The organism is Pseudomonas sp. TAA207 (assembly GCF_001529285.1).
Lineage (GTDB): Bacteria > Pseudomonadota > Gammaproteobacteria > Pseudomonadales > Pseudomonadaceae > Aquipseudomonas > Aquipseudomonas weihenstephanensis.
In genome coordinates this window covers 57,672-115,342 of record NZ_LLWJ01000068.1, presented here as the reverse complement: position 1 = coordinate 115,342, position 57,671 = coordinate 57,672, and the positions used below count along the sequence as shown (strand labels likewise).

At 55.1% G+C, this 57,671-nt stretch carries 42 protein-coding genes and 1 pseudogene (2 of these 43 cut by a window edge); 34 read left to right on the top strand and 9 right to left on the bottom strand.

All coding sequences use genetic code 11. The annotated features are described in order from the left end of the window. Both serS and cysG read left to right on the top strand, forming a co-directional pair. On the top strand, nt 1–1,082 hold the 3' portion of the coding sequence (serS, locus tag AP059_RS15010) for a serine--tRNA ligase (protein ID WP_059764171.1). 199 nt of this gene lie to the left of the window's left edge; 1,082 of the gene's 1,281 nt are visible here — the last part of the coding sequence; the start codon falls outside the window, past its left edge; it ends in the stop codon at nt 1,080–1,082. After that, nucleotides 1,083–2,477, top strand: a complete 1,395-nt coding sequence (gene cysG, locus AP059_RS15005; RefSeq protein WP_059764169.1) for a siroheme synthase CysG — start codon at nt 1,083–1,085, stop codon at nt 2,475–2,477. A 95-nt stretch (nt 2,478–2,572) separates the two neighbouring features. On the opposite strand, the gene AP059_RS15000 is transcribed toward cysG, so the two are convergent. From AP059_RS15000 to AP059_RS14990, 3 genes are all read right to left on the bottom strand, one after another. Further along, the gene (locus AP059_RS15000; protein ID WP_059764167.1) at nt 2,573–3,760 is read right to left on the bottom strand and encodes an osmoprotectant NAGGN system M42 family peptidase; all 1,188 of its coding nucleotides are present in this window, start codon (nt 3,758–3,760) and stop codon (nt 2,573–2,575) included. Between the two features lie 75 nt (nt 3,761–3,835). Further along, nucleotides 3,836–5,581 (bottom strand): N-acetylglutaminylglutamine synthetase, encoded by a 1,746-nt coding sequence (ngg, locus tag AP059_RS14995; protein ID WP_059764165.1) that lies wholly within the window; start codon nt 5,579–5,581, stop codon nt 3,836–3,838. A 3-nt stretch (nt 5,582–5,584) separates the two neighbouring features. Next, nucleotides 5,585–7,357 carry an N-acetylglutaminylglutamine amidotransferase gene (locus tag AP059_RS14990; RefSeq protein ID WP_059764163.1) on the bottom strand — a complete coding sequence of 591 codons (1,773 nt, stop codon included), beginning with the start codon at nt 7,355–7,357 and terminating at the stop codon, nt 5,585–5,587. A 278-nt stretch (nt 7,358–7,635) separates the two neighbouring features. On the opposite strand from AP059_RS14990, the gene AP059_RS14985 reads away from it, so the two are divergent. Further along, a complete protein-coding gene (locus AP059_RS14985) occupies nt 7,636–12,459 on the top strand; it encodes an NEL-type E3 ubiquitin ligase domain-containing protein (protein ID WP_059764161.1) in 4,824 nt (1,607 codons plus the stop codon). On the opposite strand, the gene mnmC is transcribed toward AP059_RS14985, so the two are convergent. Then, nucleotides 12,446–14,422, bottom strand: a complete 1,977-nt coding sequence (gene mnmC, locus AP059_RS14980) for a bifunctional tRNA (5-methylaminomethyl-2-thiouridine)(34)-methyltransferase MnmD/FAD-dependent 5-carboxymethylaminomethyl-2-thiouridine(34) oxidoreductase MnmC (RefSeq protein WP_059764159.1) — start codon at nt 14,420–14,422, stop codon at nt 12,446–12,448. The two genes, AP059_RS14985 and mnmC, sit on opposite strands and share 14 nt — an antisense overlap. Before the next feature lie 139 nt (nt 14,423–14,561). Between mnmC and pap the strand changes: the two genes are divergently transcribed. Further along, the gene (gene pap / locus AP059_RS14975) at nt 14,562–16,076 is read left to right on the top strand and encodes a polyphosphate:AMP phosphotransferase (protein WP_059764157.1); all 1,515 of its coding nucleotides are present in this window, start codon (nt 14,562–14,564) and stop codon (nt 16,074–16,076) included. Between the two features lie 816 nt (nt 16,077–16,892). Here pap and AP059_RS14970 read toward each other — a convergent pair. Then, entirely contained in the window at nt 16,893–18,284 is a 1,392-nt protein-coding gene (locus AP059_RS14970; protein ID WP_059764155.1) for a class II fumarate hydratase, read from the bottom strand. Between the two features lie 194 nt (nt 18,285–18,478). Between AP059_RS14970 and AP059_RS14965 the strand changes: the two genes are divergently transcribed. From AP059_RS14965 to AP059_RS14935, 7 genes are all read left to right on the top strand, one after another. Then, complete coding sequence (locus AP059_RS14965) at nt 18,479–18,994, top strand: DUF2059 domain-containing protein (RefSeq protein ID WP_048365573.1); 516 nt, start codon at nt 18,479–18,481, stop codon at nt 18,992–18,994. Between the two features lie 11 nt (nt 18,995–19,005). Next, complete coding sequence (locus tag AP059_RS14960; protein WP_059764153.1) at nt 19,006–19,311, top strand: BolA family protein; 306 nt, start codon at nt 19,006–19,008, stop codon at nt 19,309–19,311. A gap of 103 nt (nt 19,312–19,414) precedes the next feature. Next, nucleotides 19,415–20,353: an oxygen-dependent tRNA uridine(34) hydroxylase TrhO gene (trhO, locus tag AP059_RS14955; protein WP_059764151.1), complete on the top strand. Its 939-nt coding sequence runs from the start codon at nt 19,415–19,417 to the stop codon at nt 20,351–20,353. A gap of 3 nt (nt 20,354–20,356) precedes the next feature. Then, nucleotides 20,357–20,992, top strand: coding sequence for a DsbA family protein (locus tag AP059_RS14950; protein ID WP_059764149.1), 636 nt, complete (start codon nt 20,357–20,359; stop codon nt 20,990–20,992). A 37-nt stretch (nt 20,993–21,029) separates the two neighbouring features. Continuing rightward, complete coding sequence (locus AP059_RS14945) at nt 21,030–22,811, top strand: ABC transporter ATP-binding protein (protein ID WP_165599944.1); 1,782 nt, start codon at nt 21,030–21,032, stop codon at nt 22,809–22,811. A gap of 203 nt (nt 22,812–23,014) precedes the next feature. Then, on the top strand, nt 23,015–25,471 hold the full coding sequence (locus AP059_RS14940) for an EAL domain-containing protein (protein WP_059764147.1): 2,457 nt from the start codon (nt 23,015–23,017) through the stop codon (nt 25,469–25,471). A 45-nt stretch (nt 25,472–25,516) separates the two neighbouring features. Then, nucleotides 25,517–26,305: a TenA family transcriptional regulator gene (locus AP059_RS14935; RefSeq protein ID WP_059764145.1), complete on the top strand. Its 789-nt coding sequence runs from the start codon at nt 25,517–25,519 to the stop codon at nt 26,303–26,305. Nucleotides 26,306–26,373: 68 nt separating this feature from the next. On the opposite strand, the gene AP059_RS14930 is transcribed toward AP059_RS14935, so the two are convergent. The 4 genes from AP059_RS14930 to AP059_RS14915 form a co-directional block, all read right to left on the bottom strand. Beyond that, nucleotides 26,374–27,114 carry a YciK family oxidoreductase gene (locus AP059_RS14930; RefSeq protein WP_059764144.1) on the bottom strand — a complete coding sequence of 247 codons (741 nt, stop codon included), beginning with the start codon at nt 27,112–27,114 and terminating at the stop codon, nt 26,374–26,376. Nucleotides 27,115–27,159: 45 nt separating this feature from the next. Beyond that, entirely contained in the window at nt 27,160–27,831 is a 672-nt protein-coding gene (gene mupP / locus AP059_RS14925) for an N-acetylmuramic acid 6-phosphate phosphatase MupP (protein WP_059764142.1), read from the bottom strand. 3 nt (nt 27,832–27,834) lie between these two features. Beyond that, the gene (gene ubiG, locus AP059_RS14920) at nt 27,835–28,533 is read right to left on the bottom strand and encodes a bifunctional 2-polyprenyl-6-hydroxyphenol methylase/3-demethylubiquinol 3-O-methyltransferase UbiG (RefSeq protein ID WP_048365581.1); all 699 of its coding nucleotides are present in this window, start codon (nt 28,531–28,533) and stop codon (nt 27,835–27,837) included. A gap of 61 nt (nt 28,534–28,594) precedes the next feature. Then, complete coding sequence (locus tag AP059_RS14915; RefSeq protein ID WP_059764140.1) at nt 28,595–29,926, bottom strand: TRZ/ATZ family hydrolase; 1,332 nt, start codon at nt 29,924–29,926, stop codon at nt 28,595–28,597. Nucleotides 29,927–30,032: 106 nt separating this feature from the next. Here AP059_RS14915 and mtnA point away from each other — a divergent pair, with 106 nt between their 5' ends. From mtnA to AP059_RS14805, 23 genes and pseudogenes are all read left to right on the top strand, one after another. Beyond that, a complete protein-coding gene (gene mtnA / locus AP059_RS14910) occupies nt 30,033–31,109 on the top strand; it encodes an S-methyl-5-thioribose-1-phosphate isomerase (RefSeq protein ID WP_059764138.1) in 1,077 nt (358 codons plus the stop codon). 273 nt (nt 31,110–31,382) lie between these two features. Continuing rightward, entirely contained in the window at nt 31,383–34,049 is a 2,667-nt protein-coding gene (gyrA, locus tag AP059_RS14905) for a DNA gyrase subunit A (RefSeq protein WP_059764135.1), read from the top strand. 186 nt (nt 34,050–34,235) lie between these two features. Next, complete coding sequence (serC, locus tag AP059_RS14900; protein ID WP_059764358.1) at nt 34,236–35,321, top strand: 3-phosphoserine/phosphohydroxythreonine transaminase; 1,086 nt, start codon at nt 34,236–34,238, stop codon at nt 35,319–35,321. Then, a complete protein-coding gene (gene pheA / locus AP059_RS14895) occupies nt 35,321–36,415 on the top strand; it encodes a prephenate dehydratase (protein WP_048365585.1) in 1,095 nt (364 codons plus the stop codon). The genes serC and pheA overlap by 1 nt, the downstream gene beginning before the upstream one ends. Before the next feature lie 11 nt (nt 36,416–36,426). Then, a complete protein-coding gene (gene hisC / locus AP059_RS14890; RefSeq protein WP_059764133.1) occupies nt 36,427–37,539 on the top strand; it encodes a histidinol-phosphate transaminase in 1,113 nt (370 codons plus the stop codon). Between the two features lie 4 nt (nt 37,540–37,543). Further along, on the top strand, nt 37,544–39,775 hold the full coding sequence (locus tag AP059_RS14885; protein WP_059764356.1) for a bifunctional prephenate dehydrogenase/3-phosphoshikimate 1-carboxyvinyltransferase: 2,232 nt from the start codon (nt 37,544–37,546) through the stop codon (nt 39,773–39,775). Beyond that, a complete protein-coding gene (gene cmk / locus AP059_RS14880) occupies nt 39,775–40,467 on the top strand; it encodes a (d)CMP kinase (RefSeq protein ID WP_059764131.1) in 693 nt (230 codons plus the stop codon). Before AP059_RS14885 ends, cmk begins: the two co-directional genes overlap by 1 nt. Before the next feature lie 123 nt (nt 40,468–40,590). Then, nucleotides 40,591–42,285, top strand: coding sequence for a 30S ribosomal protein S1 (gene rpsA / locus AP059_RS14875; RefSeq protein WP_059764129.1), 1,695 nt, complete (start codon nt 40,591–40,593; stop codon nt 42,283–42,285). Between the two features lie 398 nt (nt 42,286–42,683). Beyond that, complete coding sequence (gene ihfB, locus AP059_RS14870; protein WP_048365589.1) at nt 42,684–42,980, top strand: integration host factor subunit beta; 297 nt, start codon at nt 42,684–42,686, stop codon at nt 42,978–42,980. 24 nt (nt 42,981–43,004) lie between these two features. After that, a complete protein-coding gene (locus tag AP059_RS14865; RefSeq protein WP_059764127.1) occupies nt 43,005–43,253 on the top strand; it encodes a lipopolysaccharide assembly protein LapA domain-containing protein in 249 nt (82 codons plus the stop codon). Nucleotides 43,254–43,562: 309 nt separating this feature from the next. Beyond that, complete coding sequence (locus AP059_RS14860) at nt 43,563–44,924, top strand: Wzz/FepE/Etk N-terminal domain-containing protein (RefSeq protein ID WP_120752340.1); 1,362 nt, start codon at nt 43,563–43,565, stop codon at nt 44,922–44,924. 79 nt (nt 44,925–45,003) lie between these two features. Further along, nucleotides 45,004–46,461 (top strand): MBL fold metallo-hydrolase RNA specificity domain-containing protein, encoded by a 1,458-nt coding sequence (locus tag AP059_RS14855; RefSeq protein ID WP_059764123.1) that lies wholly within the window; start codon nt 45,004–45,006, stop codon nt 46,459–46,461. Nucleotides 46,462–46,570: 109 nt separating this feature from the next. Next, a complete protein-coding gene (rfaH, locus tag AP059_RS14850) occupies nt 46,571–47,098 on the top strand; it encodes a transcription/translation regulatory transformer protein RfaH (RefSeq protein ID WP_177332396.1) in 528 nt (175 codons plus the stop codon). 165 nt (nt 47,099–47,263) lie between these two features. Further along, nucleotides 47,264–48,154: a glucose-1-phosphate thymidylyltransferase RfbA gene (gene rfbA, locus AP059_RS14845; protein WP_059764122.1), complete on the top strand. Its 891-nt coding sequence runs from the start codon at nt 47,264–47,266 to the stop codon at nt 48,152–48,154. Then, nucleotides 48,154–48,708, top strand: a pseudogene (rfbC, locus tag AP059_RS22790) (dTDP-4-dehydrorhamnose 3,5-epimerase); the annotation flags it as partial. The gene rfbA and the pseudogene rfbC, both read left to right, overlap by 1 nt. Nucleotides 48,709–48,717: 9 nt before the next feature. Then, a complete protein-coding gene (locus tag AP059_RS22785) occupies nt 48,718–49,134 on the top strand; it encodes a sugar 3,4-ketoisomerase (protein ID WP_256209906.1) in 417 nt (138 codons plus the stop codon). Continuing rightward, nucleotides 49,124–50,776, top strand: a complete 1,653-nt coding sequence (locus AP059_RS14835; RefSeq protein ID WP_082706816.1) for a bifunctional GNAT family N-acetyltransferase/PLP-dependent aspartate aminotransferase family protein — start codon at nt 49,124–49,126, stop codon at nt 50,774–50,776. Before AP059_RS22785 ends, AP059_RS14835 begins: the two co-directional genes overlap by 11 nt. Before the next feature lie 4 nt (nt 50,777–50,780). After that, nucleotides 50,781–52,055, top strand: a complete 1,275-nt coding sequence (locus tag AP059_RS14830) for an O-antigen translocase (protein WP_059764118.1) — start codon at nt 50,781–50,783, stop codon at nt 52,053–52,055. After that, nucleotides 52,049–52,972 (top strand): glycosyltransferase family 2 protein, encoded by a 924-nt coding sequence (locus tag AP059_RS14825; RefSeq protein ID WP_059764116.1) that lies wholly within the window; start codon nt 52,049–52,051, stop codon nt 52,970–52,972. The genes AP059_RS14830 and AP059_RS14825 overlap by 7 nt, the downstream gene beginning before the upstream one ends. Beyond that, entirely contained in the window at nt 52,969–54,309 is a 1,341-nt protein-coding gene (locus AP059_RS14820; RefSeq protein WP_059764114.1) for a hypothetical protein, read from the top strand. The genes AP059_RS14825 and AP059_RS14820 overlap by 4 nt, the downstream gene beginning before the upstream one ends. Beyond that, nucleotides 54,306–55,208 carry a glycosyltransferase family 2 protein gene (locus AP059_RS14815; protein ID WP_059764112.1) on the top strand — a complete coding sequence of 301 codons (903 nt, stop codon included), beginning with the start codon at nt 54,306–54,308 and terminating at the stop codon, nt 55,206–55,208. Before AP059_RS14820 ends, AP059_RS14815 begins: the two co-directional genes overlap by 4 nt. 130 nt (nt 55,209–55,338) lie before the next feature. Then, nucleotides 55,339–57,273 (top strand): asparagine synthase (glutamine-hydrolyzing), encoded by a 1,935-nt coding sequence (asnB, locus tag AP059_RS14810; RefSeq protein ID WP_082706815.1) that lies wholly within the window; start codon nt 55,339–55,341, stop codon nt 57,271–57,273. A gap of 52 nt (nt 57,274–57,325) precedes the next feature. Then, a protein-coding gene (locus tag AP059_RS14805) for a glycosyltransferase (protein WP_059764108.1) crosses the window boundary here: on the top strand, nt 57,326–57,671 show its beginning. It continues 461 nt past the right edge of the window; 346 of the gene's 807 nt are visible here — the first part of the coding sequence; it begins with the start codon at nt 57,326–57,328; the stop codon falls past the right edge of the window.

Here is a 57,671-nt window from a genome sequence, read left to right as displayed (position 1 = left end):
ACATCGCGCCATTGATGGCCAGTGTTGAAAATATGGGCACTGAGCTGAACAACGGGAAAGTTGCTCTGGACGTGATCCAGACCGAACTGGACTCGATCCTGTTGAGCCTGCCGAACCTGCCGGACGCCTCGGTACCGGTCGGCGCCGACGAAGACGGTAACGTCGAGATCCGTCGTTGGGGCACGCCCAAAACGTTTGATTTCGAGATCAAGGACCACGTTGCGCTCGGTGAGCAATACGGCTGGCTGGATTTCGAAACCGCCGCCAAATTGTCCGGTGCCCGCTTTGCCTTGCTGCGCGGCCCGATTGCCCGTATGCATCGTGCGTTGGCGCAATTCATGATCAACCTGCATACCGGCGAACACGGCTACGAAGAGGCTTACACGCCTTATCTGGTTCAGGCGCCTGCGCTGCAAGGCACTGGCCAGCTGCCCAAGTTCGAAGAAGAACTGTTCAAAATCAGCCGCGAAGGCGAAGCGGACTTCTACCTGATCCCTACAGCTGAAGTCACGCTGACCAACATCGTCGCCGGCGAAATCGTCGAGCACAAAGCGTTGCCGATCAAATTTGTCGCGCACACGCCGTGCTTTCGCAGTGAAGCGGGCGCGTCGGGTCGTGACACGCGCGGCATGATTCGCCAGCACCAGTTCGACAAGGTTGAAATGGTCCAGATCGTTGAGCCATCGACCTCGATGGACGCACTGGAAGGCCTGGTGGCTAACGCCGAGAAAGTGTTGCAATTGCTTGAGCTGCCGTACCGCACGCTGGCGCTGTGCACCGGCGACATGGGTTTCAGTGCTATCAAGACCTATGACCTGGAAGTGTGGATTCCGAGCCAGGACAAGTACCGCGAAATTTCGTCGTGCTCCAACTGCGGTGATTTCCAGGCGCGGCGCATGCAAGCACGCTTCCGCAACCCGGAAACCGGCAAGCCGGAGCTGGTGCATACGCTTAACGGTTCGGGGCTGGCAGTAGGGCGTACGTTGGTCGCTGTGCTGGAAAACTACCAGCAGGCAGACGGTTCGATCCGTGTACCGGACGTGCTCAAGCCTTACATGGGCGGCATTGAGGTCATCGGCTAAATGGAGTTTCTGCCGCTGTTTCATAACCTGCGTGGCAGCCGTGTACTGGTGGTCGGCGGCGGGGAAATTGCCTTGCGCAAATCCCGCCTGCTGGCGGATGCCGGTGCGGTGTTGCGGGTAGTTGCACCCGCCATTGAGCCGCAGTTGTGTGAGTTGATTAGCAGCAGCGGTGGTGAGCGTGTTTTGCGCGGCTATGTGGAGGCCGACCTGCAAGGGTGTGTGCTGATCATTGCTGCCACGGACGACGAGCCACTGAATGCGCAAGTCTCCGCCGATGCCCATCGGCGCTGCGTGCCGGTCAATGTGGTGGATGCACCGGCCTTGTGCAGCGTGATCTTCCCGGCCATCGTCGACCGTTCACCGCTGGTGATTGCGGTCTCCAGTGGCGGCGATGCACCCGTGCTGGCGAGGTTGATTCGGGCCAAGCTCGAAACCTGGATCCCTTCGACCTACGGTCAGTTGGCGGGCCTTGCGGCGCGCTTTCGAGCTCAGGTCAAAGGCCTGTTTCCAGATGTGCAACAGCGCCGTGCATTTTGGGAAGACGTGTTTCAAGGCCCGATTGCCGACCGCCAGCTGGCGGGTCAGGGCGCCGAAGCAGAGCGCCTGTTGCTGGCCAAGATCAACGGTGAAGCGAGCAAGGCCACCGGCGAGGTCTATCTCGTGGGCGCCGGGCCGGGTGATCCGGATCTGTTGACCTTTCGTGCCTTGCGTTTAATGCAGCAAGCGGATGTGGTGCTGTACGACCGCTTGGTAGCGCCCGCGATTCTGGAACTGTGCCGACGTGATGCTGAACGCATTTATGTGGGCAAGCGTCGTGCCGATCATGCCGTTCCGCAAGACCAGATCAACCAGCAATTGGTTGATTTGGCCAAGCAAGGCAAGCGGGTAGTGCGGCTCAAAGGCGGCGACCCGTTTATTTTTGGTCGCGGCGGTGAAGAAATCGAAGAGCTGGCGGCGCATGGGATTCCCTTCCAGGTTGTGCCAGGCATCACGGCGGCCAGTGGTTGTGCGGCGTATGCAGGCATTCCCTTGACCCACCGTGATTACGCGCAATCCGTGCGTTTTGTCACCGGTCACTTGAAAGACGGCACCAGCAATCTGCCGTGGAGCGACTTGGTTGCTCCAGCGCAAACGCTGGTGTTCTACATGGGGCTGGTGGGTTTGCCGATCATCTGTGAACAGCTGATCCAGCACGGTCGTTCTGCTGATACGCCAGCGGCGTTGATTCAACAGGGCACGACCTCGAACCAGCGAGTGTTCACAGGCACGCTGGGCAACCTTGCGACCCTGGTGGCAGAGCACGAGGTGCATGCCCCGACACTGGTGATCGTAGGCGAAGTGGTCCTGCTGCGTGAGAAGCTCGCGTGGTTTGAAGGCGCCCAAGCACAGGTTTAAACCTGCCCTATAGGTGCTGGCGCCGACTGCGATCTTTTGATCTTGTCACTTCAAAAGACCGCAGCCTGCGCCACCTGCTCCGCGGGCGCGGGGTTTCAGTCGCGGTTATCGCCCACCAAACTGTCCACTGACGGCACGCGTGTGTCGCTCTCCATTTGCGTGTCGTGCTCAAGCTGGTGACTGAACCGGTCCAGCGAACCCTGCGCGGGCTGTGCATCACTGGCAAACACGGGCGGACTCATCATGTACGCCCCGAGCAAACGGCTCAGTGCTGCCAGGCTGTCGATGTGCGTACGTTCATAGCCGTGGGTCGCGTCGCAGCCAAACGCCAACAAGGCGCAACGAATGTCATGCCCTGCGGTGACCGCCGAGTGTGCATCGCTGAAGTAATAACGAAACATGTCCCGTCGCACGGGGAGTTCGTGTTCGGCCCCCAAGCGCAACAAATGCCGCGACAAGTGGTAGTCGTACGGCCCGCCCGAATCTTGCATTGCCACACTGACGGCGTGTTCGCTGGAATGCTGGCCCGGTGCGACCGGCGCAATATCAATCCCGACAAACTCACTCACATCCCACGGCAATGCCGCTGCGGCGCCGCTGCCGGTTTCTTCGGTAATGGTAAACAGCGGGTGACAGTCGATTTGTGGCTGCTCGCCACTTTCCACAATCGCTTTCAATGCCGCCAACAACGCGGCAACACCGGCTTTGTCGTCCAGGTGGCGGGCGCTGATATGCCCGCTCTCGGTAAATTCGGGCAGTGGATCGAAGGCGACAAAATCCCCCACGTTGATCCCCAACGAATCGCAGTCTGCACGGGTTGCGCAGTAGGCATCCAGACGCAGCTCGATGTGATCCCAACTGATCGGCAGCTCATCCACTCCGGTATTAAACGCATGCCCCGAAGCCATCAACGGCAAGACGCTGCCGCGAATCACGCCATTATCGGTAAACAAACTGACGCGGCTGCCCTCTGCAAAACGGCTGGACCAGCAGCCCACCGGCGCCAACACCAGGCGCCCGTTGTCCTTGATCGCCCGCACGCTGGCGCCGATGGTGTCCAAATGCGCTGAAACCGCGCGGTCCGGGCTGCTTTGTTGGCCTTTAAGGGTTGCACGCAACGTGCCTCGGCGCGTCAGTTCGAAAGGGATGCCCAGTTCTTCAAGACGTTCTGCCACATAGCGCACGATGGTGTCAGTGAAGCCGGTGGGACTGGGAATGGCGAGCATTTCCAGCAAGACCCGTTGCAGGTAATCGAGATCGGGTTGCGGCAGGTGGCGATTCATAAAAACTCCTGAGGCGAGGCCCGTCGCGAAAGGTGCCCACGCGACGTGCCTTGGGATGACGTTCAGCGAGCGCGCTTAAGGCGCTGGCTGACTGTGGGGAAAGAGCAAGTCGATGAAGCGCTCAGCGGTGGGTTGCGGTTCGTGGTTAGCCAGACCGGCCCGCTCGTTGGCTTCGATAAACACATACTCGGGTTGATCGGCAGCGGGCACCATCAGGTCCAGGCCGACCACTGGAATATCCAGCGCCCTGGCGGCGCGGATGGCCGCGTCGGCCAACACCGGGTGCAACACATCGGTTACATCCTCCAGGCAGCCGCCCGTGTGCAGGTTGGCGGTTCGGCGCACGGCCAATGTGTGCCCCGCAGGCAGAATACTTGCGTACTCATACCCGGCGGCTTGTACGGTGCGCAGGGTTTCGGTGTCCATCGGGATGCGGCTTTCGCCATCGGTGGCGGCTTGACGTCGACGGCTTTGTGCTTCGATCAGTTGGTGGACGCTGTGATGGCCATCGCCCACCACGTGTGCAGGACGGCGGATGGCGGCGGCGACCACTTCAAAGCCGATCACGACAATGCGCAGGTCGTGGCCCTGATGAAAACTTTCGAGCAAGACCCGGCTGTCAAACGCCCGCGCAGCCTCAATGGCTTGTTGCACTTGATTTAGGGTGCTCAGGTCCACAGCCACACCGTCGCCCTGTTCACCATCCAGTGGCTTGACCACGATGCGCCCGTGTTGCTCCAAAAAGGCCAGGTTGTCATCCGCATTACCCGCCAATTGTTGGGCGGGCAGGTTCAGGCCCGCTTGGCTCAGCACCTTGTGCGTCAGGCTTTTGTCTTGGCACAAACTCATGCTGATGGCGCTGGTCAAGTCGCACAGTGACTCGCGACAGCGAATGCGCCGCCCGCCGTGAGAGAGGGTGAACAGTCCGGCGCTGGCGTCATCGATGTGCACGTCGATACCGCGCTTGTAGGCTTCTTCGACGAGGATGCGCGCATACGGGTTCAGTCCGACTTCAGGACCCGGCCCAAGAAACAGCGGCTGGTTAATGCCGTTTTTACGCTTGATGGCAAAGGTCGACAGCGTGCGAAAACCCAGCTTGTGATACAGGCTCTTCGCCTGCTGGTTGTCGTGCAGCACTGACAAGTCGAGGTAGCTCAGGCCTCGGCTCATGAAGTGTTCGACTAAATGGCGCACCAGCACTTCACCCACGCCTGGGCGTGTGCAATGCGGGTCTACCGCCAGGCACCATAAGCTGCTGCCGTTTTCCGGGTCATGAAAGGCGGTGTGGTGATTGAGGCCCATCACGCTGCCAATCACCGCGCCGCTGTCTTCATCTTCGGCGATCCAGTACACAGGCCCGCCTTGATGCCGCGATGTGAGCAAAGTCGGGTCAACAGGCAGCATGTTACGTGCGGTGTACAGCGTATTGATGGCAACCCAGTCGGCTTCGTTTTGCGCACGGCGAATGCGAAAACCGCGAAATACTCGTGTGGCGGGGCGGTAATCGGTAAACCACAAGCGCAGGGTGTCGGAGGGGTCGAGAAACAATTGCTGTGGTGCCTGGGCCAGTACCTGCTGCGGCGCGGCCACGTACAACGCGATGTCACGCTCGCCGGTGTGCTCATTGAGCAGTTCATTGGCCAGAGTGGCCGCATCGGGAAAGGTGTGCCCGATCAGCAAGCGCCCCCAGCCACAATGAATGGCCACAGGTTGAGCATCCAGCGGGCTGCCATCTTCGGCCAGGCGCGCTTGCAAGCGTTCATAAGAGGGGGCTTGACCGCGTATCAAGCGTTGGCTATAGACCGTGGCGAGAGGTTTCATCGCTCAGATTCCTTGTTCGCTTAACCACAGATTCAGCGCCGCCAATTGCCACAGTTTTGAACCATTGAGGGGCGTCAGTTGGCTGTGCGGATTGGTCAGCAGGCGATCGAGCATGGCCGGTTGGAACAAACCCCGCTCCTGGCTCGGATCGAGCAACAGCTCGCGGACCCAGTTGAGCGTGTCCCCTTGCAAATGCTTGAGACCCGGCACCGGGAAGTATCCCTTCTTGCGGTCAATCACCTCGCTGGGGATTACCAGGCGCGCGGCTTCCTTGAGCACTTGCTTGCCGCCGTCGGGCAGCTTGAAGCGCGCCGGAATACGCGCCGACAGCTCGGCCAGGCGATAGTCCAAAAACGGCGTGCGTGCTTCCAGGCCCCACGCCATCGTCATGTTGTCGACACGTTTGACCGGGTCATCCACCAGCATCACGGTGCTGTCCAGACGCAGTGCTTTATCCACCCCGGCGTCCGCCCCCGGCTGTGCGAAATGTTCACGCACAAAGTCGCCAGCGGCATCGTTGGCGGTCAGCCACTGTGGCTGCACGGTGGCTTTGTAGTCGTCGAAGCTGCGATCAAAAAATGCCTCGCGATAAGCGCTATAGGGATCGCTGGCGCCATCCACCTGGGGGTACCAGTGATAACCGGCAAACAGTTCATCCGCGCCCTGGCCGCTTTGTACGACTTTGCAATGCTTGGCCACCTCACGCGAGAGCAAGTAAAAGGCAATGCAGTCATGGCTGACCATCGGTTCGCTCATGGCGCGGAAGGCCGCGGGCAGTTGCTCAATGATCTCGTGCTCGCCAATGCGCAGTTGGTGATGACGGGTGCCGTAATGCTTGGCAATCAAATCCGAGTACTGGAATTCGTCGCCGCGCTCGCCGCCTGCGTCTTCAAAACCGATAGAAAAAGTCGACAGATCCTGTACGCCCACTTCGCGCAACAGACCCACCAACAAGCTGGAGTCGACCCCGCCCGAGAGCAACACGCCCACATCCACCGCGGCGCGCTGGCGGATGGCAACCGCCTCGCGGGTGCTGTCCAGTACCCGGTCGCGCCAGTCTTCAAGGGTCAGGTTTGCTTCGTCGGCATGTGGGCCATAAGGCAGTGTCCACCAGGTCTTCTGTTCGGTATGGCCGTCGGCGTCGACACGCAACCAGGTGGCGGGTGGCAGCTTTTCGATACCGGCGATCAGCGTGCGCGGGGCAGGCACTACGGCATGAAAGTTCAAGTAATGGTTCAGTGCAACCGGATCGAGCATGGGGCTGATATCGCCCCCCTTGAGCAATGCCGGCAGCGTGGAAGCAAAGCGCATGCGCTGGCCGGTTCGCGACAGGTAGAGCGGCTTGACCCCTAAGCGGTCGCGGGCAATGAACAGGCGTTGGGTATCACGCTCCCAAATGGCAAAGGCAAACATGCCATTGAGTTTGGGTAATAACGCTTCGCCCCAGGCGTGATAACCCTTGAGCAGCACCTCGGTGTCGCCGTCGGAATAAAAGGCATAGCCGAGGTTTTCGAGTTCTGCGCGCAGTTCAGGAAAGTTATAGATTGCGCCATTGAATGCCAGGGACAACCCCAGTTGGTTGTCGACCATCGGCTGCGCCGAGCCGTCCGACAAATCCATGATTTTCAGACGGCGATGCCCCAAGGCAATCGGCCCCTGACTGTGAAAACCCCAGGCATCAGGCCCGCGGGGTGCCAGGTGGTGGGTAATGCGTTCGATGGCTGCCAGGTCGGCAGGTTGGTGATCAAAACGTATCTCGCCAGCTAATCCACACATACTGCTTGAACCCTTTTGAAGCCGGGCCTGTTGCGTTATGGCCCTGTTTTTGGATCGGATAAAAAGCTCTGACCTGTCTTCCGATCCCTTCGGCGCTAACACATCGTCAGAGTGCGCCGCCGTAAGTCGTCTGTTTTTTACGAGTCCCTGGTTTGCGTGAACGTTCAAAAAAATTCGCAGGCGGTCACTTGAGTCAGCTCATAACTATGTACGGCATCTTCCCCGCACGGCGCAGGTAGCGTGATGACCTGTTTGCTCTGACTTGAAGAAGATCGCTTATGACTCGCTCACTCAAAAAATTGCCACTAGACGCCCGAGAAGCCACTTTCAGTGACCTTGAATCCTTGGAAATGGTGCAAAGTCACCTGCCCAAGTGGCTGGTGGACGCCGATCCCGGGGTTCTCACGGCCTTGAATGAATCGATGGCGCAAAGCCGTTCCTACCATGGCTTGATCGGCAAAAAATTCGGCGAATTGCAGAGTGTCGAGGTGTATTGCGGGGCATTGCTGGCGGCTGAAGCGTGGCGTGAATTCGGGCCTTTGCTGGATGTTCACCGCGACTATCTGGCAGTTGTCCATGTCCACCTGATTGCGGACGACACGCTCGCTTTTTCGTTGCGGCATTACACGGTGCGCGATGAGCCAAAAACGTTGTTGTGGGCCGCACTGCAAAATTTTTCTGAGGCTGAAGCACTGCCGGGTGGCTTCAATCCGCAAAGTCATATTCGTCACGGCGGGCATGAAGAGCAGGTCAGTGCGGTCAAACCCCAGCAGTTTGCCGCCCTGTGCCGCAGGCTGGACCTGGGGCAAAAATATCAGACCTATCTTCAGCAGTTTTTGGGGGTTGCTGCTTCAGGCACTCTCCAACCCAGCGCCGCGCAGCAAACGACGCTCACTCACCTGCAACGGCTCAAGGCCTATGACATGCAGGTTGATGCGCATATTGGACTGCTTAAAAAAAATATAGGACCCACCGCTTATCAGGCCGTGTTGGCCGAGTTGCCGGGCGCTACAGGGACAGCATCCGTGACAACCGGGATGCTGGATGGAAAGCCTGTCCTGCTCAGCTCAATGTCCATTCTGGATACCGTGATTGACGGGGTAGTGTTGTTCACTTGCGACACGCCGCTGCTGCATCCCGATAACCGGCTGATTGTCTATATCCCGAACGATCCGGTGGCGCCGTTTTTTGAGTTCAGTTCATTAGAGGCGTTTACCAATACCTTAAGGGTGCGACTTCAAGACCCGGCATATGCCCATTTCTTTTCGCGTTTCGTCAGCCTGAGCGCGCGTGCTGATTTCATGCAAAAAGTGCATGAAAAACGCGACCATCTAAGCCTCACGACAGCTCCCCTCAACATGAGGGCGGCGCACTACTTGTGCCAGGTGCAGCTTAAAAACATGTTTGCCGATGCACTGATGCTGGCAGTGCCGACGGGCGTGCTGGACGAGCAGGCGCGCGAGGCGCGTTGGCAGTTCTACAAAAATGCGGGCTTGTTGTTGGTCAATGTGGCCGCCCTGTTTGTACCCGTGTTGGGCGACCTGATGTTGGCCGTGGCGATAGGCGACATGCTCAAGGAGGTTTATGAAGGCGTTGAGGACTGGTCTCAGGGCGATGTCGATCACGCCCGCGAACACTTGCTCAATGTTGCCAAGGAAGTCGCAATCGATGCTGGCATCGTAGGCGGGGCCACCGTGCTCAAGAGTGTTGCCAGTCGCTTGAGTGCTGCGACCAAGGCGCACTTCGAAGGCTTGCAGCCCATCAGGCGCGATGATGGAACGGTCCGCCTTTGGGACACAAACATGGAGCACTACGTGAATGAGCAGGCAGCTTTGCACCATCACAAGGCTGACGGGCAAGGCTTTTTCCGGGTCGCGGGCAAGCAACATGTTGGTGTGGATGGCAAGCACTACCCGGTTGAATTTGATGATGCCCTTGGGCAGTGGCGCATCACCCATGGCCGCAGGCCTGAAGCTTTCAAACCTGCATTGCTGCATAACGGCGAGGGCGCCTGGCAGCATGCCCATGAGCAACCGTTAGATTGGCAAGGCAGTGAGGTTTTAGTCGGCCGGTTGAGCGATGCAAGGGCCAGCCTGGATGAGCGCGCGCTGGAGCACATCAGGCTGTTGACCCATACCCCCGAAGACGTTATGCGCCGTGTGCACCTTGATAATCTTGCCGTACCCCCGTTATTGGCGGTGACCCTTAAACGCTTTGAGATCGACCGTCGCCTCGATGCGTTTATCGAACAGATGAACACGGATGACTTTAATGCTCATCGCTGGGCCGATTGGCAATTGCGCCAGTTGCCTCATATGCCCGGGTGGCCTTCAGGCAGGGGCCTGACGGTGGTTGATGGGACAGGCAAGCGCCTTGCGCAATATGGCAATGCGCAGTGGGCAACGACGGCGCATATCAACCTGACGGACACGCTCCTGGAGCAAGGGAAATTGTTGGATGCTGTGCTGGCTGCGTTGTCGAGTGCTGAGGGCAAGGCACTGTTAAGTCGTGGTTTGAGTGAGGATCTGAAGCCCGGCCAAGCGTTGGCTCAATCCTTGGGCAATTTTGTCAGGGACAACCGACAAGCGGTGTTTGACCGCTTGTATGCCTTATTCAACGTGTCGTCTGCACCCGAGGCATACGTCATAGAAGTCTTTTTTCCAGGGCTGCCACGTCCTGTGGCCCAGGCGTTGTATGAATCGGCCAGCGTCGATCAAAGAGCCGTATTGCGTACCTCTAAAGTCCCGCTTCCTTTGGCTGAGGCCGCGCGCGTGTATCTGCGCGAGGCCAGGTTGAATCGAGCTATTGAGGGGTTTTATTTGCGGGGCAGTCGCAACACGGACACTGAAAAGTTGGCGCTGCAATTACTGACACATTCCCCCCACTGGCCTATAGGTATGGTGTTGGAGGTCCGGGAGGGGAGTTTGCAGGGGCCTGTGATTCGTCGAATCGGCAGTTCTCAGGCCATAACATCGCGTGTTCTGGTTAAAACAGGCCAAAGCTATCAACGCTATAAGTCGCGTGGATCTGTTCAGGTGCTTGAGCCAGGTACATCAGCGTCCTTGACCGAGGCTGTCGTTCAATCATTGACGGCGCTTGAGCGTGAGGCCATGGGGCTTGGTCTTTCAACACAGCCTGCCCATATCAATGAGGCGCTGGCGGCCCGTGCGGCTCAAAACCGTGATGAAGTTGCCCGCGTGTTAGGCATGCAGCCGGTTAAACCCGGCTTTAAACCGCCTACGATCATGACGGATGGCCAGATTGGTTATCCTTTGTGCGGTCTTGATGCAGGCATCCAGTCCAGAGCCATGCAGCTTCGAGTGCGTAACTTGTTTCCTGAATTCAACCAGGAGCAGGTGCAGCATTATCTGGAAAGTCTGGAGGAGGCCGGCGTAAACCCGTTGAATTTTTTGCGCGAACGCAAGCGGATCAGGACGGCGTTACGCGAATGCTTGCAGATCTGGATCGATGCACCATTGACGGATGTACCGGTTGCTGCGTCCAACATTGACTACTCGGAAAACAGGTACCAAGCCGCAGGGTTGATTGAACGAATATGGCGCCACGATCCACAGCACTTTGGCTTGGCCGGCATTGCCGATGGTCAAAAGTTGAGCCTGGACGGCCTGCGTCTGTTGAGTTTTCCGGCATTGCCCGTCATGGCTGATTTCAGCCATGTTCGCGAACTTAACCTGAGCAACATGAATTGCAAGGACACAGCTGCGAGTTTCCTGGAGCACTTCAAGGGGGTGGAGTCTCTTGAAATGGACAACAACGAAATGAGCCACCTGCCTTCTCAATTGGAAAGAATGCCCAACCTGCGGCGCTTATCGGCGGCTCGAAACAATTTGTTTTTAAACGCCGGAAATCAGTCCACCCTTAATGCCTTGGGCAAGCTGGAAATCCTCAATCTTAACGACAACTTTCTGGGGGCCGAACTGGACCTCAGCCAATTGAGACTCCTGCGCCGGGTGTATCTGCGCCGTACGTGGATTGATCAATGGCCAGAGGGCCTGATTACCCGGCCACTGCTGGAGGCGGCTGATTTACGAGAAAACCGCATCGCAGAGATTCCGGAAACGATTTATCTAGCTTCGCCCAAGCTCACACGCAACATCACACTGTCAAATAACCCGTTATCAAATGTCAGCAAGTTACGTTTGGCCCGCTTTGTCATGCAGGGTGGAAGCTCGATGGGGATCAACAGTGATGAACTGCTCAGTGAAGCCGCTGCGTTTGAGTTCTGGACCACCGGTATTACCAGTCTTGAGCAGGCCCGGCGTGAACAACTATGGAATAACCTCAGAGCTGAGCCTGCTTCTGAAGACCTGTTCAATGTGATCTCGCGGCTCACCACCACCGCAGACGCTCAGGCCGTGCGCCATGATCTGAGCCGCCGGGTTTGGGAAATGATCGAGGCGGCCAATGACAACAGGCTGTTGCGTCAAGACCTGATCAATATTGCTGCTGCTCCTCGCAGTTGTACGGACAGCGTGTTGATGGCTTTCAGCAACCTTGAGATTCAAATGGAGCTGGCGCGGGTGTCGACGGTGGAGGCGGCTCAACTGTCAGAGCTTAGTTCGTTGGGCAGAAGTTTGTTTCGGCTGGAAAAGTTGGGAAAAATTGCTCAGCACCACTGCGAACTGGCCGTGCTACAGGGAGGGGCAGCGCCGGACGAGCTTGAGGTTCTTTTGGCCTATCGCATTGGATTGGCCAAAGACCTCAAACTGCCAGGCCAGCCTCAAAGCATGACGTTCAAGAACCTGGCAGGGGTAACCCAAGAAGATTTGAATCAAGCTCGATCAGCAGTCGAAAGTGCCGAGAAAACCGCGGAACAAAACACTTTCATCAGCACGCTTGAATTTTGGAAGCAATATTTGATCAATGGGGCCAAGACTGAGTACAGCACATTGACAGAGCCTTATTTTGAGGCGCTGAGCGAGCTGTTAAAAAAATCTCCCGAGATGGACAGTCAGCGTTATCTGCGCAGGGTCAGCGAAGTGCGCAACCAAATGGACTCCGCCGTCGATGCCTGGAGCCTGCAAAAAACGAACGAGTTGTTGGAGACCGAGGAATCAGGTTCGCCCACTACAGCCCTTTGATCAGCGCACGCAATGCGAAGCGATTGGGGTGGCAGGCTTCAGCAATTGTGCGCGGGACTGGCAGTGGCTCGTTATTGATCCAGGCAGCAAGCATTTCACCGGACAGCGGTGCGGTAATCAAACCGCGAGAACCATGGCCACTGTTGACATACAAACCGTGCAACCAAGGGCATGGGGTATCAGGTACTTGCCGTGCATCTTTGCGTAACACGGCATAGGTGCTGGCAAACGCTTCCGGGTCTGACAGTGGGCCGACGATTGGCAGGTAATCCGGACTGGTACAGCGAAACGCCGCCCAGCCTTGCAACTGTGCCGGATCAAGTTGTTCACCGAAAAGGCTGCTTAATTGCGGCGAAATTTCATCCATTAAATCGAGATTGCCCTGATGCCCGGCCGGGGTAGTGGTCAAATCATCGTTATCAAAGTCGAAGCTGGCGCCCAAGGTGTGTTCACCCATTCGGCCAGGTGCGACATAGCCTTCGGCACACACGACGGTGTTCAGCGCGGCACTGTGTTCGGTTTGCACCAGTTGAGTGATTTGCCCGCGAATGCGTTTGAGCGGCAAACCACTGCTGGCGGGGAAGCGTTTGACCTCGGCGGCACCTGCCAGGATCACTACCGGCGCGCTGGCTAATACCCGTTCGCCATCACAGGCTTGCCATTGGTTGTCGACGTTGTTCAGTTGCACCACGTCATGGTGGGTCAACACTTGAACATTGGGGTGCATCGCCTGGTATTGGCATAACGCAGGCGGGTGAACCCAGCCGCCTTCGGGATAGAACAAGCCACCCTGCGCCAGTTCTATCCCGGCCAGTGCCTGGGCCTGAGGCTGGTCGAGCATGTGCACCAAGGCGGGTGCAAATGCACCGGCCAGTTGAGCGTGGCGTTGTGCTTCTTTAGCGTTGAAGCCTAATTGCAGAACGCCGCAGTCATCCCAGTCTCGGCCGCGTTGCAGGTGTTCGAGCAAGCGTCGGGTATAACCGAAACCGCTGACAATCATTTGCGACAAAGTGGTGCCGTGAGCCGACAGCTTGAGATACAGCACCCCTTGCGGATTGCCAGAGGCTTCCTTGGCCAGCCGTTCGTGGCGCTCCAGTAGAACCACCTGCCAGCCACGTCTGGCCAAGCTGTTGGCGCTGGCACAACCCGATAATCCGCCGCCGATGACCAGAGCTTTGCGTTCAGTTGTCGGTTGGGGTGGGCGGGCATACCAGGGCTTGACAGCTGACGTGGCCAGCGCCTGTTCAGGTACGCCCAGAAAAGTGCCGCGCAGTATTTCCCACTTGTGGCCTATGCCGGGCGTTCGGCGCATTTTGAAACCTGCCTCGTTTAACGCCCTGCGCACCCAGCCCGTACTGGTGAAGGTGCTGATGGTGGCGTCAGGCGCCGCCAGCCGGGCCAGTTGCGCGAACAGTTCGGGTGTCCACATGTCCGGGTTTTTCGCCGGTGCAAAGCCATCCAGGAACCACGCGTCAACCTGTGCGTCGAGTTGGCTCAATTGTTCCAGCACATCGCCGATCAGCAGCGTCAGCGTCACCCGGCCATTGCCCAGCGTTAACGTCTGAAACCCCGGATGGATCGCGAAATAAGCGGCCAGTAATTGCTCACTGACATCGCTCAATTGCGGCCACAGGGCCAGGGCGCGGTGCAAGTCGCCGCGAGTGAGCGGGTACTTTTCAACGCTGATGAAGTGCAGTCGCGCATCCGGTTGTGCCGTTTGTTCAAACAGCTGCCAGGCGCAGAGGAAGTTCAGACCCGTACCGAAGCCTGTTTCACCAATGACCATCTGGCCATTAGCCCGCAGGGCGGCAAAGCGCTCTTTGAGCGCGTTCTGTTCGATAAAGACATAGCGCGTTTCTTCAAGGCCCGCGGTGTCCGAAAAATAGACATCATCGAACACCCGCGAATGGGGGCGACCTTGGTCATCCCAGTCAAGCTGGGCATTGGGCATTTCAATAGTCATGTGCGGCTCGACATCGGCAAGGCGGCCATTCTAGCTGATCGGTACGCGCGCGAATGACCCATGACAGTTTTGTGTTCATTGTTGCAACGCATGACAGAGCATTGCGCTAGTCTTGTGAGCTCTTGCCAGGGAGTTTTCCATGTTCGAATCCGCTGAAATCGGTCACTTCATTGACAAAGAAACCTACGACAACGAAGTGCCTGCGTTGCGCGAAGCCCTGCTCGAAGCGCAATACGAATTGCAGCAACAGAAGCGCTCGGCAGTCATCGTGTTGATTAACGGTATTGAGGGGGCTGGCAAGGGTGAAACCGTCAAGTTGCTCAGCGAATGGATGGACCCTCGCTTGATCGAAGTGCGCACCTTTGATACGCAAACCGACGAGGAACTGGCGCACCCTCCAGCGTGGCGTTATTGGCGCCAATTGCCGGCCAAAGGCCGTATGGGCGTGTTCTTTGGCAACTGGTACAGCCAGATGCTGCAAGGCCGAGTGCACGGTGTATTCAAGGATGCCGTGCTGGACCAGGCAATCAACGGTGCTGAACGTCTGGAAAAAATGCTCTGTAATGAAGGCGCGGTAATTTTCAAGTTTTGGTTTCATCTGTCCAAGAAGCAAATGAAGGCGCGCCTGAAGGCGCTTCAGGATGACCCGCTGCACAGCTGGCGTATCAGTCCGCTGGATTGGCAACAGTCAGAAACTTACGACCGCTTTGTACGATTTGGTGAGCGTGTAATTCGCCGTACCAGTCGCGACTACGCCCCCTGGAACATTGTGGAAGGTGTCGACCCTTATTACCGCAGCCTGACAGTCGGCAAAATCTTGCTCGAAGGGCTGCAAGCGGCGCTCAACACACCCAAACCTAAAGCGCGTCCCAGCAGTGCTGCGCCGTTGACCGAGGTCATTGATGGCCTGAGTTTGCTTGACTGTCTGGACATGACCCGGCGCCTGGAAAAAGACGACTATCAAGAACAACTGATCACTGAGCAGGCGCGTTTGTCGGGGTTGATGCGTGACAAGCGTATGCGCCGTCATGCCTTGGTCGCGGTGTTTGAAGGCAATGACGCGGCCGGCAAGGGTGGCTCTATCAGGCGCGTGGCCGCAGCGCTGGACCCGCGTCAATACAGCATTGTGCCTATCGCAGCGCCCACTGAAGATGAGCGGGCGCAGCCGTACCTCTGGCGTTTTTGGCGAAAAATTCCGGCCCGCGGCAAGTTCACGGTATTTGACCGTTCGTGGTACGGGCGCGTGCTGGTCGAGCGCATCGAAGGTTTTTGCACACAAGCGGACTGGCTGCGCGCCTACGGTGAAATTAATGATTTTGAAGAGCAGCTCAGTAATGCGGGCGTGATCGTCGTCAAGTTCTGGCTGGCGATTGATAAAGACGTTCAGTTGCAGCGTTTTCAAGAGCGCGAAGCAATCCCTTTCAAACGGTTCAAAATCACCGAAGAAGATTGGCGCAATCGCGAAAAGTGGGACCTGTATCGCTCGGCGGTGTGCGACATGGTCGACCGCACCAGCACTGAAATATCACCCTGGACGCTGGTTGAGGCCAATGACAAGCGTTGGGCCCGGGTCAAGGTCTTGCGCACCATCAACGATGCGCTGCAAGCAGCGTTCGAGAAGCGGGACAAGCACGACAAGAAAAACAAGAAATAACGGCGCTTTTTTGCATCCGGGCGCGTAGCGCTCGTAAAGCTTTCAACGCGCTGATTGCGATGCACCGCAGCCATCGGGTTTAACGATCATTGCGCAACCGGACATCGCCTTCGCCAGCGGCTACGCCAACCATGAATCATGAATCATGGATCATCGATCTGTAGCCGCTGACGAGCAACGCGAGGCTGCGTTCGGGCGCGAAGCGGTCGCAGATCATCCAATGTGGTGCTTCATAAACACCGCAGTCATGGGTTTATGATCGCTGCGCAACCGGACATCGCCTGCGCCAGCAGCTACGCCAACCATGAATCATGGATCATCGGCCTGTAGCCGCTGACGAGCAACGCGAGGCTGCGTTCGGGCGCGAAGCGGTCGCAGACCATTCAATGCGGTGCTTCATAAACACCGCAGTCGAGGGTTTGTGATCGCTGCGCAACCGGACATCGCCTGCGCCAGCAGCTACGCCAACCATGAATCATGGATCATCGACCTGTAGCCGCTGACGAGCAACGCGAGGCTGCGTTCGGGCGCGAAGCGGTCGCAGACCATTCAATGCGGTGCTTCATAAACACCGCAGTCGAGGGTTTATGATCGCTGCGCAACCGGACATCGCCTTCGCCTGCGGCTACGCCAACCATGAATCATGGATCATCGGCCTGTAGCCGCTGACGAGCAACGCGAGGCTGCGTTCGGGCGCGAAGCGGTCGCAGATCATCCAATGCGGTGCTTCATAAACACCGCAGTCGAGGGTTTGTGATCGCTGCGCAACCGGACATCGCCTTCGCCAGCGGCTACGCCAACTTGTTGCGAGCAGGTTTAATGCTTGCCTGCTCCCAACATGTTTTGCGGCCGTACCCATTGGTCGAACTCGGCATCCGTCAAATAGCCCAATTGCAGCGCTGCCTCGCGCAAGGTCAACCCTTCGGCGTAGGCCTTTTTGGCGATTTCAGCCGACTTGTCGTAACCGATATGGGGGTTCAGGGCGGTGACCAGCATCAGGCCGCGCTCCAGGTGTTCAGCCATTTTGGCCGCATCCACTTCCAGGCCTGCGATGCAGTGCTTTTGGAAGTTGCTGCAACCGTCCGCCAGCAGTTGGATGGACTGCAACAGGTTGTGAATGATCACCGGTTTGTACACGTTCAACTGCAAGTGACCCTGGCTGGCAGCAAAACCGATGGTCACGTCGTTGCCCATCACTTGGCACGCCAGCATCGACAGCGCTTCGCACTGAGTGGGGTTGACCTTGCCGGGCATGATCGAGCTGCCAGGCTCGTTGGCTGGCAGTTTGATTTCAGCCAGTCCCGCGCGCGGCCCTGAACCCAGCAGGCGCAAGTCATTGGCCAGTTTCATCAGGGTCACGGCCAGGGTTTTGAGGGCACCCGACAGGTTGGTCAGGGGTTCGTGACCCGCCAGGGCGGCAAACTTGTTGGGTGCCGTGACAAACGGCAAGCCGGACAACGCCGCCAGTTCAGCCGCAATCGCCTCGGCAAAACCGTGGGGTGCATTCAGGCCGGTGCCCACCGCAGTGCCGCCTTGCGCCAGCTCGTAGACGGCGGGCAGGGCGGCGTTGATGCCGCGCTCCGCGTAATCGAGTTGCGCTATAAATGCAGACACTTCCTGGCCAAAGGTGATGGGTGTGGCATCCATCATGTGAGTGCGGCCGGTTTTGACCTGTTTCATGTGGCGAGCCGACAACTCGGCCAGCCCCCCTGCCAGCTCACTGATCGCAGGCAGTAATTGTTCGTGGACGGCTTTGGCGACAGCAATGTGCATAGCGGTCGGAAAACAGTCGTTGGAGCTTTGCGAGCGATTGACATGGTCGTTAGGGTGAACCGGCGATTTGCCACCGCGCCCCTTGCCCGCCAACTCATTGGCACGACCGGCCAGCACTTCGTTGGCGTTCATGTTGCTTTGCGTACCACTGCCGGTTTGCCACACGGCCAGTGGAAACTGGTCATCGTGTTCGCCGCGCAGCACTTCATCTGCCGCTTGTTCGATCAGGCGTGCAATGTCGGCAGGCACATCGCCGTTGCGATCATTAACCCTGGCCGCGGCCTTTTTGATCAGCACGAGAGCATGCAGCACAGGCAGTGGCATTTTCTCGTTGCCGATGGCGAAGTTGATCAGCGAACGTTGAGTTTGCGCGCCCCAATAGGCGTCCTCCGGCACATTCACTTCACCCAGGCTGTCGGTTTCGATACGGCTCATCAGGCGGCTTCCTCTCAGAATGTGATCACACAGCTTAGGCGCTGATTGAGCCTAGGGGTTCAATCTTTGGTTTTAGCGACTTTTGTCGATGGGATGAGAACGACTATCAGATGCGGGGTTGAGTGACACACTTTGTTAGGCGCAGAATGGGCGCCCTTGGGGTTCGACCTCGCTTGCTAGATAAAGGAAACTCGATGACCCGTCTTCGCGCCATCTGTACAGCAGTTGCTCTGGTATGCGCCAGCGGCCAGGTTTTTGCCGATGCTGCTAGCCACGCTGCCAGTGCTGAAACCTTCCTCAAGCTGGCCCATGCCGACAAGCTGGGTACCCCGGTATACATGCAAGTGCAGCAAATGTTTGCCCAGCGTTTTGAGCAAACCAAAGCCCCGGCGGCCAAGAAAGCCCTGCTCGAAACCTACCAGGCCAAAGCTAACACCGCTCTGGACCAGGCCATTGGTTGGGACAAACTGAAACCGGACATGATCAAGCTGTACACCACCAACTTCAGCGAAACCGAACTCAAGGACCTGGTGGCGTTCTACCAGTCGCCGTTGGGCAAGAAAGTCCTGGAAAAAATGCCGCAACTGACTCAGCAATCGGCCCAAATGACCCAGGCCAAGCTGGAAAGCGCGGTGCCGGTGGTCAACAAGCTGTTGGCCGACATGACAGCAGAACTGGAGCCTAAAGCGGCCCCGGCCAAAAAGAAGTAAGCGGAGCCTGAATGGACATGCAACAACGTATCGAATCGACGCTGAGCGCGTTGCAGCCCGTGCACCTGAACGTGCTGGATGAGAGCCACATGCACAGTCGCGGGTTGCAGACGCACTTTAAGGCGGTGGTGGTCAGCGAGCAGTTTGCCGGGCTTAACAGCGTCAAGCGTCACCAAAAGGTTTACGCCACGTTGGGTGACTTGATGGGTGAGTTCCATGCGTTGGCCTTGCACACCTACACGCCTGATGAGTGGGCGAAAATCGGCACAGCCCCGGCATCGCCGACCTGTGCTGGCGGTGGTCACTCGTTGGCTTAACACGTCGGCTTTTTGCTAGAATCCGCAGCGCGCCGCTCAGCCGGCGCGTTTTTTTTTGCATCCGGTTCACCCCTTACGAGGGTAGCCACCTGGAGACATACCCATGACTGCACCTATCGTTGTTGCTGCACTGTATAAATTCGTCACGCTTGAAGATTACGTCGAACTGCGCGAGCCCTTGCTCAAGGCGATGGTTGATAACGGCATCAAAGGTACGCTGCTGATCGCCGAAGAAGGCATCAACGGTACGGTATCCGGCAGCCGTGAAGGCATTGACGGGCTGATGACCTGGCTGCGCGCCGACCCGCGCATGGTCGATATCGACCACAAAGAATCCTACTGCGATGACCAGCCGTTCTATCGGACCAAGGTCAAGCTGAAGAAAGAAATCGTCACTCTCGGTGTTGAAGGCGTAGACCCGAACAAGAAAGTCGGTACCTATGTCGACCCTGAGAACTGGAACGCGCTGATCAGCGACCCTGAAGTGCTGCTGATCGATACCCGCAACGACTACGAAGTATCGATTGGTACGTTTGAGGGGGCCATTGATCCGAAGACCACCAGTTTTCGTGAGTTTCCGGACTACATCAAAGCCAACTTCGACCCGGCCAAACACAAGAAGGTCGCTATGTTTTGCACCGGGGGCATTCGCTGCGAAAAGGCGTCGAGCTATATGCTCAGCCAAGGGTTTGATGAGGTGTATCACCTCAAGGGCGGCATCCTTAAGTACCTTGAAGAAGTGCCGCAAGAAGAAACCAAATGGCAGGGTGACTGCTTCGTGTTTGATAACCGTGTGACCGTGCGTCATGACCTGACGGAGGGCGAGTACGACCAGTGCCACGCCTGCCGCACACCGATCAGTGCCGTCGATCGCGAATCCGAGCACTATCAGCCGGGTATCAGTTGCCCGCATTGCTGGGACAAACTGAGCGAAAAAACCCGTCGCAGCGCCATTGACCGCCAAAAGCAGATCGAGTTGGCCAAGGCCCGCAACCAGCCGCACCCGATTGGCCACAACTACCGTAAACCTGCCGAGGCCTGAGCCATGTCAGCGCGCCTGCTCTATGTGATGGACCCCATGTGCTCGTGGTGCTGGGGGTTTGCAGCCACCGCTCAAGCCTTGGTTGAGCAGGCGCAGGCGGCCGGGGTTGAGTTGCATCTGGTGGTGGGGGGGTTACGTACCGGCAGCGGTGCGGCGCTTGAACCCGCGACCCGACGCTACATCCTTGAGCACTGGCAGGCGGTGAACCAAGCCACCGGTCAGGCGTTCACGTTTGAGGGCGCTTTGCCCGAAGGTTTTGTGTACGACACCGAGCCTGCGTGCCGGGCCATTGTGGCGGCGCGCAGTCTGGCGCCCGATTGCGCATGGACGTTGCTGGGCTTGATCCAGCAGGCCTTTTACGTCCTGGGGCGTGATGTGACCCAGGCCAGCGTGCTGGTGGAACTGGCCGAAACGGCAGGGCTACCGCGCATTGAGTTTGCGGCGGCTTTTGACAGTGCAGAACAACACGCGGCCACAGCGGCGGACTTTACCTGGGTACAAGATTTGGGTATCGCAGGCTTCCCGACCTTGTTGGCCGAGCGTCAGGGGCAATTGGCGCTACTGACTAACGGTTACCAACCCCTCGAACCTTTATCCGACTTGCTCGGCCGTTGGCTTGATCGCGCTGCGAGTGCGTAACTCCAAGGAACTCCTTCTGAATACCCATAACACCCAGATACCGGACCGCCTGACGTGGGCTGAAATCCGTCGATTAGCCCTGCGTCACAAAAAAGCCTTGTGGATTGCCAATGGCGTCGCGGTGCTGGCCACGTTGTGCAGCGTACCCATTCCGTTGCTGCTGCCTCTGCTGGTGGATGAAGTCTTGCTGGGCAACGGTGATGCGGCGCTCAAGGTGATGAATCAATTGCTGCCCACCACCTGGCAGTCTTCTGTGGGCTATATCGGCCTGATGCTGCTGGTGACGCTGATGCTGCGCTGTGGCGCACTGCTGTTCAACGTGCTGCAAGCGCGGCTGTTTTCACGCCTGGCCAAGGACATCGTGTTCCGCATCCGCTTACGCTTGATCGAACGCTTGAAGCGTATTTCGCTGGCCGAATACGAGAGCCTGGGCAGCGGCACGGTGACGACCCATCTAGTCACCGATCTTGAGACCCTCGACAAGTTTGTGGGTGAAACCTTGAGCCGCTTTCTAGTGGCCATGCTCACGCTGGTGGGCACATCGGCCATTTTGTTGTGGATGCATTGGGAGCTGGCGTTACTGATTCTGTTGTTCAACCCCTTGGTGATTTACGCCACCGTACAGTTGGGCAAGCGCGTTAAGCATCTTAAAAAACTCGAAAACGACAGCACCTCGCGCTTCACCCAGGCGCTGACTGAAACCCTGGATTCCATCCAGGAAGTGCGTGCTGGCAATCGTCAGGGTTATTTCCTCGGACGGCTGGGGCATCGGGCCAAAGAAGTGCGTGACTTTGCTACCGCGTCGCAATGGAAAAGTGACGCCTCCAATCGTGCCAGTGGTTTGCTGTTTCAGTTCGGTATCGACATTTTTCGCGCCGCGGCGATGCTCACAGTGCTGTTTTCGGACCTGTCGATCGGGCAGATGCTCGCAGTATTCAGTTACCTGTGGTTCATGATCGGACCGGTAGAGCAGTTGTTGAACCTGCAATATGCGTTTTACGCAGCCAGTGGAGCAATGACGCGTATCAACCAGCTGCTGGCGCGTGCCGACGAGCCGCAATACCCGGGGGGTGCCGATCCGTTCAAGGGTCGGCAAACCGTGGGGCTTGAAGTGCGTGAGCTGTGCTTTAGCTATGGCGAGGAGCGGGTGCTCGATCACCTGAACCTCACCATCGCGCCAGGTGAAAAAGTGGCCATTGTCGGGGCCAGCGGCGGGGGTAAAAGCACGTTGGTGCAACTGCTGCTGGGGCTTTATACGCCGCAGTCGGGCAGCATCTTTTTTGCGGGCGAAAGCCAGCCGGATATCGGCCTGGAAACCATCCGCGAACACGTCGCGGTCGTTTTGCAACACCCGGCTTTGTTCAACGACACGGTGCGCGCCAACTTGACAATGGGGCGTGAACGCACCGATGAAGCCTGCTGGCGCGCGCTGGAAATCGCTCAGCTCGACGGGACGATTCGTACCTTGCCCCAAGGGCTGGACAGTATTGTCGGGCGTTCGGGGGTGCGGTTGTCGGGGGGGCAGCGCCAACGTCTGGCCATTGCGCGCATGGTGCTGGCTGATCCCAAAGTCGTGATCCTTGATGAGGCCACCAGCGCGCTGGATGCGGCCACGGAATACAACCTGCATCACGCTTTGGGAAAATTCTTGAGCGGGCGCACTACGTTGATCATCGCTCACCGCTTATCTGCGGTAAAACAGGCGGATCGGGTGTTAGTGTTCGATGGCGGCCGTATTGCCGAGCAGGGTGAGCATCAACAGCTCTTGGCCGAAGGTGGCTTGTACGCGAAGTTGTACGGGCATTTGCAGCAAAGTTGACGCAGGGGTGACGTTGCGTTTTTTGTGTTGAGTGCTTGAATCCCCTCCATGATTCTCTTTTATGTTACAGATTGCCCTGCGCCGGGTTTATCGAAACGTGTCAGCACGTCTGGTTGTTTCGGTTGTCAGAATTTGGCCAGGGGTAAGCAGCAATGAGGCATTTTCTCTGGTTTTCATCTGGCAGTCTGATTGAAAGGGAACTCATGAAACGCAAACGTCCACTTGCAACACCGCGGCTTTTGGGGATTGTCTGGCCCTTTATTGCCGTGGTGCTGTTTCAGGCGTTATTAGGGTGCGTGAGCCTGTACATGCTCTCGGCGGTACGCGGCTATGTCGCGGGGGAGAGTTTGTGGTCCAAAGGTCAGAAAGACGCCATCTATTACCTGAATCTGTACGCTGACAGCCGCGATCAGGCCATCTTCGAAAAGTATCAGCAAGCCATCCGCGTGCCGCAAGGCGGGCATAACCTGCGCCTTGCGCTGGATCAATCACCTCCCGATTTGAGCGCCGCGCGTGAAGGCATTTTGCAAGGCGGCAACAGCCCGGATGATGTGACGAGCATCATTTGGTTTTATCGCAATTTTCGTGATTTCAGCTATCTGGATACCGCGATACAGAAGTGGACGGTGGGCGACGATTACCTGGTGCAGCTCGACACGCTGGCTCAGGAAATACACCAAAAAATCAGTGCCAACCAGGCGACTGATGCGGACGTCAAACGCTGGAAAGCCAATATTTTTGCCATCAACGAAGCAGTGACACCCGCCGCCAAGGCGTTCAGCGACGCCTTGGGCGAGGGGTCACGGTTTATTCAGCAATTGTTGATTTTTATTAACCTGGCAACGGCATTGATGCTGATTCTGCTGGCGCTGTTGCGCACCCATAAAATTCTGGCGCAACGCCGTGCATTTGCTCAAGCGCTGGAGGTTGAGAAAGAACGCGCGCAAGTCACCCTTGAATCGATTGGTGACGGGGTGATTACCACCGACGTGACCGGTGCCATCGATTACATGAACCCGGCGGCCGAATTACTTACCCATTGGAAGGCGCAGCAAGCTCAAGGCGTGCCGCTGGCGGCATTGTTCAAACTGCTGGATGAAAACGCGCAAGATGATGGTTTCAAGCTCATGGACCATATCCTCAGTGGCCAACTGGGTAATAGCAGTGAGCACTCCAAACTGATTCAGCGCATGGATGGCAGCACCGTGTCGGTAACGTTAGTGGGGGCGCCGATTTTCAGTGCAGGCAAAGTCAGCGGCTCTGTACTGGTGCTGCATGACATGACGCAGGAGCGGCAATACATTGCCAATTTGTCATGGCAAGCCACGCACGATGCACTCACGGGTTTGGCGAATCGCCGCGAGTTTGAGTACCGCCTGGATCTGGTGTTGCAAAACCTCGGGCGTCAGCACGGTCGGCATGCGTTGATGTTTCTGGATCTGGATCAGTTCAAGCTGGTGAACGACACCTGCGGCCATGCAGCAGGCGACGAATTGCTGCGCCATATTTGTGCGCTGCTGCAATCCGGGTTGCGCGAGGGCGATACATTGGCCCGTCTGGGTGGGGACGAGTTCGGTATCCTGCTGGAGAATTGTCCTCCCGATGTGGCAGAAAAAATCGCTGAGGGCCTGCGACAAACCGTGCAAAGTCTGCACTTCGCCTGGAAAGGCCGGCCATTTCTCAACACCATCAGCATTGGGCTGGTGCACATCCATCAGGCGCCCGTTACGTTGGAAGGGTTGCTGCGTGCAGCGGACATGGCCTGTTACATGGCCAAAGAGAAAGGCCGCAACCGTGTTCAGGTCTACCATGCCGATGACTCTGAACTGTCGTTGCGTTTTGGTGAAATGGCCTGGGTGCAACGCCTGCATGTCGCCCTTGAAGAAAACCGCTTTTGCCTTTACGCCCAGGAAATCACCCCTTTGGGGCAGGATATTGAGGGCGGCCATATCGAGATACTGCTGCGTCTGCACGATGAGTCGGGGCATATTATCTTGCCGGACAGTTTTATTCCGGCCGCAGAGCGTTATGGTCTGATGACCTCAATCGATCGCTGGGTCGTTGAGAATGTGTTCAAAGTGATTGCGCAGTGCACGGCCTTGGGCTCGGACCAGCCGATGGCAATGTGCGCGATCAACTTGTCAGGTTCCACCATTGGCGATGATGACTTTTTGGCGTTTTTGCATGAGCAGTTCGAATGCTACGCCGTGCCACCGTCGCGCGTGTGTTTCGAAATAACGGAAACCAGCGCTATTTCCAATCTTGGCAGTGCCATCCGCTTCATCAATGACCTTAAGGGGTTGGGGTGTCATTTCTCTTTGGATGATTTTTGCGCGGGTATGTCGTCGTTTGCATATTTAAAACACCTGCCCGTCGACTTTCTTAAAATAGATGGCAGTTTTGTCAAGGATATGCTGGACGATCCTATTAACCGCGCTATGGTTGAGGTTATTAATCATATCGGGCATGTTATGGGTAAACGCACGATTGCCGAGTTTGTTGAAACCCCGCAAATTGAGCAGGCGCTGATCGAAATTGGTGTCGATTATGCTCAGGGTTACATCATTGAACGCCCGCAATTGTTTACCTGTGACAGCTTGTTGTGCCGCCCCAAGCGCGCATTGCCATTGGCAATGAAGGCGCCGGGCACGTTCCGTTGATGTCTAGCAGGTATGTCTTAATCACCTCTCAGAAGGAACTCGATTGTGATCGATACATTTAATCGTACGGGGCCGCTCATGGACGCCGCCAGTTATCCACAGTGGGCTCAGCAGCTCATCCGTGACTGTGCAGAGAGCAAGCGTCGAGTTGTCGAGCATGAAATCTACAAGCGCATGCGTGACAACACGATCCACCCCAAGACTATGCGCATGTATTTGATCGGGGGTTGGCCAGTCGTTGAGCAATTCTCGTTGTACATGGGTCGTAACCTGGGCAAAACCCGTTACGGAAGGCGCCTGGGTGAGGATATGGCGCGTCGCTGGCTGATTCGTAATATTCGGGTCGAGCTCAACCATGCCGATTATTGGGTGCACTGGGCCAAGGCGCATGGCGTCAGCCTTGAAGACATGATCAAGCAAGACATCCCGGCCGAGTTCCAGGCGCTCAATGACTGGTGCTGGCATACCTGTGCAACGGATTCGCTCGAAGTGTCGATGGCGGCCACCAACTACGCCATTGAAGGGGCGGTGGGTGAGTGGTCCGCGGTGGTGTGCTCAACCAGTGTGTACGAAGAGTCGTTCCCGGAAGAGGGGCGTAAGCGCGCCATGAAGTGGTTGAAAATGCATGCTCAGTACGATGATGAGCATCCATGGGAAGCGCTGGAAATCATCTGTACCCTGGTGGGTTTGAACCCGGCGGAGGAAGAACTTGCTGCACTGCGCAAAGCAGTCTGCAAAAGTTACGACTATAAATACTTGTTTCTGCAAGCCTGCCTTCAGTACGAAAAGACATTTGTTGCGCAGGAACGTCGGGAGCTGGTTGAGGCCGGTTAACGATCCGAGGGTGTGAAAAAACCGCAGGCTGCATGACAGGCAGCCTGCGGTTTTTTGTTTGTGCGCGATTACTGTGCGTCGAATGCTTGCCCGTTGATCCCGGTACTGTCCGGGCCCATCAGGTACAGATACACCGGCATGATGTCCTGCGGCAGCGGGTTGTTCTGCGGGTTTTCGCCGGGATAAGCCTGCGCACGCATGCTGGTGCGGGTAGCGCCGGGGTTGATGCTGTTTGAGCGCACTGGTGCGATGCCTTCGACTTCGTCCGCCAGGGTTTGCATCAAGCCTTCTGTGGCGAATTTCGACACACCATACGCACCCCAGTAAGCGCGACCTTTGCGACCTACGCTGCTTGAGGTGAAGATCACCGAAGCGTCTTGCGACAGTTTGAGCAGCGGCAGCAGGGTGCTGGTGAGCATGAAGACGGCATTGACGTTCACCTGCATCACGCGCATGAAATTCTCGCCAGACAACTGCTCCATCGGCGTGCGCGGGCCGATGATTGAGGCGTTGTGCAGCAGGCCGTCAAGGTGGCCGAATTCACTTTCGATCATGGCCGCCAGTTCGTCGTACTGGTGAGGCAGTGCGGTTTCCAGATTGAAAGGAATGACTGCGGGCCGAGGATGGCCTGCGGCTTCAATCTCATCGTATACCTGGCTCAGGTTGGCTTCGGTTTTGCCCAGCAGCAGAACGGTTGCACCCTGCGCGGCGTAGGTTTTGGCGGCGGTTGCGCCGATACCCCGACCCGCGCCCGTGACCAGAATTACGCGGCCCTGAAGCAAGTCAGGGCGAGCAGAATAATCAAACATAAAACACCTCTACAAAAATCAACGAACGAACGCGTTGCAGGCTGCTCAGCAGCTGCACATCGCGTTATCCAATACTTTGCGCAAGTCTGAAGGTTGATCGACCACCACGTCAGCACCCCAGTGATCGGGGTTGTCGTCCGGGTTGATATAGCCAAAGCGCACGGCAGCAGTCTTGGTGCCAGCATCGCGCCCGGACTCGATGTCGCGCAGGTCGTCGCCGACGTACAGCACGCTGGAAGGGTCAAGATTGAGCAGTTTGCAGGCAAGAATCAGCGGCTCGGGATCGGGCTTGCTGTGGGTCACGTGGTCAGGGCAGATCAGTACCGCTGAGCGTTCCGCCAGCCCCAGCCGTTCCATGATCGGCTGGGCAAAGCGCACGGGTTTGTTTGTAACCACGCCCCACACCAAATGCGCCTTCTCGATGTCGGCCAGCAACTCGGCCATGCCGTCGAACAATTTGGTATGGACGGCGCAATCACGCTGATAACGCTCCAGAAACTCAAGGCGCAAGGCTTCAAAGCCCGGCGCTTCGGGGTCCATGTTGAAGGTCACAGCGACCATCGCGCGCGCACCGCCCGAGATTTCGTCGCGGATCAGTTTGTCTGCGATAGGGGGCAGGTCGCGCTCGGCACGCATGGCCTGGCAGATGGCAATGAAGTCCGGCGCGGTGTCGAGCAGGGTGCCGTCCATGTCAAAAAGAACTGCTCTTAAACGCATGTCTTACTCCTCGCGCAGGGTCTGGATCATGTAATTGACGTCAACATCGGACTCAAGCTTGTAGTGCTTGGTCAGCGGGTTGTAAGTCAGGCCGATGATGTCTTTAACGCTCAGTCCTGCCTGGCGGCTCCAGGCGCCCAGCTCGGAGGGGCGAATGAACTTCTTGAAGTCATGCGTGCCGCGCGGGATCAGCTTCATGATGTATTCAGCGCCGATGATCGCGAACAGATAGGCTTTCGGATTGCGGTTGATGGTCGAAAAGAACACCTGGCCGCCTGGCTTGACCATGCGGTAGCAGGCGCGGATCACCGAGGCCGGGTCGGGCACGTGTTCCAGCATTTCAAGGCAAGTGACCACGTCGAACTGTGCTGGCATTTCAGCGGCCAGTTCCTCAGCGGTGATTTGGCGGTACTCCACATTCACCCCGGATTCGAGCTGATGCAGGCGCGCGACGGCCAACGGAGCTTCGCCCATGTCGATGCCCATGACGTCTGCACCGCGTTGCGCCATGGACTCGCTGAGGATGCCGCCGCCACACCCTACGTCGAGCACCTTTTTACCGGCCAGTTGTACGCGTTCGTCAATCCAGTTGACGCGCAGCGGGTTGATGTCATGCAGGGGTTTGAACTCGCTTTCACGGTCCCACCAGCGATGGGCAAGCGCTTCGAATTTAGCGATCTCGGCGTGGTCAACGTTGCTCATGGGTCAATCCTCTAAAACTAAAACGGGGTAATGCTCCGGGTCCATGCCCCAAGCGTTGGAATCAATGGGTGTGGCCGCTGATGCGGTCGCCCCAGGCCTTGGCGGTCGCGACCAGGTGTGGTTCGTTCAGGCGGGTCAGGCGTCGGTCTTCGACCAGTTGCTTGCCACCGACCCACAGGTGTTGCACGCAGTCGCGGCCCGTGGCGTAAATCAGCTGTGACACAGGGTCGTAGACCGGTTGTTGAGCCAGGCCGCTGAGGTCGAAGGCCACCAAGTCTGCCAGCTTGCCGATTTCGATCGAGCCGATGTCGCTTTCCAGCCCCAGTGCGCGCGCGCCGTTGAGGGTGGCCATGCGCAAGGCGCGATGGGCATCCAGGGCTGTGGCCGAGCCTGCAACGGCCTTGGCCAGCAGGGCGGCAGTGCGTGTTTCACCAAGCAAATCGAGGTCATTGTTGCTGGCCGCGCCATCGGTGCCAACCGCGACGTTCACGCCGGCTTGCCACAAGCGTTCAACCGGGCAAAAGCCACTGGCCAGTTTCAGGTTGGATTCGGGGCAGTGAATGACGCTGGTGTTGCTTTCTACCAGCATTGTCAGGTCGTCATCGCTGATCTGGGTCATGTGAACGGCCTGAAAGCGCGGCCCCAGCAGGCCCAGGCGCGCCAGGCGGGCCAGCGGACGTTCGCCGCTGTGCTCGACAGCCTGGTTTACCTCGAAGGCTGTCTCGTGCACATGCATGTGAATCGAGGCGTCCAGCTCGTCGGCCACAACGCGGATTTTTTCCAGATTGTCATCGCTGACTGTGTACGGTGCATGAGGGCCGAAGGCAATTTTGATTCGCGGGTGGTATTTCAGATCACCGAACAGTTCGACAGCCTGGCGCAGCGATTCATCAGTCGAACTGGCGCCCGGAATGGGGAAGTCGAGAATCGGTATGGCGACCTGAGCGCGAATGCCGCTTTCGTGCACGCGGTCGCAGGCCACTTTGGGGAAGAAATACATGTCGCTGAAGCAGGTGATGCCGCCCTTGAGCTGCTCGGCAATGGCAAGGTCGGTGCCGTCGCGAACGAAGTCTTCGTTTACCCATTTACCTTCTGCGGGCCAAATATGCTGTTCCAGCCAGGTCATCAGGGGCAGGTCATCGGCCATGCCGCGGAACAGGGTCATTGCAGCGTGCCCGTGAGCGTTGATCAGTCCGGGGCAAAGCAACATGTCTGGCAGTTCGCGGGTTTCGTTGGCCGTGTGCTTCAGTGCGGCGTGACGCGGGCCGATGAACACGATGCGGCCATCGCGAACGCCCACGGCATGGTCCTTGAGTACGACGCCGGCAGGTTCGACAGGCACCAGCCAGGTTGGCAGCAGGAGTAGGTCGAGGGACATAGGGGCAGTCGGCATCGAAAAAGGATTCCAGTGCTTTATAAAAGGAGGGCAAGTATACCCGAGCGCCCGGCCGGGCGGCTCGCTATAATCGGCGGCTTTGTTCTGGGTGATGGGGGAGTGCATGCGCGATCGACTGTTGGCAGCAGAAAAGGTAAAGGCCATCGATTGGCGAGGTGAGGCCCTGTATTTGCTGGATCAGCGTATCTTGCCCTTCGAAGAAAGCTGGTTGCCCTACACCAGCGCTGATGGCGTCGCACAGGCCATTCGCGACATGGTTGTGCGTGGCGCGCCCGCCATTGGTATTGCGGCGGCCTATGGCGTAGTGCTTGCTGCACGCAGCCGCCATGCGCAGGGAGGCGACTGGGTGGGCGCGTTGGAGGAGGACTTCGCACTGCTGGCAGATTCACGGCCAACGGCAGTCAATCTGTTCTGGGCGCTTAACCGCATGCGTGACCGCCTGACGCGCGCGCACCACCGTGCTGATGTGTTGCAGGTGCTGGAAGCCGAAGCGATTGCCATCCATGAAAGCGATCGCGAGGCCAACCTGACGATGGCGCAATTGGGCGTTGATGTAATTCGTCGGCATCAGGGCAATGCGCAAACAGTCCTGACCCATTGCAATACGGGGGCATTGGCCACTGGCGGCTTTGGTACGGCGCTGGGGGTTATCCGTGGCGCGTTTATCGAAGGCATGATTGAGCAGGTGTATGCCGATGAAACCCGCCCCTGGCTGCAAGGCTCGCGCCTGACAGCGTGGGAGTTGGTAAACGAAGGTATTCCGGTAACGCTCAATGCTGACTCGGCGGCTGCGCACATTATGAAAACCAAGGGCGTGACCTGGGTGATCGTCGGGGCTGACCGGATTACCGCTAACGGCGATGTGGCGAACAAAATCGGCACCTATCAACTGGCCGTCAATGCGATGCACCACGGCGTACGTTTTATGGTGGTTGCGCCCAGCTCCACGATTGATATGGCCTTGGCCAGCGGGGAAGACATCCCGATTGAAGAGCGCGCGGGCGATGAGCTGCTGAGTGTGGGCGGCAAGCGGGTCGGGGCGGATGTACCCGCCTTTAACCCGGTGTTTGATGTCACGCCCGCCGATCTGATTGATGTGATCGTCACCGAGAAGGGTATCGTCGAGCGTCCGGACGCGGCCAAAATGGCTCAGTTAATGTGCCGTAAGCGTCTGCATTAATGCGCTCTCAGCTCCTCTGAGCGCGTTTAAGCCGACAATGGGTGCACTTACTGTGTGCCATGCGCATCTGAGGGATAGGTGCGTGGCGGCGTTTGTGATAACATCCGGCGGTTTCCAGGGTGGCTCGCAAGGGTTGCCCTTAATGCGCAAATCCGTGTCATAACTCGTTGATTTGTCGTAAGTCGTTGCTTGGCACGTGGCCAGCATCGGCGAGCTTCGTTCGTCCCGAATGGATGTGGCGAAGTTTCACCCGAAAAAGGAATCAGGCTTCTCATGGGCGAACTGGCCAAAGAAATCCTCCCGGTCAATATCGAAGACGAGCTGAAACAGTCCTACCTCGACTACGCGATGAGCGTAATTGTCGGGCGGGCACTGCCTGATGCACGCGATGGCTTGAAGCCCGTGCACCGGCGTGTGCTGTTCGCGATGAGCGAACTGAACAACGACTGGAACAAGCCGTACAAGAAATCTGCCCGTGTGGTCGGTGACGTGATCGGTAAGTATCACCCGCATGGTGATACTGCGGTTTACGACACCATCGTTCGAATGGCTCAGCCATTCTCCCTGCGCTACCTGCTGGTAGACGGTCAGGGTAACTTCGGTTCGGTTGACGGCGACAACGCTGCCGCCATGCGATACACCGAAGTGCGCATGACCAAATTGGCCCACGAATTGCTGGCCGATTTGCACAAAGAGACCGTGGACTGGGTGCCGAACTACGACGGCACGGAAATGATCCCGGCAGTCATGCCAACGCGCATTCCAAACTTGTTGGTCAACGGTTCCAGCGGTATCGCTGTGGGCATGGCCACCAATATTCCACCGCATAACCTGGGTGAAGTGATCGACGGCTGCCTGGCGCTGATCGATAACCCGGAGCTGAGCATCGATGAGTTGATGCAGTTCATTCCGGGGCCTGACTTCCCGACGGCTGCCATCATTAACGGTCGCGCGGGCATCATTGAAGCCTATCGCACCGGTCGTGGCCGTATTTACATGCGCGCCCGCTCGATGATCGAAGACATCGACAAGGTCGGTGGTCGCCAGCAGATCGTGATCACCGAGCTGCCCTACCAGTTGAACAAGGCGCGATTGATCGAAAAGATCGCCGAGCTGGTTAAAGAGAAGAAACTCGAAGGCATCACCGAGCTGCGCGACGAGTCTGACAAAGACGGCATGCGTGTAGTGATCGAGTTGCGTCGCGGTGAAGTGCCGGAGGTTATTCTCAATAACCTTTACGCCCAGACCCAACTGCAAAGCGTCTTTGGTATCAACATCGTTGCCCTGGTCGACGGTCGTCCGCGCATCCTGAACCTCAAGGATCTGCTTGAAGCGTTCGTCCGTCACCGCCGCGAAGTCGTGACCCGTCGTACCGTATTTGAACTGCGCAAAGCCCGTGAGCGGGGCCACATCCTTGAAGGTCAGGCGGTTGCCTTGTCCAACATCGATCCGGTGATTGCGCTGATCAAGGCTTCGCCAACCCCGTCGGAAGCCAAGGAAGCGCTGATCAGCACACCTTGGGAGTCCACGGCGGTCGTGGCGATGGTTGAGCGTGCCGGTGCCGATTCGTGCCGCCCTGAAAACCTTGACCCGCAATACGGTTTGCGCGACGGCAAGTATTTCCTGTCGCCAGAACAGGCCCAGGCGATCCTTGAGCTGCGCCTGCACCGCCTGACCGGCCTGGAGCATGAAAAGCTGCTGGCCGAGTATCAGGAAATCCTCAACCAGATCGGTGAGCTGATCCGCATCCTCAACAGTGCCGTGCGCCTGATGGAAGTGATCCGCGAAGAGCTGGAAGTCATCCGTGCCGAATACGGCGACGTGCGCCGCACTGAGATCCTGGATCACCGCCTTGACCTGACGCTGGGTGACATGATCCCGGAAGAAGAGCGTGTGGTGACCATTTCTCATGGTGGCTACGCCAAGACCCAGCCGCTGGCTGCGTACCAGGCTCAGCGCCGTGGCGGTAAAGGTAAATCGGCAACTGGCGTGAAGGATGAGGACTACATTGCTCACCTGCTGGTCGCCAACAGTCACACCACGCTGTTGCTGTTCTCCAGCAAGGGCAAAGTGTACTGGCTCAAGACGTACGAAATCCCGGAAGCCTCCCGTGCTGCACGCGGTCGTCCGCTGGTCAACCTGCTGCCATTGGGTGAGGGTGAATACATCACCACCATGTTGCCGGTTGAGGAATACACCGAAGGTCACTTCATCTTCATGGCTACCGCGAACGGTACCGTGAAGAAGACCCCGCTGGAATCCTTCAGCCGTCAGCGCAGTGTGGGTTTGATTGCTCTGGAGCTGGACGAAGGTGATGTGCTGATCAGTGCCGCCATCACCGATGGTGAGCGCGAAGTCATGCTGTTCTCTGACGGTGGCAAGGTCACGCGCTTCAAAGAGTCCGATGTGCGTGCAATGGGCCGTACGGCTCGCGGCGTGCGTGGCATGCGTCTGCCTGAAGGGCAGAAGCTGATTTCGATGCTGATTCCTGAAGAGGGCAGCCAGATCCTTACCGCTTCGGCGCGTGGTTATGGCAAGCGCACCGCGATCAGCGAGTTCCCTGAGTACAAACGTGGCGGTCAGGGCGTGATTGCCATGGTCAGCAACGAGCGCAATGGCCGTCTGGTCGGTGCGGTTCAGGTGCTGGACGGTGAAGAAATCATGCTGATTTCCGATCAGGGCACCCTGGTGCGTACCCGTGTTGACGAAGTGTCGAGTCTGGGGCGTAACACTCAGGGCGTCACCCTGATCAAGCTGGCCAGTGATGAAACGCTGGTCGGGTTGGAGCGGGTTCAGGAACCTTCGGAAATAGAAGGCGAAGAGCTTGAGGGTGAAGAGTCTGAAGGGGGTGTTGAGATCGACGGCGAGGTCCTCCTGGATGCCGCCGACGGCGAGCAACCACTAGAGGCTGGCGCTGACGAAGAGCAGCCGCAAGAATAAGCGGACACACAGGGGGGCGGATGAAGATTCGCCCCCTTGTTGTATGTGTAGGCGTTGCGCAGCGGCGCGAGGCTGCGATCTTTTGATCTGCCATGCAGGTGTGTACACAAAAGATTGCCGTCTCGCAGCACTGCGTAACGCCCATCGATTTATGGCGTGACCCACCAAATCAGAGCGAGAGTGGATGTGAGCAAACGAGCCTATAACTTCTGCGCAGGTCCAGCTGCGCTTCCTGAAGCTGTCCTGTTGCGTGCCCAGTCCGAGTTGCTCGACTGGCATGGCAAGGGCCTGTCGGTTATGGAAATGAGCCATCGCAGCGATGAGTTCGTGTCCATTGCAACCAAGGCTGAGCAGGACCTGCGTGACCTGCTGTCTATCCCCTCGAACTACAAGGTTCTGTTTCTGCAAGGCGGCGCGAGCCAGCAATTTGCTCAGATCCCGCTGAATTTACTGCCTGAAACCGGCACAGCGGACTACATCGATACCGGTATCTGGTCGCAAAAAGCCATCGAAGAAGCTTCGCGCTTTGGCTCGGTCAACGTGGCGGCAACGGCCAAGCCGTACGACTACTTCGCGATCCCGGGTCAAAACGAATGGAATCTGACCAAGAACGCGGCCTATGTGCATTACGCGCCAAACGAAACCATTGGTGGCCTGGAATTTGACTGGATTCCCGAGACGGGCGATGTACCGCTGGTTGCAGATATGTCTTCGGACATTCTGTCGCGTCCCGTGGATGTTTCGCGTTTTGGCATGATTTACGCAGGTGCCCAGAAGAACATTGGCCCCAGCGGTATTGTGGTTAACATCATTCGCGAAGACTTGCTGGGCCGTGCGCGCTCGATCTGCCCGACCATGCTCGATTACAAGGTCGCGGCCGATAATGGCTCGATGTACAACACGCCGCCCACCTTGGCCTGGTACTTGTCGGGTCTGGTGTTTGAGTGGCTCAAGGAGCAGGGCGGCGTAGACGCTATCGGCAAGCTTAACGAAGTCAAAAAACGCACGCTGTATGACTTCATTGATGCCAGCGGCTTGTACAGCAACCCGATCAACAAGCCTGACCGCTCCTGGATGAACGTGCCGTTCCGTCTGGCAGATGACCGCCTCGACAAGCCGTTCCTGGCCGGTGCCGAGGCGCGTGGCTTGTTGAACCTCAAAGGTCACCGTTCGGTAGGCGGCATGCGCGCTTCTATCTATAACGCAGTGGATATCAACGCGGTCAACGCGCTGGTTGGCTACATGGCAGAGTTCGAGAAGGAACACGGTTGATGTCAGAGCAAGAACTCAAGGCGTTACGTGTACGCATCGACAACCTGGACGAAAAGGTTCTGGAGTTGATCAGTGAGCGTGCGCGCTGTGCGCAAGAAGTGGCGCGGGTCAAAATGGCGTCTCTGGCTGAAGGCGAAGTGCCAGTGTTTTATCGGCCTGAGCGTGAAGCTCAGGTGCTCAAGCGTGTGATGGAACGCAACAAGGGCCCGCTCGGTAACGAAGAGATGGCGCGCTTGTTCCGCGAAATCATGTCGTCGTGCCTGGCACTGGAGCAACCGCTCAAGGTGGCTTATTTGGGGCCTGAAGGCACGTTCACGCAAGCCGCCGCCATGAAACACTTCGGCCATGCAGTCATCAGCAAGCCGATGGCTGCGATTGATGAGGTGTTTCGCGAAGTGGCAGCGGGGGCGGTCAATTTTGGTGTGGTGCCGGTAGAAAATTCTACCGAGGGCGCTGTGAACCACACGCTGGACAGCTTCCTTGAGCACGACATGGTCATTTGTGGTGAGGTGGAGCTGCGTATTCACCATCATTTGCTGGTGGGTGAAAACACCAAGACCGACAGCATCAGCCGTATCTACTCCCATGCCCAGTCGCTGGCCCAGTGCCGCAAGTGGCTGGATGCGCACTACCCCAATGTTGAGCGCATCGCTGTATCGAGCAATGCCGAAGCCGCCAAGCGAGTGAAGGGTGAGTGGAACTCGGCGGCAATTGCTGGCGATATGGCTGCGGGCCTGTATGGCTTGACGCGGCTGGCTGAAAAAATCGAAGACCGTCCGGACAACTCCACGCGGTTTTTGATGATCGGTAACCAGGAAGTACCCCCAACCGGTGATGACAAAACCTCGATCATTGTGTCGATGAGCAACCGTCCTGGTGCGCTGCATGAGTTATTGGTGCCATTCCATGAAAACGGCATCGACCTTACGCGCATCGAGACCCGCCCTTCGCGCAGTGGTAAATGGACCTATGTTTTCTTCATCGACTTTGCAGGCCATCACCGCGACCCGTTGGTCAAAAGTGTGCTGGAGCAAATCAGTCAGGAAGCGGTAGCGCTCAAAATATTGGGCTCCTACCCCAAAGCGGTTCTTTAAGGCGGTTTGACATGAGCGGTGATTTTCTCGCCCTGGCACAGCCGGGCGTGCAACAACTTTCGCCTTACGTCCCGGGCAAGCCTGTGGACGAGTTGGCGCGTGAGCTGGGCATTAGCCCTGAAACCATCGTCAAATTGGCGAGCAACGAAAACCCTATGGGCGCCAGCCCCAGGGCACTGGCAGCTATAAATGATGCGCTGGCTGAGCTAACGCGGTATCCCGATGGCAATGGCTTTGCGCTCAAAAGCTTGCTGGCCGAGCGCTGTGATGTGCAGATGGATCAGGTCACGCTGGGTAATGGGTCCAATGACATTTTGGAGCTGGTGGCGCGCGCCTATCTGGCGCCGGGCTTGAATGCCGTGTTCAGTGAACATGCCTTTGCGGTGTATCCGATTGTGACCCAGGCGGTGGGGGCGCAAGCCCGTGTTGTTGCAGCCAAGGCATGGGGCCATGATTTGCCTGCCATGTTGGCTGCAATCGACTGCAACACGCGCGTGGTGTTCATCGCCAATCCGAATAATCCGACAGGGACCTGGTTCGATACAGATGCGTTGAACGAGTTTTTGCAGGACGTTCCACCGGGAGTGCTGGTGGTGCTGGATGAGGCCTATATCGAATACGCAGACGGCGGTGACTTGCCGGATGGTCTCGAGTTTTTGTCCGCCTATCCAAACCTGCTGGTGTCGCGTACGTTCTCCAAGGCATACGGCCTGGCGGCGTTACGTGTTGGCTACAGCCTGTCGACAGCCGTTGTGGCTGATGTGTTGAACCGCGTCAGGCAGCCATTCAACGTGAACAGTCTGGCGTTGGCCGCTGCTTGCGCAGCACTGCAGGACACGGATTACCTGGCACAAAGCCGCCGTCTGAACGACGCCGGGATGCAGCAATTGCAGGATGGCTTCCAGGTATTGGGTTTGAGCTGGATTGCTTCCAAAGGCAACTTTATTGCATTGGACCTTGGGCAAGAGGCAGCGCCTGTGTATCAGGGTCTGCTGCGTGAAGGTGTGATTGTGCGTCCGGTGGCCAACTACGGCATGCCGAACCACTTGCGCATCACGATTGGTACGCCAGCGGAAAACATTCGCTTGCTTGAGGCGTTGGCCAAGGTGCTTGTTCGTGGTTGATGTTATGTCGAGTCAGAGTGTCAGGCCTGTTTTTGGGCGCTTGGTGGTGGTTGGATTGGGTCTGATTGGCGGCTCTTTCGCCAAGGGCATGCGTGAAAGTGGTTTGTGCGCAGAGGTGGTGGGCGTCGATCTCGACGCGGCGTCACGCGTACTGGCTATTGAGCTGGGCGTGGTCGATCGCTGTGAAACTGATTTGGCGCTGGCGTGCAAGGGCGCTGATGTGATTCAGTTGGCCGTGCCGATCCTGGCGATGGAAAAAATGCTCGCCCTGTTGGCGGGGATGGATCTGGGACCGGCGATACTGACCGACGTGGGCAGTGCCAAAGGCAATGTCGTGCGTGCGGCAACTCAGGCATTTGGTGGCATGCCGGCGCGATTCGTACCGGGGCATCCGATTGCAGGGTCAGAGCAGAGCGGCGTGGAAGCGTCCAATGCCAGCCTGTTCGAGCGGCACAAAGTTATTTTGACGCCGGTGGCCGAGACCGATGCTGCTGCGTTGGCTGTGGTTGACGCAATGTGGCGTGCCCTTGGGGCTGACGTCGAGCATATGCAAGTTGAACGTCACGATGAAGTCCTGGCGGCCACTAGCCATTTGCCACACTTGCTGGCCTTCGGTTTGGTTGACTCACTTGCCAAGCGCAATGAGAACCTCGACATTTTTCGTTACGCAGCGGGTGGCTTCCGCGATTTCACAAGAATCGCAGGTAGCGACCCGGTGATGTGGCATGACATCTTCCTTGCGAACCGCGAGGCGGTGCTGCGCACATTGGATACATTTCGCACTGATCTCGACGCCTTGCGCGACGCGGTCGATGCAGGGGACGGGCACCAGCTATTGGGCGTGTTCACGCGCGCCCGGGTTGCCCGCGAGCATTTCGGTAAAATCCTGGCCCGCCGGGCATATGTGGACCCTATGAATTCTAAAGATCTGATTTTCCTGGCAAACCCTGGTGGCCAAGCAACTGGCCGGATTCGTGTACCAGGCGATAAATCCATTTCTCACCGTTCGATCATGCTGGGTTCTTTGGCGCAAGGCACCACAGAAGTGGAAGGTTTCCTTGAGGGTGAAGACGCCCTGGCAACCTTGCAGGCATTCCGTGACATGGGCGTGGTCATCGAAGGTCCGCATCATGGTCGCGTGACCATTCATGGGGTTGGCCTGCATGGCTTGAAAGCGCCGCCTGGTCCAATTTATCTGGGCAACTCCGGGACATCGATGCGCCTGTTGTCGGGTTTGTTGGCTGCTCAACCCTTCGATACCACCCTGACCGGTGATGCGTCGCTCACCAAGCGTCCAATGAATCGGGTGGCCAATCCGTTGCGCGAAATGGGCGCGGTCATTGAGACGGCTGCCGAGGGTCGTCCGCCGATGACCATTCGTGGCGGTCACAAGCTCAAGGGCATGGATTACACCTTGCCGATGGCCAGTGCTCAGGTGAAGTCCTGCCTGCTGCTGGCCGGCTTGTACGCTGAGGGCAAAACCTCCGTCACAGAGCCGGCGCCGACCCGTGACCACACCGAGCGCATGCTGCGCGGTTTCGGCTACCCGGTAACTGTTGACGGGGCAACGGCATCTGTTGAGTCGGGTCACACATTGACAGCGACACACATTGAAGTGCCGGGCGATATTTCCTCGTCGGCCTTCTTCCTGGTGGCGGCCTCGATCGCTGAAGGTTCTGATCTGGTGCTTGAGCATGTCGGCATCAACCCGACCCGTACCGGCGTAATCGACATCCTGCGTTTGATGGGGGCTGATATCACCCTTGAAAACGAGCGGGAAGTGGGCGGCGAGCCTGTCGCGGATCTGCATGTACGTGCAGCCAGGCTCAAAGGCATCGAAATTCCTGAAGCCTTGGTGCCGTTGGCCATTGATGAGTTCCCGGTATTGTTCGTAGCGGCTGCGGTCGCTGAAGGGCGCACGATCCTGCGGGGCGCGGAGGAGTTGCGGGTTAAGGAGTCCGATCGCATTCAGGTCATGGCAGATGGCTTGCTGGCTTTGGGTGTGAAGTGCGAGCCAACCCCGGACGGCATCATCATTGATGGCGGCTCCATCGGTGGGGGCGAGGTTCACGGTCACGGTGACCACCGGATCTCGATGGCATTCAGTGTGGCCTCGCTGCGCGCAACTGCACCTATCCGTATCCATGACTGCGCCAACGTCGCCACCTCGTTCCCGAACTTTCTGGCCTTATGCAAACAAGTTGGCATGCGTGTAGCGCAAGAGGCGCAATCGTGATGAATCAGGCGCCGGTGATCACCATTGATGGCCCGAGCGGTTCGGGGAAAGGGACGGTCGCGGCGCGCCTGGCCAAGGAATTGGGCTGGAACCTGCTGGATTCGGGTGCCTTGTACCGTTTGCTGGCATTGGCTGCCCACAATCATCGTGTGAAGGTAGGTGTAGAAAACGAAGCGACGTTGAGTCAGTTGGCCAGGCATCTGGACGTGCAATTCGTCGGGGCGACAGAAGGTACGCCAGCCAAGATTGTTCTTGAGGGCGCAGATGTCACCCAGGATATTCGCAATGAGGATGTAGCCGCCGGGGCGTCCGAAGTTGCTGCTTTGCCCGCTGTTCGCGCGGCTTTGCTGGAGCGTCAGCGTGCTTTTCAGGAGTTTCCTGGCTTGGTTGCTGATGGTCGTGACATGGGGACGGTGGTTTTTGCAGAGGCGCCACTGAAAATTTTTCTGACGGCCAGCGCCGAAGAGCGCGCTCGGCGCCGTTACTTGCAGTTGAAGGCTAAGGGCGATGATGTTAGTCTCCCGCGTCTGCTGGACGAGATACGTGTCCGCGATGAGCGTGACACGCAGCGTGCAATAGCCCCGCTCAAGCCGGCGGCTGATGCCATACAGCTAGACTCTACGGAGTTATCTGTCGAGCAGGTGCTTGAACGCATCAGAAGCGAGATCGCCCAGCGCGATATCGCCAGATGACCAAGAAAGCGTGCAGGAGACCAGAAATAGTCCTGCATGCCTTCTTTTATATGAACGTAACCCACATTGTCTGGAATGTGGCAGATGGGCGTATTCCTTCGCCCTAGATCAACAGGAATTAAAATGAGCGAAAGCTTTGCAGAACTCTTTGAAGAAAGCCTAAAAACCCTGAATCTTCAGGCAGGCTCTATCATCACCGCTATCATCGTTGATATCGATTACCAAGCTGGTTGGGTAACCGTTCACGCTGGTTTGAAGTCTGAAGGCCTCATCCCGCTGGAGCAGTTCCACAACGACGCTGGCGAACTGAACATCAACATCGGTGATGAAGTTCACGTTGCGCTGGACGCGGTCGAAGACGGCTTTGGCGAAACCAAACTGTCCCGTGAAAAAGCCAAGCGCGCTGAATGCTGGATCGTTCTGGAAGCAGCCTTCGCAGCAGAAGAAGTGGTTAAGGGCGTTATCAACGGTAAGGTTAAAGGCGGCTTCACTGTCGACGTTAACGGCATCCGTGCGTTCCTGCCAGGTTCTCTGGTTGACGTTCGTCCAGTGCGCGACACCACGCACCTGGAAGGCAAAGAGCTGGAATTCAAGGTCATCAAACTTGACCAGAAGCGCAACAACGTTGTTGTTTCGCGTCGCAGCGTACTTGAAGCAGAGAACTCGGCAGAGCGTGAAGCGCTGCTGGAATCCTTGCAAGAAGGTCAGCAAGTTAAAGGTATCGTTAAAAACCTCACGGATTACGGCGCATTCGTCGATCTGGGTGGCGTCGATGGCCTGCTGCACATCACCGACATGGCTTGGAAGCGTATCAAGCATCCTTCCGAAATCGTCAACGTTGGCGACGAGATCGATGTCAAGGTTCTGAAGTACGATCGCGAGCGCAATCGTGTTTCCCTGGGCCTCAAGCAGCTGGGCGAAGATCCATGGGTTGCTATCAAAGCCCGTTACCCAGAAAGCACTCGCGTTACCGCGCGTGTAACCAACCTGACCGACTACGGCTGCTTCGCTGAGCTGGAAGAAGGCGTTGAAGGTCTGGTACACGTTTCCGAAATGGACTGGACCAACAAAAACATCCACCCTTCGAAAGTCGTACAAGTCGGCGACGAAGTGGAAGTTATGGTTCTGGACATCGACGAAGAGCGTCGTCGTATCTCCCTGGGCATCAAGCAGTGCAAATCTAACCCATGGGAAGATTTCTCTGGCCAGTTCAACAAGGGCGATAAAATCTCCGGCACCATCAAGTCGATCACCGATTTCGGTATCTTCATTGGTCTGGACGGCGGCATCGACGGCCTGGTTCACCTGTCCGACATCTCCTGGAACGAAGTGGGCGAAGAAGCCGTACGTCGTTTCAAGAAGGGCGACGAGCTGGACACCGTTATCCTGTCTGTTGATCCAGAGCGTGAGCGCATCTCCCTGGGTATCAAGCAGCTGGAAAGCGATCCGTTCTCCGAGTACGTTCAAGAGAACGACAAAGGCGCAATCGTTAAGGGCATCGTGAAAGAAGTTGACGCTAAAGGCGCCATCATCACTCTGGCCAACGATATCGAAGCGACTCTGAAAGCCTCCGAAATCAGCCGTGACCGCGTTGAAGACGCGCGCAACGTTCTGAAAGAAGGCGAAGAAGTAGAAGCCAAGATCATCAGCGTTGATCGTAAAAGCCGCGTAATCCAACTCTCCATCAAGTCGAAAGATGATGCTGAAGAGAAAGAAGCAATCCAGAGCCTGCGCGACAAGCCAGCTACCTCTGAGATCGCTGCTGGTCCGACCACTCTGGGCGACCTGCTGCGTGCACAAATGGAAAAACAGAACTAAGTTCTGATTGACCATGAAAAAGGGCGACTTAGGTCGCCCTTTTTTGTGCCTGCGATTTGATGCGCAAACGCACCTATGGCTTTGGTAGTCGGAGGCTGGAGACAGCGTTATCCAGCAATGTTGGTTGCTGGGGCTTCAAAAGGTGGAGGGGCGAGACGCATGTGGGTGGGAGGCGATGTGGGTGGTCGTGGGCTGCTAATAAATATTGCTTCTGTCAGGAATCGCTTCGCTGAGTATCAGCTGCACCCAGCCTCGTGATGCAGTCGGCCAAAGGTGGTTCATGAAAAGTTCCTTCAATATTCCTGAAGATAAGTCAATCCCTGGGCTGTTCAAAATCATTTGATCATGCTAAAACCTTCGGAGCGCTGATCTAGCTGCTTGAAAAAGAAGGGAAAAATATGACGAAGTCGGAGTTGATCGAACGAATTGTCACCCATCAAGGGCTGCTCTCCTCTAAAGATGTGGAGCTTGCCATCAAGACTATGCTTGAACAAATGTCACAATGCCTGGCGACAGGGGATCGTATCGAGATCCGTGGCTTTGGCAGTTTCTCACTTCACTACCGTGCTCCCCGTGTTGGGCGTAATCCAAAGACCGGCCAGTCTGTCAGTCTTGACGGTAAGTTCGTGCCTCACTTCAAGCCGGGCAAGGAATTGCGCGATCGGGTAAACGAAGATGAGGAAGATGATCTTTGATCCTTAAGGAAGAAGGAGGCGCTCATGCGTGGCTTTAAACGCACGGCTGTTGGGGTAGTCGCACTGTTGGTTTTCTTTGGTGTAATTATTTTCATACTCGAAAACCAGCAGCCCGCATCATTGACTTTTTTTGGCTGGCACACCCCTCAGTTGCCAGCCTCTTTGTTCTTTGTCGGAGCGCTGCTGGTCGGGTTGCTGATTGGTCCGCTCTTGGGTTACTTGGCCTACTGGCGCAAATCTGCCGTGCTGAAACGCAAATTGCGGACTGTTTAACCCTGCAGATCTGATTGGGCTGTGTGAGTACGGTGTTTTCCGGGCATTGATGTGTCGAGTTGCTTCGTAGGGTATGTGCGGATCAATCTGTGCGTCTTGTCGGAGGAAAATGCCTACATACTGTCAAGTCTTGTATTGTTTGGTAATACTGGCAGAATGCGTGCTGTTCTCGATTGCCAGCTATTTTTTGTGCTTCATCTGGTGCGCAGTGATGCCAATACCCGATAGAAAATAAAAACCAAATCCAAGCACGTTAGAAAATTTCTGCATGACGAGCCCGCAGTTTCTTTTTGAAGGCAGGCCCTTGTTGTGACTAGTATTTCTCGTATACCCGGTGGCTCATCGTCGGATGAGATTGATCTGTTTGCTTTGTTCCAGGCTATTTGGCAGCAAAAGAAAATTATCATCGCCGCCACGGTCATCAGCGGGCTAGTTGCATTGGGCTATGTCTATGCTATAACCCCTGAATACCAAGTCACCAGCGTACTGCGGCCTGCCGCCATCAATGAGCTTGATGCGCTCAATCGGTCAGGCGTTTACACGCTCCCCCCGAGTGAGGCATTGCTGAAAGTGGGTGCAAGCCTTGAGTCTTATGATTCAAGGTTAGGTTTTTTCCGTGACAATCAAGAGCTGTTTACCCAGTTCAAACGCCCGGGGCGAACCCTCGAGCAGAGCTTCGAGGAGTTCAATCGAGACTCGTTGAAGCTTGTCCTGCCCGATCCGAAAAAAGCAGATTCTTTAAGTGCGTTTATTGCCTTGGAGTTGAACTATCCCAAGGGCGTTGATGGCGTACAGATCCTTAATGGTTTTGTCGACTATGCAGTCAAGGCTGAACGTGAACAGATCGCCTCTGACCTGAAAGTGATCGTCAATAATCGGTTGACCGAATTGAAAGGTAAGATCGATGCCGCACGCTCAAGTTACGAGATGGGCAAAGAGGCGCGTATCGCCAAACTTCAAGAAGCGGACAATCTGAAGCGGGCGCAATTGCAAGATGAACTCAAAGCGCTGCGCCAACAGCTCAAAGTTGTGCGTACAGACCGTATGGCACAACTGACTGAAGCGATCGGGATCGCAAAGTCATTGGGTATTCAAAAACCGACGACACCTTCTGCGCTGGGTGATTCAGCCCGTATGGGTGATTCCAGTGTTATGCGCACTGAAATCAACAACCAGCAAATCCCGTTGTACTTTATGGGCGTCGAAGCGCTTGAGGCCGAGCGCTCGGCACTGCAACAGCGCAAAACCGATGACTTTACTGAGGGGCGCATTGCTCAAATTGCTCGCGAATTGCAATTGCTGCAAAGCAATCGTGAAGTCGAGGTTCTCAAGCAGCGTCAAAACGAAGACGTCTTCCTGAGTGGTGTTGAACCACTGCGTGCGGAAGTGGTGCGGCTTGGCAACTTGAGCAATCTCGATATTTCCAATCTGAAGCTTGTGTCTGTGGACCGTAAAGCCCTGGAACCTATGCGTCCCGTTAAGCCCCAAAAGGCACTGATCCTTGCTTTGGGGGTGCTGCTGGGTGCCATATTGGGCGTTCTGATCGTGTTGATACGTCATTTGCTTGGCACGCGCCGCGCTCAGTTGTCAGGGGTTGGCTCGCCGGTAATGACAGCAAAATTGTCAAGTGAAAAGGGTAGCGGAAAAGTCTTGCAAAACGATCGATCCTGATCGGCCCCGAGACTGGCTGAATCCCAGTCTCACTTGTGGGCTAATTGCCTCTTCATGGAGCTGTATCGAGAGCAAGCTTATGCCTTACCCGAACATCATTCACCATGGCGCTGTCACGGGCGTCACAGGTTCATGTCACCAATTGAAGATGGATGCCTACAGCAGCCTGCTAATAGACTGTGGGTTGTTTCAAGGTGGCGACAAGTCGCTTGGTAGAGGCGGTGAAGAGCAAACGCCAGCTATTACTTTTGAAGTGGGTGATGTTAAAGCCTTGGTGGTCACCCATGTGCACGCGGATCACATTGGGCGCATTCCTTACTTGTTGGCCGCAGGCTTCAAAGGTCCAATTTTCTGCAGTGAACCTTCAGCGCAGTTATTGCCATTAGTGCTGGAGGATGCGTTCAAGCTTGACTTCAGTCGTGACGAAAGGGAGATCAAGCGTTACGTGAAGCGCGTACAACAGCAGATTGTCGCTTTGCCCTTCAATCAATGGTTCGTCATCGAGCAAAGTGGTGAGCTACTGGCGCGGATCCGTTTGCAAAAGGCTGGTCATATATTGGGTTCTGCCTATGTGGAGTGTGACCTTACCTACCCCCAATTAAACGTGAACCGGCGGATCGTTTTTTCCGGCGATTTGGGGGCTTCGAATGCGCCTTTACTGGCAGCCACCGTGTCGCCCGAAAAAGCCGACGTGCTGGTACTTGAAAGCACTTATGGCGATCGCCTGCATGAAGACCGTTCTACCCGCCAGGCACGGCTTGAAAGTGCCATTGATAAAGCGTTGGCAGATCACGGCACGCTCTTGATTCCTGCGTTCAGTCTGGGGCGTACTCAAGAGTTGCTTTACGAAATCGAAGATATTCTCCATCGTAAATCGCTGCTTGCGAACTTGCCTGGCGCAGATGATGTAGACCGCACGCTACCCGTCAATTGGCCAGAGTTACCGATCATTCTCGATTCGCCACTGGCCAGTCGGCTAACAGATGAATATCAAAGCCTGGAACGCTTTTGGGCGGATGGAGCGCAACAGCGTCTAAAAGGTGGTCGTAAGCCACTTCGGTTTACACAGCTGATCACCATCGACAGTCATAAGAAACACCTTCAAACCGTCAACTACCTCAAGAGCACCGGTCGTCCGGCGATTGTGATTGCTGCAAATGGCATGTGCTCCAATGGCCGCATCGTTAATTATCTGAAGGCTATGCTCGAAAACCCCAGGCATAACGTACTCTTTATCGGTTATCAGGCAAAAGGCACGCCTGGTGCGGCCATACAAAAATTTGGCCCCCGTGGGGGTTATGTTGAATTGGAAGGCCAGCGCTGTATTATTCGCGCAGGAATCACCAGCATAGGCGGGTATTCAGCACATGCGGATCAGCAGGATTTACTGCATTTCGTCTCAAGGATAGGGCAGTGGCCTGAGGAGATACGCCTGGTGCATGGTGAGATGCCTGCAAAAGAGGCATTAGCGATTGAACTGCAAGCGTTGTACCGCACTCAAAGTCTGCCAGTTAACCTGTTGATTCCCTCGGACTGATAAAAGCCAGCCAACATGCACACAATCACGATAAAAACACTGCGACTTGCTGTCGAAGCAACGACAAGCACGATGAAAAATCACGGAAGTACGCATAAATGAATGGTCCATGGATAAGCGCCTAGCCACTGTGCAGCGGGTACCCAGTCTTGCCGCGCAAGGCGACTGGTACTTGGTGCAATGCAAGCCCAAACAGGATGAACGAGCAGAAGACAATCTCGTGCGTCAGGGCTACGTGTGCTCACGCCCCACGTGTCGACGTGAACGACAATTGCGTGGCAAGCAGCGGCTCATCGAAGAGTCCTTGTTCCCGGGCTATCTTTTCATTCGCATGCCACATGACGCCAATTGGGCACCTTTGCGTTCAACCCGTGGTGTGAGCCGAGTGGTTGCTTTCGGCGGGCGGCCCTTGGCAGTAAGTCATGCGTTGATAACCCATCTGCAATTGCGTGCGCAGACGCATGTGATTCCTGCCTATCGCCCCGGAGATGAAGTCACGATCCTTGATGAGGGTTTCGAAGGCGTTGAGTCTATTTTCGTGGCGATGGATGGGAATGAAAGAGTGGTATTGCTGATTCATTTGATGAACCAGCAGCAACAGATTACTTTGCCCATAACCCGTATTGCTGGCCGCTAAGCTGTCCTCAGGCTTCGTGCCTGGGCAATGATGAATTTAAAACCGTTCTCAGGAAATTGACGATCAATCCTGGGGCGGTAGCGTGTTTAATCAAGAATAGAACTCAACCATTCGCCTGTCAGCGTTACAGGTGTTGAACTGAATAGATAAGGAATTGTTCAAGAGATGAACACCATCAACCGTAAAGGCATCATCCTCGCAGGTGGTTCAGGTACACGCCTGCACCCGCTGACCTTGGGCGTGTCCAAGCAGATGTTGCCGATCTACGACAAGCCTATGATCTTCTACCCGCTGTCCGTGCTCATGCTGGCCGGCATGCGTGAAATTCTGATCATCTCGACGCCTGAAGATCTGCCGTGCTTCAAGAAATTATTGGGGGATGGCAGCCAGTACGGTATTGAACTTAGCTACGCAGAGCAGCCAAGCCCTGATGGCCTGGCGCAGGCCTTTATCATTGGTGAAGCATTCATTGGTAATGACCCGGTTTGTTTGATTCTTGGCGACAACATTTTTTACGGTCAGCACTTCTCGGATAACTTGCGCAGTGCAATGTCGCAGGCCAGTGGTGCAACGGTGTTTGGTTATCATGTTTCTGACCCCGAGCGCTTTGGTGTTGTCGAGTTTGACGCTACGGGCCGTGCATTAAGTATTGAAGAGAAACCTGAAAAGCCGAAGTCAAACTATGCGGTAACGGGTTTGTATTTCTACGACAACCAAGTAGTAGAAATTGCCAAAAATATAAAACCGTCCCCGCGCGGTGAGCTTGAAATTACAGACGTGAATCGCGCCTATCTGGACCAGAAAGGTTTGACCGTAGAAATGTTGGGGCGCGGGTTTGCCTGGTTAGACACTGGCACTCACGAGTCCCTGCTCGAAGCGAGTCATTTCGTGCATACCATCGAGCAGCGTCAGGGCTTGAAAGTGGCGTGCCTTGAAGAGATTGCATTCAATAACGGCTGGATTACAGCTGACGTGCTACGTGCTCAGGCAGAAAAACTCAAGAAAACAGGCTATGGCCAATACCTCTACAAACTGTTGTCGGAGAAATCAGCCTGATGAATTTCGTCCAGACGGCCTTGCCAGGCGTAGTGTTGATCGAACCTAAAGTGTTCGAAGATGACCGCGGTTGGTTTATGGAAAGCTTCAATGAGCGGCGTTTCGCAGACGGACTTTTTCAGTTGGGCCTCCCCATTCCCAAGCCGTTTGTACAAGACAATCAGTCGTGCTCAAAGAAAGGCGCGCTGCGCGGCCTGCATTACCAGCTTGAGCCTTTTGCACAAGGCAAGCTGGTGAGCGTGACGCAAGGTGCTGCGTTCGATGTTGCCGTGGATATTCGGGTGGGTTCACCCACCTTCGGCCAATGGATCGGTGTAGAGCTGAGTGCATCAAACAAAAAAATGCTGTGGATACCTGAAGGGTTTGCACATGGTTTTGTAGCACTAGAAGACAATACCCATTTCCATTACAAGACCACGAACTTCTACAACAAAAATGCAGAGCGCAGCGTGCTTTGGAATGATGCGACGCTGGCCATTAAGTGGCCTGCGTTAGAAGACTATCTGGTCAGTGATAAAGACCAGATTGCACCACGGTTAGAGCAGGCAGAACTTCCATCGTGGCTGGCCGAGTCAACGGATGAAGTTCGAACCCTGAAAGTTATCGGTGATGAGCGGGGTAGCCTGGTTGCCTTAACCCGCGGCCTGGCCGTGCCCTTTACGATCAAAAGGGTTTATTACCTGTTTGGCACGCAAGAAAATATCAGCCGCGGCTTTCACGCGCACAAGCAATTGGATCAAATGGCTGTCTGCATATCGGGTCGATGCCGAATGATGCTGGACGATGGTACGAGCACAAAAGATATCTGGTTAGACCGACCTGACAAAGGCGTGTTGATCAAAAGCAAAATCTGGCACGAGATGCATGAGTTTTCTGCGGATTGCGTGATGATGGTGCTTGCAAGTGATGAATACGATGAGAGTGATTATATTCGTAACTATGAATCGTTCATGTCATGGGTAAGTAAAGATGCAGAGTAAATCAGGCAAAACGATACGCTTGGATCTTGCCGTTCCCGACGATGCGCAGTTTATACACTCCTTGCGCGTGGACCCGACATATAACACGCACTTGTCACACGTGACGGGTGGTGTTGCCAGCCAGGCGGAGTGGTTGAAAAATTACAAGCTGCGTGAAGCACAAGGGCATGAATTTTATTTTGTGATCCGTCGCATCGATAACAATGTGCCGATCGGCACTGTGCGCTTGTACGATTTCCAGCCCGAGCGGGCTTCTTTTTCTTGGGGCAGCTGGATTCTCAATAAAGACAAAACACCCAAGGCCGCAATTGAAAGTGCATTGCTGGTGTACGCCGTAGGCTTCGAGGAGCTGGGATTCAAATCCTGCCATTTCGAAGTGAGAAAGGAGAATGGAGGCGTTATTAAGTTTCACGAGCGTCTGGGCGCACAGAAGGTCCGTGAGGATGCAGACAATGACTATTTTGTAATGACGCCTGCGGTGTATAAGTCTTTTCTCGAAAAAAACAGTCACTTCATCAGCGTGGTAAAAAAAATGATCCCGTTCCTGGATTTGAAAAGTATTAATGCTCAGTACGCTGATGAACTGAAAGCGGCCTGTTCCCGTGTAATAGATTCGGGTTGGTACATTCAGGGCAATGAGTTAAAAACCTTCGAGTCGGCTTTCGCGCAATACTGTGGCACCGAGTACAGCCTCGGGGTCGCCAATGGTCTGGACGCGCTGACATTAGTGCTGTCTGCCTGGAAAGTACTGGGCAAAATTCAGGACGGGGATGAAGTGATCGTCCCGGCCAATACCTACATTGCTAGTATCTTGGCGATTTCGGCAAATGGCCTGGTTCCAGTGCTCGTTGAGCCGGATCTAGAAACGTATAACCTGGATGTCACGTTGATTGAAAAAGCCATCACGCCAAGAACGCGGGCTATCTTGCCTGTGCATCTATATGGCCGTTTGGTGGACATGCCTGCTCTCATGACGCTTGCCAAGCGTCACGATCTATTGGTGCTAGAAGACTGTGCCCAATCTCATGGCGCTCACATAGACGGCACAAAAGCAGGCAACTGGGGCGATGCTGCTGGTTTTAGTTTCTATCCGGGCAAAAACTTGGGCGCATTGGGCGATGCTGGCGCGATTACCACGAATGATCCGATCTTGGCAGAAACGGTACTGGCACTCAGAAACTACGGCTCTCATGAAAAGTACCGCAATCTTTATCAGGGCGTGAACAGTCGCCTGGATGAGATTCAGGCGGCTGTCTTGAGTGTGAAATTAAACTACCTGGATAAAGAAACTCAGCGCCGGTGCGAGATTGCCGAACGGTACGTAGCTGAAATCAAAAATCCGCTGCTCGTTCTGCCGCAAGTACCAGAGCAGGGTCAGCATGCATGGCACCTTTTTGTCATCCGCAGTGCGCACCGTTCTGAGTTCCAGCAGTACTTGCAGACGCAAGGTGTGCAGACACTGATTCATTACCCGATCCCACCGCACAAACAGCAAGCTTATAAAGAGCTGAGCGAATTATCGCTGCCTGTCTCAGAGCTGATTCACGATCAAGTCGTTAGCCTGCCAATGGGACCGACATTGACCGACGAACAAGTCACGGCTGTGATCAGTGCGTGCAACACCTTTGCGGTACGCGATTAGTACTATGAATCTTATTAGAACCGGCTTGTTGAATGGCATCGCAGTACTGATAAAAATGCTGACCCTGCTGGGGATTAATAAAGTCCTGGCGCTGTATGTAGGGCCATCAGGCTATGCAGCGTTAGGGCAGTTTCAAAATGCTGTACAAATGATTACTACCTTTTCCAGTGGGGCGATTAACACGGGGGTCACGAAATATACAGCGCAGTACCATGCAGACGAAGAAAAGCAACGCAGAGTCTGGCAGGCATCAGGCACAATCGCCTTAGTGGGTAGCGTGTTGACAGCGTTGGTGATTGTTTATTTTAGTCACGAACTGGCAGCGTTCTTTCTTAAGGACAGGGCGCTCAATGGTGTGTTCATCTGGTTTGCTGCGACCTTGGCTTTCTTCACGTTGAACACATTGTTGTTGGCGATTCTGAACGGCAAAAAAGAAATTGTTCTTTATGTGACCGCCAATATTGCCGGGAGTATCTTTGCGCTATTGGTCACCGGTGGCCTTACGATCTACTTTGGTTTGTACGGTGCTTTAGTTGCATTGGCGGTGTACCAGTCGCTGAGCTTTTTCATTACGTTGTATCTGTGCACCACGCGTCCCTGGTTCAAAGTTAGATACTTGTTCGGTCGTGTGGATAAAGAAACGGCCCTGAACTTGAGCAAGTTTACGGCCATGGCTCTCACGTCTGCGGCCTGCATGCCGGTCTGCCAAATTCTCATTCGTGATTACTTGGGAGAAAGCATAAGCTGGGAGGCGGCTGGCTACTGGGAGGCCATGTGGCGACTCAGTGCCGCCTACCTGATGCTGATGACCACCACGCTGAGTGTTTATTATTTACCGCGTTTATCAGAGCTCGTCGGGCTGTCTGATATTAAGAAAGAGATCTTGAACGGTTATAAAATAATTGTGCCGTTCACGGTCGTTGCAGCATTGATTATTTACCTATTAAAAGACTTCATTATCCAAGTGTTATTTTCTAGCGAGTTTGCACCCATGCGCGAGCTTTTCGGCTGGCAGGTGGTGGGCGACATCATGAAGATATGCAGTTGGTTGTTTGCCTATGTGATGCTGGGTAAAGCCATGTTTAAGCTGTTTATGGTGACGGAGATTGTCTTTTCAATCACGCTTTATGTATTGACAAGGCTGCTGTGCGATAAGTACGGGCTGGTAGGTACTGCGATGGCTTATACAGTAAATTATGCATGCTATTGGGCAGTTGTTGTGGTGTGCGTTAACTATACACTCAAGAATAAATCAGTGGGTATGGGAGAGAAATGTTAACAGTCATTGTTCCCGCGTATAATCACGAAGACTTTATAATTGAATGCCTGGAGTCCATCGTTAAGATTGAGCTTCCTGATTTTAAAGTTATCGTGGTCGATGATGGTTCAGTTGACGCTACAGCAGAGAGGGTTTCTAAATTTGTTGAAGCCCACCCCTTTGTTGCGATTGAACTGGTGACTAAGAAGAATGCCGGTTTAGTGTCCTCGTTGAATCTAGGGCTTGCGATGTCAGCTGAGGGATACATTTATTTTGTTGCATCAGATGATATACCGTGTCCCGAGGGACTGGTGAGTTGTATTAACGCGTTAGACCAAGATCCATCTTTAAATTTTTGTGTGGGTGGCGGGGTCAATTTTTTTGAAGAGGGTGGTCAATCCGAAACCCCTATCTATGGAGCTGCTCAAAACCGTTTTTTTAAAATGAAAGGCTGTGATCGGGAAGCTGAAATGTTTCTCAGGTACCCATCGCCGATACTCCTACAGTCTACGGTTTTCAGGGTTGCTGCCCTCAAGGCGATAGGGGGGTGGGATAACAAGCTGACGCTTGATGATTTCCCGACGTTTGTCAAGCTGCTCACTCTGTATCCGGAGTGTGATAAGGACTTCCTGTTTAAGCCGGAAATAAATGTGGTTCGTTATCGGCAACATGGATCCAATAGCTATAAAAATATGTTGCGGCATTTTAAAATTGTTCGCCAGAGTTTGATTGTTTTAACACCTGCCTACCTTAAGCCCCGAGCATTGGGCACTGCGGTAGGGTTTTATACGTTGGTTGCTTTAAAGCGTTTGGACGTGCGGACGGCGCTATCTATATTGTTCAGCTCAGGTGCAAAAGCATTTGGGTATGGCCTGATGGCGATGGCAAGTCTGATCTGTGCTAAAGCAAAACACTATATCGTGAGAGAGGGAAAATGAGCTCGGGTGAGTTTTTTGTTGTTTTTTTCAATAATCTTCCTCTTTTTCTGACATGGATGTTTGCTTGCTGTTTAGCACTCTATTTGTCCGTACGGAAGGTGGCGCCAGCGGCGTATCTGGATCCGCTGCATTTCTATTTTACATTCACCTTTGGCACCTCCTATGGGATTATCATCGGGCTTTACGCACTAGGTCTGATATCTGATTTTCTTTTTTATACAGTCTTTGGCTATGCAGTGTTATTTATTGTGAGCTTTAGGGCGTTTATTGTGCGTTCTCCGATACGATTGTTTAAGGCAGTCAATGTGCTCCTGATTCCTAAGGGGAGCGGTATCGTAGAGTTTTATGTTTTGCTATGTGTCTATATTTTATTACTTGTTTTTCTGGTTCTGCAAATTGGTTTGGGTATTACAGCCGAAACTAACAGGTTTGAACAGAATCGTGGCTATGGTGCTTTTGTACGTGTCGCGGACGGTGTCAGAGTTTTTGTAATTGCGTACTTGACACTGCTGGTGTGCAAGCAATGGCTGACGTATAGGCGTCTGGGCATTAAATATTACGCGCTGATATTTTTTATCCTTTTAATTGCTGTATTGAGCTCGGCTGTGAACGGTGCGAAGTTTGCCATGCTTGAAGCCCTTTACAGTAGTTTTGTGGCAATCGCAATTTTTCATCGCAAAGCTAAGTTTCGATTGATATATGCGGGTGGGGTATTTGCTATTGCGCTTGTGTTTGCATTGTTTGTGCTGTCAATAAATCTGGAGAAAGCGGGCTTCGATAAAGATTCACAGCCGACGTATATGGACGGTGGAAGTGTACTTGTTGAGCGTTTGATGCTGCGTGTATTAGGGAATGCCGACAAATACTTTTTGACCCTGCCCAATGATGTGATCGATAAGCTTGAGACTGATGCTCTGTGGGTGAGGTTTCTTTCTCCAGTGGTAGGTTCCACGATGCTGAGTAAGCGGTTGGGGTATACGGTGAATAACTTCAACGTCGGGCGACAGGCGTTGCTTTATTATTTTCCGGACCATGAGATATCAGGGGGGCCAACCAGTCATTTTGATTTGTTCGCCTATAAATATTTTGGTGTTTATTTTGGTTGGGTGTGGGTGCTCTTTTCAGGCTTTGTATTTGCGTGCATTGTATCGCTGAGCAGGCTGGGGACGGGGAATCTATATTTTACGGCGATTGTGACGACACTTTGGCTGCGTGGCCTACCGATGCTACTTGAGCCGTCTGTAGGGTTTGCTTATATCTTAGACGTAGTGATTATTTTTTCTTTACTTAAGCTTGTCTGTTGTTTGCTTCCTCGTAAAACGGATGTAGAAAAATGATCTCGCCAAAATTTTCTGAAAATAACATCGCTCAAAAAACAGCCATTGTTGTCACAACCTACAACCCTGAGATGTTGGACTTTAGCAAAAACCTGGCGAGTTATGCCGCTCAGGTGGGAAGCGTTATTGTGTGCGATAACTCTGACGCCTCAAGTGCGAAAGAGGATATTAAACGCTTATTAGAAACGATTCCTAATGCAGCATTGCTCTGCTTCAATGAAAACCTGGGTATTGCCGAAGCACAAAATAGAGGTATAAGGCTTGCGGCCTCTCTAGGCGCTACTTATTTCATTGAAATGGATCAAGACTCCAGTTTGCCTGGGGATTATGTCGAGCGCATTATCCGGTCTTATCAGTACCTGATAGAAGCAGGCCATTCAGTCGGTGGGGTGGGTCCCGTCGCCGTGAGTGCGAAGGACGGCGCCTATTACCATGGCGTTAAAGAGCCGCAAGGGTTGATGAAGGTCGAAAAGACCTTGAGCTCAGGTTTTTTCTTTTCGCTTGAGGCATTTAAAGCGGTTGGCGACAAAGACAGTGACCTTTTTATTGATTACGTTGACTGGGATTGGTGTTGGAGAAGCAATGTAAAAGGGCTGGGTATTTTTGTAGACACCGAGTTGGCCATGCAGCACATGCTGGGTGAGGGCCATAGAAATATCCTGTTTTTTTCGGTGGGCATGCCAGCCCCCATACGGCACTACTACCAGTACCGCAACGGGTTGTATATGTTGACAAGACGTCATGTTCCGTTGCGATGGAAGTTTGAACGTGCTGTCATATTGATGTTGAAGTTACCTGTTTATATGTTTTTTTCAGAGCGTGGCAAAGCCCGAAGGGCTTACATTGTTAAAGCGTTTAGAGATGTGATGTCTGGAAAAAAAGGACGACTTGTCGACTGACCGTAAAGTGTCAGGTTTCATAGATGAAAAATAATTCATAATTGTTGATGGGGTGAAGTGATTTCGCTCAATCAAGACCGTGTATTTTAGCCTGCAGTAAAATCAAATTGAATTATCAGGGTGGTAAGCAGTGTGTGGATTCGCAGGCTTTTTAAAGAAAACGGCTTTATTGAATGATCCGACCAACACCCTGCGCAACATGGGGCTGGCGATAGTAAATCGTGGGCCAGACTCCAGTGGCGAATGGTTTTGCGCTGAGCACGGTATTGGGTTGTCCCATCGAAGGCTCGCCATTGTGGATATGACGGCGTCTGGTCATCAGCCAATGTTTTCCAGCAGTGGCCGTTATGTCATGGCTTTCAATGGTGAGATTTATAACCATCTGGAGCTAAGAAAGGTATTGGAGGAGGCTAATCCTTCACTGACATGGAAGGGGACCTCAGACACGGAAACTATGCTTGCCAGTTTTGAGCATTACGGTCTCTTGGGTGGGCTTGATACCTTGGTGGGCATGTTTGCAGCCGCGGTGTGGGACACGCAGGCGCAGGCGCTCTATTTGTTTCGAGACCGGTTAGGTGAAAAGCCTCTTTATTACGGATGGCAAGACGATACATTTTTATTCGGTTCTGAGCTTAAGGCACTCAAGGCACACCCCGCCTTCAAGGCTGATATCTACCGACCCGGTATATCGCTTCTACTGCGTTATGGCTATATTCCGGCCCCGTATTCAATTTATGAAAACATTTTCAAACTTGAGGCGGGCGAATATGCGTGTGTATCAAGCCGTCAACCTGAGGTGCAAGTAACAAAGTATTGGGATGTGGCGGCCGTTATAAAGTCTTCCGTGAACGATCCTTTCAAGGGTAATGCACCTGAAGCTACCGCGCATTTGGAAACGTTGTTAGAGACCACCATATCCCAGCAAATGCTTGCCGACGTTCCATTGGGTTCTTTTTTATCGGGTGGTATTGACTCTTCTTTGATTGTTTCTCTGATGCAGAAACAATCGAGTCGTCCCGTGAAGACATTTTCTATCGGTTTTGACGATAAGTCTTATGATGAGGCTGGCTACGCCAAGGCTGTAGCGGCTCATCTGAAGACTGAACATCATGAGTTGTATGTGTCTTCAGCTGATGCTTTGGATGTGATCCCCAAGTTACCGAGCATCTATGATGAACCCTTCTCTGATTCATCACAGATTCCGACTTATCTTGTTTCTGCACTCGCACGCGAGCAGGTTACTGTCTCGCTTTCAGGTGATGGCGGAGATGAATTATTTTGTGGTTACAATCGCTACAAGATGACGGCCAAATTTTGGTCGGCACTCAAGAAAGTGCCACGGCCGATACGGTCGCTGTCCAGTGCCATGTTGACTTCGATCTCTCCAGCTACGCTCGATCTGTTAGCCAGTAAGGTACCCAAGCTATCGGGCTATGGCAGTGTCGGAGATAAAGTCCACAAAGCCGCCCGTGTAATGTCCTCTCGCAGTGCACAAGATATCTATGTGGGGCTAGTTTCAAAACACCCCAACCCGCAAACGTTGGTGATAAATGGTGTCGAGCCCGACACATGTTTGATCGGTAACACGCCTGATTTCACTGCGCTCGATGATATTCAGCAGATGATGGCCCTGGATACCCTGTCGTATTTGCCTGAAGGGGTACTGACCAAGCTGGACAGGGCCTCGATGGCTGTGTCACTCGAAGGTCGGGCGCCCTTTTTGGATCACCGAGTCTTTGAATTTGCCTGGCAATTGCCTTTGTCTATGAAAATGCAAGGCAATGACTCGAAGTGGATACTGCGGCAGATTTTATATAAATATGTGCCACAAGCGCTGATTGATCGTCCAAAGATGGGATTCGGCGTACCGCTTAGGGATTGGTTGTGCGGGCCTTTGCGTGAGTGGGCTGAAACACTTCTCGATGAGCAACGGCTTGTTCAGGAAGGGTATTTCAATGTACCGGCGGTGCGTGCCTTGTGGGCGCAGCATGCAGGTGGACGTTATGACCGATCTGGAATATTGTGGGCCATTTTGATGTTTCAAGCATGGCTGCAAGAACAATAGATCCGGTCACATCGAGACAGTGTTATGCGCGAATTCCATTGAGGTCCATATTTTGAACACTACGTTTTCTGTTCTGATGTCCATCTATAAAGATGAGACGCCTTCGAACCTACGCCAATGCTTGGAAAGTCTGGAGGCTCAGACATTAAAAGCGACGGATGTTGTGTTGGTTGAAGACGGTGTGATTGATGCGGTGCTCCAGGGCACGATTGAAGAATTCAGGCACTCACTGAATATCAAGAGCGTCAGACTGGCACAGAATATTGGCTTGGCTGCGGCTCTCAATAAGGGGCTTGAGTCTTGTGACCACGCGTACGTCGCGCGGATGGACACGGATGATGTGTGCTTGCCTGAGCGCTTTGAAAAACAGATTGGTTTTTTAATGGCGCAGCCTGAAA

What these genes read in the sequence shown, in the direction of transcription:
- mtnA (WP_059764138.1), top strand. Translation starts at nt 30,033, where the DNA reads ATGCGCGATCGACTGTTGGCAGCAGAAAAGGTAAAGGCCATCGATTGG.
- AP059_RS14960 (WP_059764153.1), top strand. Translation starts at nt 19,006, where the DNA reads ATGGACATGCAACAACGTATCGAATCGACGCTGAGCGCGTTGCAGCCC.
- AP059_RS14970 (WP_059764155.1), bottom strand. Translation starts at nt 18,284, where the DNA reads ATGAGCCGTATCGAAACCGACAGCCTGGGTGAAGTGAATGTGCCGGAG.
- AP059_RS14865 (WP_059764127.1), top strand. Translation starts at nt 43,005, where the DNA reads ATGCGTGGCTTTAAACGCACGGCTGTTGGGGTAGTCGCACTGTTGGTT.
- AP059_RS14915 (WP_059764140.1), bottom strand. Translation starts at nt 29,926, where the DNA reads ATGCCGACTGCCCCTATGTCCCTCGACCTACTCCTGCTGCCAACCTGG.
- AP059_RS15000 (WP_059764167.1), bottom strand. Translation starts at nt 3,760, where the DNA reads ATGAATCGCCACCTGCCGCAACCCGATCTCGATTACCTGCAACGGGTC.
- AP059_RS14885 (WP_059764356.1), top strand. Translation starts at nt 37,544, where the DNA reads ATGTCGAGTCAGAGTGTCAGGCCTGTTTTTGGGCGCTTGGTGGTGGTT.
- gyrA (WP_059764135.1), top strand. Translation starts at nt 31,383, where the DNA reads ATGGGCGAACTGGCCAAAGAAATCCTCCCGGTCAATATCGAAGACGAG.
- rfaH (WP_177332396.1), top strand. Translation starts at nt 46,571, where the DNA reads ATGGATAAGCGCCTAGCCACTGTGCAGCGGGTACCCAGTCTTGCCGCG.
- AP059_RS14855 (WP_059764123.1), top strand. Translation starts at nt 45,004, where the DNA reads ATGCCTTACCCGAACATCATTCACCATGGCGCTGTCACGGGCGTCACA.
- ihfB (WP_048365589.1), top strand. Translation starts at nt 42,684, where the DNA reads ATGACGAAGTCGGAGTTGATCGAACGAATTGTCACCCATCAAGGGCTG.
- AP059_RS14830 (WP_059764118.1), top strand. Translation starts at nt 50,781, where the DNA reads ATGAATCTTATTAGAACCGGCTTGTTGAATGGCATCGCAGTACTGATA.
- rpsA (WP_059764129.1), top strand. Translation starts at nt 40,591, where the DNA reads ATGAGCGAAAGCTTTGCAGAACTCTTTGAAGAAAGCCTAAAAACCCTG.
- cysG (WP_059764169.1), top strand. Translation starts at nt 1,083, where the DNA reads ATGGAGTTTCTGCCGCTGTTTCATAACCTGCGTGGCAGCCGTGTACTG.
- AP059_RS14985 (WP_059764161.1), top strand. Translation starts at nt 7,636, where the DNA reads ATGACTCGCTCACTCAAAAAATTGCCACTAGACGCCCGAGAAGCCACT.
- AP059_RS14990 (WP_059764163.1), bottom strand. Translation starts at nt 7,357, where the DNA reads ATGTGTGGATTAGCTGGCGAGATACGTTTTGATCACCAACCTGCCGAC.
- mupP (WP_059764142.1), bottom strand. Translation starts at nt 27,831, where the DNA reads ATGCGTTTAAGAGCAGTTCTTTTTGACATGGACGGCACCCTGCTCGAC.
- AP059_RS14820 (WP_059764114.1), top strand. Translation starts at nt 52,969, where the DNA reads ATGAGCTCGGGTGAGTTTTTTGTTGTTTTTTTCAATAATCTTCCTCTT.
- pap (WP_059764157.1), top strand. Translation starts at nt 14,562, where the DNA reads ATGTTCGAATCCGCTGAAATCGGTCACTTCATTGACAAAGAAACCTAC.
- AP059_RS14930 (WP_059764144.1), bottom strand. Translation starts at nt 27,114, where the DNA reads ATGTTTGATTATTCTGCTCGCCCTGACTTGCTTCAGGGCCGCGTAATT.
- rfbA (WP_059764122.1), top strand. Translation starts at nt 47,264, where the DNA reads ATGAACACCATCAACCGTAAAGGCATCATCCTCGCAGGTGGTTCAGGT.
- AP059_RS14835 (WP_082706816.1), top strand. Translation starts at nt 49,124, where the DNA reads ATGCAGAGTAAATCAGGCAAAACGATACGCTTGGATCTTGCCGTTCCC.
- mnmC (WP_059764159.1), bottom strand. Translation starts at nt 14,422, where the DNA reads ATGACTATTGAAATGCCCAATGCCCAGCTTGACTGGGATGACCAAGGT.
- AP059_RS14825 (WP_059764116.1), top strand. Translation starts at nt 52,049, where the DNA reads ATGTTAACAGTCATTGTTCCCGCGTATAATCACGAAGACTTTATAATT.
- AP059_RS14940 (WP_059764147.1), top strand. Translation starts at nt 23,015, where the DNA reads ATGAAACGCAAACGTCCACTTGCAACACCGCGGCTTTTGGGGATTGTC.
- AP059_RS14965 (WP_048365573.1), top strand. Translation starts at nt 18,479, where the DNA reads ATGACCCGTCTTCGCGCCATCTGTACAGCAGTTGCTCTGGTATGCGCC.
- AP059_RS14815 (WP_059764112.1), top strand. Translation starts at nt 54,306, where the DNA reads ATGATCTCGCCAAAATTTTCTGAAAATAACATCGCTCAAAAAACAGCC.
- AP059_RS14950 (WP_059764149.1), top strand. Translation starts at nt 20,357, where the DNA reads ATGTCAGCGCGCCTGCTCTATGTGATGGACCCCATGTGCTCGTGGTGC.
- pheA (WP_048365585.1), top strand. Translation starts at nt 35,321, where the DNA reads ATGTCAGAGCAAGAACTCAAGGCGTTACGTGTACGCATCGACAACCTG.
- ngg (WP_059764165.1), bottom strand. Translation starts at nt 5,581, where the DNA reads ATGAAACCTCTCGCCACGGTCTATAGCCAACGCTTGATACGCGGTCAA.
- hisC (WP_059764133.1), top strand. Translation starts at nt 36,427, where the DNA reads ATGAGCGGTGATTTTCTCGCCCTGGCACAGCCGGGCGTGCAACAACTT.
- trhO (WP_059764151.1), top strand. Translation starts at nt 19,415, where the DNA reads ATGACTGCACCTATCGTTGTTGCTGCACTGTATAAATTCGTCACGCTT.
- ubiG (WP_048365581.1), bottom strand. Translation starts at nt 28,533, where the DNA reads ATGAGCAACGTTGACCACGCCGAGATCGCTAAATTCGAAGCGCTTGCC.
- cmk (WP_059764131.1), top strand. Translation starts at nt 39,775, where the DNA reads ATGAATCAGGCGCCGGTGATCACCATTGATGGCCCGAGCGGTTCGGGG.